The sequence below is a fragment of the Caldicoprobacter guelmensis genome (assembly GCF_016908415.1).
Lineage (GTDB): Bacteria > Bacillota > Clostridia > Caldicoprobacterales > Caldicoprobacteraceae > Caldicoprobacter > Caldicoprobacter guelmensis.
Map to the genome: position 1 here is coordinate 1 of NZ_JAFBDW010000007.1, position 57671 is coordinate 57671.

Below are 57671 nucleotides of genomic sequence, written 5' to 3' on the forward strand. Positions count from 1 at the left end.
AATCGGAATTTACATATTTCGAGTATTATCCTTTCTAAACCTCTAAATATCAAAGGATTACGCCGTTTTTATTCATTAATTTGCGAAACTTCTGAAAATTTTTTGTGGTGCCTTTTCCTTCACTTGTGTAGCAAAATATGCTAATATTTGATATATAATAGAGAATTTTGAGGAAAAATAAGCCAGGGAGGAGGGCGATGTGCATGAAGGTCACAGTGCTTGGTAAATACGGGCCATTTCCGGCTGCAGCGGGGGCCTGCTCGGGATATCTGGTGGAGCAGGGAGATACCAGGGTGTTGGTGGAATGCGGCAACGGGGTGCTTAGCCGACTTCAGCAGATTTGTCCCCTTGACAAATTGAATGCCATTGTCATCTCACATCTACACAGCGACCATGTGTCGGATATTATGGTGTTGCGTTATGCTCTCGACATTTTAAATGCTCGCGGCCTCAGAGAGCCCAAACCTTTTCCTGTGTATCTTCCCGAGAATCCCAAAGATGAATATGAGAGGATGTTTTTCAAAAATGTATTTGATATACACGCCATTCAAAATGGTATGCAGCTTCAAATAGGAGACTTGTCGTTTTATTTCCAGGAAATGACACACCCGGTCCAGAGTTTTGGGATGAAAATTACAGGGGGAAATAAAACAGTAGTATACACCGGCGATACTAATTATAACGAAAGGGTAGAAACCTTTGCCAGCGAAGCTGACCTCCTCATTGCCGATGCGGGATTACTGGAGAAGGATAAGACCAGCCCAAACGTGCCACATCTTACGGCGCGGGAGGTTGGGCTTATAGCTGCCAAGGCCAATGTAAAGCAGCTCATGCTTTCCCATATATGGCCGTGGTACGATGAAAACGATGTATTGGCTGAGGCTGCAGCCCTCTATCCAGCAGCATTCATTGCCCAGGAAATGAAGGAGTACGAGGTATAAGACCTATCTTTGCGTGAAAGAGCGTGTGTTATGAGGAACAGCTTGTTTTGTATATAATCAGCTAAAATCCGATTTTGGTGTATAAAAGAGGGGCAAAGACATATTATTTTGGCATTACCAAAATGGATGGAAGGGGTTTTATGGGCCTTGACGGTTTGGGTGAAACGGCCAGCGATATGGCTGACATCGGCCTATATCGTTGGGATTGTGGTGGGAACAAGGCTTGGCAAAGAATTTGCGTTGGTTGTAATTGTGGTAGCCGTCCTGGTAGCCGCTATTGCCTGGGTGAGGAAACGTAAAAACGATACTGGCCTTATACCCCTATTGGTCTTGTTTGGCCTGTTGGGTATTCTAGCTGTACTCGCAAAGCAGAATATCTTAAATCCATTAAGGGATTTCACGGGTAAGATTGTGGAGATACGAGGACAGATTGTGGAGAGCCCGAGATATGATGAGCAGCGGAATATATATGTGGTTGAGACGTTTTCGGTTGTAGCGGATGGGGATAGGAGAGATGTAAAGACCAAGGTTCAGGTTAATGTTTATCCCGAAGGCCAACAAAAGGAGAGGCCAAGCTACAGCTATGGGGATATTGTAGAGATAAGGGGTAGGCTAGAAGAGCCACCAGGGCAACGCAACCCCAAGGGGTTTGACTACAGGACGTACCTGCAAAGGCGCGGGATATATAACATTATGTCGGTAAAGTCGTATAATATAAAAAAGACGGGTGTGGGTAACACCCCATATGTGCAATCGTTTATTTATGGTTTAAAGAACCGAACTGAGGTTGTGTTTGACAGATATGTGGGTGGGGATGAGGGTGCTCTGGTAAAGACCATGCTGTTGGGTCAGAAGTGGTTGCTGCCTTCAGAGATACAGCAGGACTTTCAGGTTACAGGACTTTCTCATGTGCTTGCCATATCTGGGCTGCATGTGGGTTTTATTGCGGCTGCCCTGTCGTCTATTGCTGGGCTGCTTTGCCTTACAAAAAGGCAGGCATTTATCTTTCAGGTATGCCTTTTGTGCCTTTACTGTGCCATGGTGGGTGCTGCTCCATCGGTGGTACGGGCTGTTGTTATGGCCGTTTTACTTCTAGGGGCTAAGGCGGTGGGACGAGAACCAGATATGTTCAACAACCTCTTTTTAGCCGCCTTCTTGATATTGTTGTTTAGGCCTTTGGACTTGTTTGATGTGGGGTTTCAGCTTTCGTTTGGGGCGGTTGTGGGTATCATCTTGTTTGCTGAGCGGTTTAAAAAGTGGTTGAGGTTTTTGCCCGGCTGGATGGGGGCTGGTGTAGCGGTTACCCTGTCGGCCCAGATAGGGGTATGGCCCATCATAGCGTATTATTTCAACAATTTTTCGATAGTTGCCTTGATTGCTAACTTGTTTTTGGTGCCGCTGTCAGGGATTATAATTCTAATTGGTTTTGCGTTGATGGTGGGAGCTTTGCTGGTTCCGGGTATAGGGGTTTTCGTTGGGCCGGTGCTAAAATTTTTGTGCTTTTTGTTGGTGAAGGGGAATGAGATTTTTACGGCCATCCCGTGGGCTTTTATCCGCGTTGTATCGCCTTCGTTGCTTTTTATGATGTGCTATTACCTGGCCGTCTGGTTTTTATCGCCGGAGAAGCCGGGATGGATGAAGCAGCCTCTACTCTGGTGCGGGGCGATGGCCATAATGTTGTTGTTAGTCGGTATGCTGACCCCTTTGGTGGATAATGACCTAGAGGTGGTGTTTTTAGATGTAGGCCAGGGCGACTGCATATACATACGGACTCCTGATGAAAAGCACATTTTGATAGATGGAGGAGGAAAAAGTGAAGATTATACAGGTACCTTTGACGTAGGTGAGGACATCGTGGTTCCGTTTTTGCTGAAGAATGGCGTGGGGGACCTTGACTTGGTGGTCATGTCCCATGCCCATGATGACCACATAGGTGGGTTGATTGCGGTGCTAGAAAACATATCTGTGAAGGCTTTTATGGAGTATCCGCCTGGGGAGAAAAGCGATAACTACATACGCCTTAAGGAGTTGGTGCGGGAGAAAGGTATTAAAAATGTGTATGCTTATTCTGGCTTATCGTATAAGGTTGGTAAGGATGTTAGGCTCGATGTGGTGTATCCTGATGCAGAGGGGAAGCAGCCTGAAGCATTATTTGAGAGGGGCGATAACAATCGTTCGTTGGTAGTCTTGCTTCGCTATCGCGATGCCGCTGTGCTGTTTACAGGGGATATAGAAGCCGATGTGGAAAAATACTTGACAATGAAGTGGAATATGCCGATAGATATATTGAAGGTAGCTCACCATGGTAGCAACACCTCCTCTACTCACGAATGGTTGGAGGTTTTAAAGCCTAAGTTGGCAGTTATACAGGTGGGGAAAAACGCTTTTGGGCATCCACATCCAGACGTGATACAGAGGTTGGAGGATAGAGGAATAAGGGTGCTGCGAAATGACTTTCACGGGGCGGTCATAGCTAGTTATAAGGGGACAAAATGGCGGGTACGGTGGATGGCAAATGAATGGTAAAAACATGAAAGACAGAAACTAAGGATGAGGAGGGAGGGTTGGAAGAAAGTGAAAAGTTATAGGAAAGAGCTTTGGTTTGAGGTAAACAAGCGGCGCGATTTCATAAATATTACCCCTATCTTGGAAGAGTGCGTGAGGGAGAGCGGGATAAAGGAAGGTTTGTTGTTGTGCAATGCCATGCACATCACCGCTAGCGTGTTCATAAACGATGATGAACCAGGGCTTCATCAGGACTTTGAGGAATGGCTGGAAAAATTGGCCCCCGAGAAACCATATTCACAGTATAGGCATAACGTGTTTGAAGATAATGCTGATGCGCATTTGAAGCGCACCATAATGGGTAGGGAGGTGGTGGTGGCGATTACCGATGGGAAACTCGACCTGGGGCCTTGGGAACAGGTCTTTTACGGCGAGTTTGATGGGAAACGGCGCAAACGTGTGCTTGTAAAGATCATAGGAGAATAAATGGGAATAATTGTCTATAGAAGGCGTTTTTTGTGTATGCTAAAATATGTTTGGTTAATCTAAAATGGAAGGAGGGCAGCGGCAGTGGTGTTTTATAAAAACGGCAGGGTGGGGTGTTTTATCCTTCACGGCATCAACGGTGACCAATTTGGCGTGGAAACTCTATGTAGTTATCTTGAGGAACAGGGTTACAGTACATACCGTTGCGGGATTGGCATAAAAGTTGAATCTGTAAGGCTGTTTAACGTTGACGCCTATTTGGAGTGGCTGTACAGGGCTGAAAGGGATTTTAAGGATTTTTGCAAGCAATACGATTATGTGGTGGTCATAGGCATATCAGTAGGAGGGTTGATAGGCATACTTCTTGCTGAAAGGTATATGGTAGATGCCTTGATAACCATAAATACCCCTATATATCTGAGTGATGCCAAAAGATTTTTGGATACAGTATGCCGTGAAGGTGTAAAGGGTGGCAACTCCTATTTTAACAGAATAATCGTCTTAGCCTTGTGCCGTTTGGTGGGGTTTAACAGGCTACTTAATCAGGTCAAAAGAGTATTGTACAGGCTACGCTGCCCTCTTTTGGTGATACAAGGGAAAAAAGACGATATCGTGGACTGGAAAAGTGCCTCTTATATATATGATAGCTTTCTGGGGCAAAATAAGGAGATACAGTATTTCCCTAAATCAGGGCACTTTATATTCCTTGACTGTGAAAGTCCGTTGGTGTTTATTAGGATGCATCAATTTATTCAAAAGAGCGTAGAAAATAGGATGTTGATGGAAGGTTATATCTGATTCATGGTTTGATAAGGTGGCGCTCTTGGGCTTATGACTTTTTTGGTGAGTCTTACTTTTGTTTTATGTTTAAACAGCAAAATAAATGAAAGGAGTAGGATACTCATGAGAAGGTTTGAAGATGCCGGATGGAGAGCAAATATGAGAATCAGGTTTGACTACAACAACATGATGTCGGATATGCTCGGAGAGAAATACGGTATAAACAAGGAGCAGATCCTTGCATTACAGCCAAAGGTAAAGGTTGCTATCGAGGCTTTAAAGGAAAAGAGAAAGTCTGGCAAAATCGAGTGGATGGACCTTCCGTATACTCAGGCCGAGGTGGTCAAGGATATCTTAGCGACTGCAGAGGATATAAAAAAGAAGTTTGAATGCTTTGTGGTTTTGGGCATAGGCGGGTCGGCTTTGGGCCCCATAGCAGTACATCAAGCGTTGAATCACCTACATTACAACGAGTTGCCAAAAGAAAGGCGAAACGGTTGTCCAAGATTTTATGTGGTGGATAATATAGACCCTGAGCGTATGAAGGCTCTTTTTGATATAATCGATGTGAAGAGCACGGTATTTAACGTGATAACAAAGTCTGGCAGTACGTCTGAGACTATGGCTCAATTTTTGATTGTAAGGGATATGCTGAAAGAAGCCGTGGGTGACAACTACCGCCAGCAAATTATTGCCACCACCGACGCTGAGAAGGGCAATCTCATCCGTATAGCCAGGGAGGAAGGATTTAAGACCTTCTACATCCCTGCTGGTGTAGGAGGCAGGTTCTCCGAGCTTTCACCTGTTGGGCTTTTACCGGCGGCTGTATGCGGTATCGATATCGAGGAGCTGCTGGCAGGGGCAGCTTATATGGATGAGCTGTGCAGCAAAGATGACGTATTTGAGAACCCGGCTTATATGGCAGCTGTCCTTCAGTATATCGCCATGAAACAGGGGAAGAACATCTCGGTCATGATGCCCTATGCCGATTCCTTGAAGTATATGGCCGACTGGTATGCACAGCTGTGGGCTGAAAGCCTGGGCAAGAAATACGACGTTGAGGGTAGGGAAGTATACGTTGGTCAAACTCCTGTAAAAGCGCTGGGTGTCACTGATCAGCATTCCCAGATACAGCTGTACACTGAAGGGCCTTTCGATAAGGTCATAACATTTATAAAAGTAGAGAATTTCCGCAGTGAGATTGATATACCTAAAGGATATGATGACATGCCTGCTGTTTCGTTTTTGGGAGGTCACACTCTAGGACAGCTCTTACATGCTGAGCAGACAGCTACTGAATATGCGCTTTACAAGGCTAAACGAATGAATAGGACTATTATATTGCCCGAGGTTAACGCCTTCACAGTGGGGCAGCTGCTTTACCTGCTGGAAGTTGAAACGGCCTTTGTCGGGGAGCTGCTCAACATCAATGCGTTTGACCAGCCGGGAGTAGAAGAAGGCAAGAACGCCACGTACGCTTTGATGGGTCGTCCAGGCTATGAGGAGAAAAAGGCAGAACTGGAAAACAGGCCTAAAAAGCGCAAAGAGTATATAATATAAAAGGGGGAAGTGGAGGGTTGAAAGCTACAATTGATTGCATGCATTGCTATCTGAAACAGGCTGTGTCGTGTATGAGAATGGCTGGGATTGACGAAGACGCTCAACACGAGATACTCTTTAAGCTCATGGACTATGTGAAGGGGCTTGACAGAGAAGCTACTCCTGCCGAGAATTCCACATATGTGGTTCTGAAGACATATGAACTCATGGGGATAGATGACCCCTATAAAGAGATAAAAAGGCAATCGAATGACTTGGCACTTGAATTATACCCGCAGTTGAAGCGAATGCTGGAGGGATATGAAGACAAGCCGTACGCTGCTCTTAAGATAGCGGTGGCAGGGAATGTGATTGACCTTGGCATAAGGAGGAGTTTTGATGTCGAGGGAGAGCTTCGGTACAGCCTGGATACTGGCTTTTCAAAAGACCATTACCATAGATTTAAGCAAAAACTGGAGAAGGTAGATGAAGTGTTGTTTTTAGGTGACAATGCAGGAGAGATTGTATTTGACAAGATATTGGTAGAAGAACTGGTAAATTTGGGTAAAAGGGTGACATACGTTGTCAAAGAGGGCCCTGTGCTCAATGATTCAACCATGGAAGACGCTATTTATGTGGGTATGGATAAAGTAGCAAATGTCATCACCAGCGGTTCGAGGTTTCTGGGCATAAGCTTTAAGCATATGTCTCGTGAGCTTGCTGATGCGCTGTACAAGGCTCCACTGGTCATATCAAAGGGGCAGGCCAACTTTGAATCGCTTGAGCAACATGAAATGGCACGGGACAGGGTATTCTTTTTACTCAAAATAAAGTGTGATGAAGTGGCAAAGGCTGCAGGAGCAGCGCTGGGTGATGTGGTGTTCTTTGCGAGATGAGAGAGCGTTGGACAATCGTCGCAGAACATCTCTATACCCTTTGTTGAAGGTATGTTATGGTGTGGTGTATGGTTATGCTCTTTTTCTGATTATTTTTGAAAATGGGGGATATAATATGGCATTGATAGTATTGGATAATATTTCGTGGAAGGTGGATGTTGACAAGCTGCTTAAAAGATTTCATCTGCAGCCGGGTAGTCAGGATGCGGCGAAGGTAGAAGCACTTGCACATCAGGCCGAAAAGATAGGTAGGCCAAAAGCTTTGTACAAGGAAGCCTATGTAGAAGATAAGGGAGAGGATTTCGTAATAGTAGATGGGGTAAAGCTGACCAGTCGCATACTTCGTACCAACCTGGAGCAAGTCTACAAGGTATTTCCCTATATCGTGACTTGTGGCACTGAGCTGGATGAATGGTCCGACAGCATAGACGATATTTTAGAGAGCTATTGGGCAGATGGTATTAAAGAAATGGCCTTGGCTGAAGCATTAAAGGCTTTTGAAAGGCATCTTCATGAGAATTTTCGCCCAGGCAAGACCACCAGCATGAACCCTGGTTCGTTGCAGGATTGGCCAATAAACCAGCAGAAACAGCTTTTTCAGATACTTGATGACCCCAAGAGGTATATAGGTGTGGAACTTACTGAAAGTTATTTAATGCTGCCCATGAAATCTGTATCTGGTATACGCTTTGCCACCGAGGTTGGTTTTGAGAATTGTAAGCTGTGCAGGAGGGAGAACTGTCCTGGCAGAAGGGTGCCTTATGACCCGGAATTTGCTAAGTCTTATGGAGTACAAATTTAGTTTCAAACCAATACCGCACAATGGGCGATGAACTGGCCGCACTGCTGGCACATTATAACTTCCTTGTGGAGGTCAGTTTGGTTGGCCCAGAAGAACTGCACGATTACTCTCGCAAGACAGCTGGTGGGCGGGGAATAAAATAGCGGAACTCCTTTCTGAATAGAATGAAAACATAATCAGAAAGGAGCTCCTACATTTATCTGGAATTTTCGATAAACCCGATTTTTATTTTTATGATATTTGTGTCAGCACATCATGTGCCTCTTTGAGCTTCTCTATTATAGGTATACCCTGTGGACAGGCGCTTTCGCACTGGCCGCATTCTACACATTTGGAGGCATCGGCTTTTTCCTCAATAAGTTTCTTATACTCCCTGCTTTGCCCTTCAATATCATCGTACATGGAAGCGTTGTTGTACAGGCTAAAGATCCTAGGTATATTGATTCCCGAAGGGCAGGGCATGCAGTAATTACAAGATGTACAGCTTACTTTTATTTTGCTTTCATAAGCGGCTTTTACCTTGGCAATCAACTCAAGTTCTTCCTGTGTCATTGAATTGGGTGCAGCGTTTTTAAATATCTCGATATTTTCCTTCAGCTGTTCCATGGTGCTAACGCCGCTTAAGATGACTGTAACCTCAGGAAAGTTGTATAGCCATCTGAATGCCCATTCTACTGGAGAACGTTTTATGCTGAAACTATCCCATATTTGTTGAATGTCTTTAGGGATGTTATGAGCCAGCCTACCACCCTTCAACGGCTCCATTATCACCACAGGTATTCCTTTGGAGGCGGCATATCGCATGCCTTCTACTCCTGCCTGATAGTTTTCGTCCAGGAAATTGAGCTGAATCTGGCACATCTTCCAGTCATATGCGTCTATTATCACCTTAAATATAGGCAACTGGTCATGGAATGAAAAGCCGGGATATTTTATCTTTCCAGACTCGACAGCTTTATCGAGGAACTTCAATATGTTAAATTTTTCCACTTTTTCCCATCGTTCCTTATCCAGGGCGTGCAGCAAATAGAAGTCAATATAGTCAACCTGAAGTTTTGATAATTGTTCGTCCAGTAGTTTTTCACAATCTTCGTAGGATTCCACTTTCCACATAGGAAGTTTGGTAGCGAGTTTCACCCTTTCACGGTATCCATCTTTCAAAGCTTTGCCTACCACTATTTCGCTATTGCCGCCGTGATAGGGGTAAGCGGTATCTATGTAATTGACGCCGTTGTCTATTGCATACCTAATCATCTTGATAGCCTCGTCTTCGTCAATAGCTGAGTAATCTTTTGAACCATCGGGCTGTGTTTGAAGAGGTAACCGCATGCAACCCATGCCAAACGTTGAAACTTTAAACCCTAAATTTCCAAATTCCCTGTAATACATCTTACATTATTCCCTCCTTGCAATTGTTATTGGTTTTTTTTAATTTATATTAAATTTAATTGGGACAAAAGTCAGTGCTGTTTATCCCTGATTTTCAAGGATTTAACATGAGCAGCAAATTCGGCATCGGCCCCTCCAATATGAGTTACAATCCAATTTACCACGTATCTATCTCCTCAATGTTGATTTCTAGTTCGGGCCTCCGCTTGGTAGAAATGATATCACCTTCCTCTGTGCCCCATTTACTCTATAACTATTTTTATAAACAAAATTTAGTTCTGTAAAACATGTTTTGTGTAAAATTTTATAACTTTAAACTCATGTATTGACAAACATAGAAAAGGAAGATTATAATAACATTAACATCCTACCCCATATAGGGTGGGGGGTAATTGTGGTTGTCAGTCGTGGAGAAAACTTGACGTAGGGATAAAATAAATGAAGAGGTGAAAATTTTATGGCAAAGCAAACCTTCAGCATTACCGGGATGACCTGCACAGCATGTGCAAAGGCTATTGAGAGAAGCGTTAGCAAAATAGATGGGGTAAAGTCAGCCAACGTGAATTTTGCCACCGAAAAGCTAACGGTGGAGTTTGATGAGGGCAAAGTGGATTTGCTCAGGATAAAAGAAGCAGTTGAAAAAGCCGGATATGGAGTGCAGGATGATGAGCCAAACAGGAGAGAAGTGCTCATTCCTATAGGCGGGATGACATGCGCCGCCTGCGCAAAGGCAATTGAAAGGGCAATAAGGAAGCTACCGGGCGTTGATGAGGCAGACGTCAATCTGGCAACCGAAAAGGCCAAAGTAGTATATAATCCTGCCATAGTACGGTTGTCAGAGATAAAACAGGCAATCATCAAGGCGGGGTATAGACCGCTGGAAGCAGAGGAGGGGGAGCAGCGGCTGGACCGGGAGAGGTTGCGGCGTCAAAAGGAGCTTAAAGATTTGAGGGCCAGGTTGGCAGTATCCATAATATTTGCAGTGCCGCTTTTGTACATCGCTATGGGGCATATGCTGGGATTGCCGCTGCCCGAGGTTATCATGCCCGATATGCATCCTATAAGTTTTGCACTGGTTCAGCTGTTGCTTACCATCCCTATTGTAATGGCCGGCTACAGGATTTATGTGGTGGGGTTTGGCAATCTAGTAAGGCGACATCCCAATATGGATTCTTTGATAGCTGTGGGTACCAGCGCGGCACTCTTCTATGGCATTTATGCCGTGTTTAAGATAGCCTCAGGGTATACCGAATATACCCGGAATTTGTATTTTGAATCGGCCGGCGTGATAATCACATTGATCTTGCTTGGCAGATACTTGGAGTCGATAGCCAAAGGTAAGACTTCCGAAGCCATAAGAAAGCTTATGGACCTTTCGCCCAGCACGGCGGTGGTTATACACGGTGACCAGCAAATCACCATACCCGTAGAAGAAGTTGAAGTGGGAGATGTACTATTGGTCAGGCCGGGTGACAGAATTCCGGTTGACGGAGAAGTTATCGAAGGCAGGACTTCGGTGGATGAATCCATGCTGACCGGCGAGAGCATTCCTGTAGAGAAGGTTCCCGGTAGCAAGGTGATAGGGGGCAGCATAAATAAGAACGGGACCATAAAGATGAGGGCAACAAAGGTGGGCAAGGATACGGTGCTGGCCCAGATCATAAAGCTGGTGGAGGAAGCACAAGGGTCAAAGGCGCCAATAGCCAAGCTGGCCGATATTATATCCGGATACTTTGTGCCGATGGTGATAGCCATAGCCATGATTGCAGCGGTTGCATGGGCGCTGGCCGGTGAATCGGTAGCCTTTGCCCTCACGATATTCATATCGGTACTGGTGATAGCCTGCCCGTGCGCCCTTGGGCTTGCGACCCCTACCGCCATCATGGTGGGAACCGGCAAAGGGGCCGAGCATGGGATACTCATAAAGAGCGGTGAGGCACTTGAAACTGCACACAGGATTGACACCGTGGTGCTGGACAAGACAGGTACCATCACTGAGGGCAAGCCAAAGGTGACAGACATCATAACCAATGGTTTGATCAGCCAGGATGAGCTTCTGCGCTTGTCGGCTTCAGCCGAAGTGGGCTCCGAGCATCCACTGGGCGAAGCAGTTGTAAACAGCGCCAGGGAAAGGAATATGGAGCTTATTAAAGTAGAGAGCTTTGAAGCCATACCGGGGCAGGGCATTATGGTATTTGTACAGGGCAAGCAGGTCCTTTTGGGCAATAAGAGACTCATGGAGGATAGAAATATTGAGGTCACACTTCAGCAGGAGTACGACAAGCTGGCCGAAGAGGGTAAGACTCCTATGTTTGTCGCCGTGGATGGCAGTCTTGCTGGCATCATAGCGGTATCCGACGTCATAAAGCCTTCAAGCAAAAGAGCCGTAGGACATCTGCACAGGATGGGCATAAGAGTAGTGATGATAACGGGCGATAATGTTCGAACCGCCAAAGCCATTGCCAGGCAAGTGGGTATCGACATGGTGCTGGCCGAAGTGCTGCCTCAAGACAAGGCCAACGAAGTTAAGAAGCTTCAGCAGCAGGGCAGGAAGGTCGCAATGGTGGGTGATGGCATCAATGACGCTCCTGCTCTGGTACAAGCAGACGTAGGGATTGCCATAGGGTCTGGAACTGATGTAGCAATGGAATCGGCCGATATAGTGCTTATGAAAAGCGATCTGATGGATGTACCGGCGGCCATTCAGCTTAGCAAGGCCACTCTCAGAAACATCAAGCAAAACTTGTTTTGGGCCTTTGCATACAACACTGCTGGTATTCCCATAGCAGCCGGCGTATTGCACCTGTTCGGTGGACCTCTGCTGAATCCGGTGATAGCGGCAGCGGCCATGGCCTTAAGTTCGGTGTCAGTTGTGACAAATGCCTTGAGGCTTAGAAGGTTTAAGCCCACACTGGATTAATATGCACAATTTGCATTAAGCCGATAGTTTAACGCTTGATTTTGGAGTATCACCGATTTTTGAATGACATCAAAGAATAGTGCCAAAGGAGTAAAGAGGCTTAACGATTTGGAAAAAATTTTGGAAGGGGGTGTTTCTGTGAAGAAGAAGGTGTTTATAGAGGGAATGTCCTGCCAACACTGCGTAAACCATGTTACCGAGGCGCTTAAGGAAATATCCGGCGTGAAAACGGTTGACGTGGATTTAAAGGGCAAATATGCCATTGTTGAAGCAGACCGCCAGATCGATGATAGTGAAATAAAGAATGCAATAGAAGAGGCAGGATACGAAGTTGTAAAGATAGAATAGTTTTTGTCGATTTATTTTTGTCGGCATCGGTTTATTGTAACCACATATTCAGAAGGGGAACTAACGGAAACTGTTACTATTTTCCACGACATTGGTTGTATTGTAACCCGTAAGCTCGGAGGGTCTCTTCAGCTTACGGGTTAAAGATTCAGTTTTCCTTTTGTTTCATCTTGCGGAAACCCTCAAGGCAGAAGCCCAAGTCGTACCACTCACAGTTTTGACACAAGTTTTTAAATCTCTCTTCTTCCAGGGTTTTTATTCTTTGGTAGGCATCTTTTACGGCAATTTCGTCGGTGGTTAAAAGGTCAATTATAAATTCGTCCTTTTTTCTTACTTTATCATTATTAATACAAATGCCATTGTGTAATTTAGGACAACTTTTGCAGATATCGTCTGCGTGGACTTCAAGTTTAAGCATAAGCTCAGGGCTCCCGAGAATTTGGGCTCGAATACGAGAAAAGTTTTGAACAAACCGGTGGTTGTAGCCTAAGCCGCGAAATCCCAGAAAGCATAGCAGGTGGTGTGCTCTTAATCTAACCATTGATATTAATACCTGCCCTGGGTAGTGCCCTGTCTATGTATTTTGACAAAACGATGGCTATGACTCCTTTTAATATGTCTAAGGGGATGAATGGCAATACGCCGATTCCCACGGCTTTATCTATGGATGATTTGGTTACATAAGCTAGTTGCACTGTGCCCAGGAAGTATATAATGAGGAGGGAGATGAGCACCCCTGAAACCTTGCCTGTTAGGTTGAACCTGAACAGCTCCACAAAGTATCCACCAACCAATCCACTTATGACGAATCCTATAATGTATCCGCCAGTTGGGCCCAGTATGATGCCTATGCCCCCTTGCGCTTGAGCAAATACCGGCAGTCCTATAGCTCCAAGGAGCAAATATGTAAGCATTCCCCAGAATGCCTTTTTGCCCAGCAGTAATATACCTAAAAAAACTCCAAAGACTTGAAGGGTAAACGGTACACCTCCTGGAAGGGGTATGGCAATCTGGGCCAAAACAGCTGTGATGGTTGCCAGCAAGGCAGCTTGCACTACGGTCCTAATTGTCAACTTCAAACACCTCCATAGTTTACAATTTATTTATAGAATAATTCAGGCAATTAAAAAAGTCAATAGGAAAAGGTTTTATTTTTTGGCTCATTAATTTTTTGTTTTTGGTATAATAAGTTACAACATGCTAAAATACTGGCCAAAATGCGTTATTTATCTGTTATTTTTTGAGAAAAAAGTATGATAGTCATGCCTCATAAATGGTATAAAATGTGGTAAAATGTATTTGACTTATAAGTGCGGGAGTGAATGATATGGATACTAAGACCAAAAAGCAGGTGCTCAACCTTTTGAAGACATCGAGAGGGCAGATAGACGGCATAATCAAGATGGTGGAGGATGACCGGTACTGCGTGGACATATCCAAGCAGATACTGGCTGTGCAGGCTTTGCTTAAAAAGGCAAATATGAAGATAATAGACCAGCACATAAAGCACTGTGTCAGACAGGCATTCACCGAGGGCCATGGTGAGGAAAAGGTAAATGAGATAATGGAGCTTATCGACAAATATGCCAAGTAGCGTGTTTGATAGTTTTATTTATCATGCTGTTGTGCTCTCTTTGGATGTACTTGAATATATAATCTTTTTGTTGGAGGGATAGTCTATGGAAAAGGTGGTACACGGCGTGAAGATCGAGTGCGTTCAGGGGGATATAACTAAACAGGAGGGTTTTGATGCAATAGTGAATGCAGCTAATGCTCAGCTCATGCCTGGAGGAGGCGTGGCCGGTGCTATTCATCGGGCAGCCGGGCCTGGTCTGGCGGAGGAGTGCAGGCCTCTGGCGCCCATAAAGCCTGGACATGCCGTCATAACCGGTGGACACAACCTGCCAAACCGCTATGTCATTCACTGCTTGGGGCCGGTATATGGCGTTGACCAGCCTTCCGACAAGCTGCTGGCTGACTGCTATAGGAACGCACTGAAGCTAGCTGAACAGCACGGCATAACCTCCATAGCTTTTCCTGCCATTTCAACCGGTATATTCGGATATCCTATGGAGGAGGCAGCCAGCGTGGCGTTTAAGGCGATATTCGAGCTGGTTCCTTCGCTTAAATCGGTGAAGGTGATCCGTTTTGTCCTGTGGGATAGGAAAGCGCTGGAGATTCATGAGAGGGTACTGGAAGAGATGTTAGCCTCCTGATAATTACAAAGGTTGAGCATTTATTAGGGTTTTACCATTTTCCAGACTATTATGCTGATTTGCTCTTCAGGGATTGTTTCTAATTTACCGTTATCAAATTCAATCTCATATGCCTTAGGTAAATCTTTTACATCAAAAACATGCACAACAGTTCCTTCTTTTCCATCTTTTGTTTTGATCACATCAAGTTCTTCTATTTTCATTTACACAATTCCCCTTTATTCTTCCTGGAAAAAATTCAATTTGAAAAACGCTTAAGGTCCGTCTTCTTGAATGTCCATTCAGGCGTGATTAATGTATCGCCAAATTTAATGGAATACCATGGACTAATTTGCGGATCCTGGGGGTTCTTTAAAATGTGGATGTCCTGTGCAGGCATGTAGCTTTGAGCCAGCAAAAACAGCTTTTCTCCATTTTCCGGGTGCATGGCCATATCCACCACTATGACACAGTGTCCAGGGCTGCCTCCCTGGATGAATACATCCCCAATTTCCATATCTTCTATCATAACAGGCTTCATCTCTTTAGATAAAGATAGTGTGCCTGCATAAGAGAATACAGTATCGAGATATCTCCGAAAAGTGTTATAATCATCAGAATAGCCAGAGGTCTTCACCCAGTTTGCTTTATTGCCAGTTACTACTATCCTGTAGCCGTGTATCCATTTGACAAATTCGGCGTTAAAGCCGTTTGTGAAGTTAAAATGAATCCTATCATACTCCTTTTGTTTGTATAAATACTCCGCTCTTAATCGAATTACTGCATCGGCGCATTGCTGCAGGTCCTTCTTACCTATATCCATATCTATTACCGCTTCGTATACGTTATGTGCCTTTTCCCTTCCGTCGTAATACTTAACTTTTGAACCATGAGGTTTTAAAGGGAGGGTCCTCAAATAATGTGCAAATGACCCCTCTTCTACTTTTACGCGTTCAAACCCTTCTGGAGGTTTGATCCTCTCTTCTATTGTATTTCCCGACGGATTTATAATTACGTCCATATTATGCTGCTGACCTTGTAGATTGGGAATAGCCGTGTTAGAAGATGATTTTGGTTGATAAGGCGTTTTACTCAAAGCATTTGAGTTTAGCAGGTTATTCTCATTACTTGTAATTGAATTTTTGTATTTTGATACGTCTTTGTGACAAGAGGGAATGATGAACAGTACTATAATGATTATGGCCAGCCATTTTCTCATATCTAACCTCCTCCGGTTCAATTACAAATTTCATACCTCTTTGCATTATAAAAAGGTGTTACAAAACAAAAACATGCTATTGAGTATAGTAGTAATCATACTATATCCAATAAAAAATACAGATAAAGACAAAGGTACACCTATGTTATCAAAGGAATTTCTCTTTAACGATATTCGCATATTCAATTATGTCTATAAGATTGTTTTTCAAAATCGCGTATAATATTTCGGGCTGTACTCGTATATAATCATGTACTATAATATTACGAAACTGGGCCATTTTTTTAAGATTTTCGGCAAGCTCCTTGGGGATAATTCCTTGTTCCATCAATATTTGAAATAACTCCCTGTTGCTTTCAGGTTCTCTATAGCCGTGGTAAGAAATTATATGATTTGCTATATCTATGCACGCTTCAATGGCCATATGTAAAGTTCTTTCAATGTAACGTCTTACAACTTTATCATTTAAAAACTGTTCCCAGCTTACTTTTGTTCTTGCCTCCTCAAGGTCTCTGCAGTACTCATCCAGGTACGCCAGCCTTCTGGCAATTATCGATTTTTCAACCACGGTGCATGTCCCTCCGTTTCTTCTCTAGCCGCTTTAAAGCTTGAGAATAGTACAACTTATAAAAAGGTTGCATATCGAAATATTCCCTGCGTTTTTTTACTTCAAAAACTACTCGCTTATCAATATTCTTGTCTACCACTAGGATCTTATTAAGCATTATTTGGTGGAAAAAAAACGGGTCAGCGCTTTCTAGATCTACAATGTCTACTCTGGTGTTTAGTAGCTCTTCCAGTTTCCCGGCTATCTCAAGCTTTCTATGGAATCGGTATATTGTGCTTCTTTCCCCATCAAATAGAACCGCTATGTCAACATCGCTATTTTTTCTTGCCTTACCTTTTACAGTGGAGCCAAAGAGGTAGGCCGCTATTACGTCTCCTTGGTTTTTGAAATAGGACTGAAGTTTTTCTATTATGCTCTGTATGTCCATGCCTGTTCACCTTTGCTTTTTTATTACTACTATTTTAACTCATTTTGATTCGAAAAAACAGTGGATACTTTAATTGGCTGGTATTGCATTGAATTTCGTAATTTTATTCACAAATGATAGCGGATATAGTATAATTCTATTTAAAGTCAATCGTACAGTCAATTAATTATCAAAATTTGCCGAGTATTCGCTTGATGTCATAAAGACTTTACAGCTGGCCGGAAAGAATAAAAGGCTTCTGGTAATATGGGATGGCGGTTATCAGGATGGCGTGCTGACTTATGCAAAACCGGGTTATCCGGATTTTCACAGATATGAGATTAGAAATTATGGGGTGTCGTGCATTACGAAATAGGGGGTATGGCCTATTATGAAATATGGTCAGCTTATAAATTTTGATCCTATTGAGACAGTCATTTAGATAAAGGATGCTGATGATTCCTCTAAAGCCGCCAGACTGGTTGAAACCTACGTGATGTCGGACGACATGAAGGTAGAGATAAGAATAAGTTGAGGATTATCGTAAAGAAGTAAAAGTGGAGGGCTGTGTTTATGGATATACAGAGGTTAAGGGAAAAACTTGCTGGTTTTTCAGAGGCTTTAAACCGGCTAAAAGAAGCGCTGGAAAGAGATCAATCGGATGATATCGTTTTGGATGCAGTTATACAGAGGTTTGAATTCACATACGAGCTTTCCTGGAAGCTCATCAAGGCTTATATGTCTTACAGCGGCATAGCGGATGTCAAGACGCCAAGGCAGGCTTTTAAGGAGGCTTTTGCTGCCGGCTTGATCGAGGAGGGGGACGTGTGGCTTGGGATGCTGGACGACAGGAATGTTACCTCACATACCTACGATCAAAACACGGCCAGGTGCGTTTATGAAAAGGTGAAAAATAGATATTATCCAGCCATGAGCAAATTAAAAGAAGCAATAAGCAGGGAGATAGAGCAATGAGATTTGGTCTTGAAGAGCGTATAATCCAAAAGATCGTATCAGCGATAGACAAACACAAAGCTGTAAAGAGAGCAGTTATATTCGGTTCAAGAGCCAGGGGTGACTACCGCTATAACTCGGATATTGACATTGCCATATATACTGATGGAGGAGATTATCCCGGCCTTATTGACGATATCGACCGTGCAGCCGGGATATACAAGGTCGATGTGGTTGATGTAAACAGTTTGGATAATGATGACTTCAAAAAAAGCATAGAAAGGGATGGAATAGATATATACAGGAGAGCTGATGTATGAAGCTTACAAAGGAGTATTTGGACGAAGAAGGTATATAGTGTGCTATTTGATCGCATGGTTGCCTACTATGTTGTAAACGGTGTCCTCGTGATAATGAATGTCGCTGAGTTTTATAAAAGGCTTAAAGAAAAATTTATTGAACGCGATGGGAATGTACTTTTTGTCCGACCAACCAATCAATACAATAAAAAAGTTGAAAAGGGATATCGATAACGTCCAGCTTTTATTTGTGGTTATCGATGGGAAGAGTACCATACAGTGGCTTTATGGTTGCTAGGCTGTAAAGGGGTGTTATTTTTTGGTAGGGTAAAATTCCCTAAAATTTTAGTATAAATCAAAAGTTTATATTTTAAAGAGGTGTATAATATGCTCGATAAATCCAAAGTAAAAAGCCTTATATTTCATCCAGAAAAAGTTGTAAGAAAATATGCAATGGAGTTTTTCGCTGAAGGTGGTATTGGCGATATAGAGGTTACCAATATGCTGCTAGAATTATACAGCAAAGGGGTTGATGATGACGAGGCTTTGGACATATTGAGCAGTATGCCGGATCTTCCTCATAATGAAGAAACTTTAAGCAGGCTGTGGGAGATAGAGCCGTCTGACCCCAATATAGTTTTTCACGTGGACAGGACAATTGTGGAAGCCGATTTAGAGCTTTTGAAAAAATTGCCCGATGTTCGCCCGAGGGAGCAAAAGTATATCGACATTTTAGAAAAGAGGTTTTTGTTTGCCTCTATGGATACCGAAAAGCTGTGGGAAAAACTTTGGGAACACAGCCAGTCGGGGTTGGGTAAAGGTTTAGACGAGTTTGATTATAATTATGGTGAGATTATAATAAAGGAGCTTGCCAAGCGCAAAGATTTTCCGACGGATAAATACTTGGAGAAAATACAAATCGACTATCCGGAGGATTATGACGGTTGGGATGATACTTATCTTAGCGTCCTTGCCGGAGAACTTAAATCAAAAGAGTCAATACCTTTTCTTATCAGAACTCTTAAAATTGATGCGGCTTTCCTTTGCGAACGTGCCGTTGAGGCTTTGGTTAGGATTGGTACGGCCGAAGTTGTGGAAGCTATTGGCAATGAATATTTAAATGAAGATTTTCATTTTAGAATCTATGCAGCTGGAGTATTGGAGAAGATAAAGCTAAAGGAAAGCGAAGAGCTCATGCTAAAGCTTTTTCCTAGGGAAACCGATGTTACTTTGAAAACACATCTCGCCTATGGATTGTCTAAGCTTTTCTCTGTAGATGCTATTCCCATGATTTTGACCCTGCTGTGGCATGGTTATGATAGGCAATTCACAAATCTTGAAGAATCGGCCTATGTGCTTCATGTGGTACATGGCTTGAAACATCCCGATATGGATAAATGGTATAAAGGTATTAAGGAAGAAGAAGAAAAGTTAAAGGAATTGAAAAAGGTTATATCCAAGGAGTATCTTCAAAGAATAATAGAGGAAGAATTTGAGGAACGCATGGCTGAAGCTCTTGGTAAATTGATTGAAGAAAGAAAAGAAAAGGAACGACTGAATAAAATATATTCCGGTGAGGTCAAAGTAGGGAGAAACGACCCTTGCCCCTGCGGCAGCGGTAAAAAGTACAAGAAGTGCTGTGGGAAATTTGTGGAATAAAGGTTGTTTGAGAATTCAGGCTAAAGTAAGAGGATTGTTAATCAGAAACACCTATTAACAATCCTCTTACTTTAAGGTTTTCAGTTATTTTCAGAATTATCAGGTTAACACTTGACTCAGTGGCTGTTAAAAGCTTGAATTCAGTATATTTCAGTTGGCTTACTCCACTTTCGGCCTACACTTTCCCATGCGAGTATAGCAGCACCTACTACAGGCTTGGTTGCTAAAAGTGTTACCTTAGTCCCTGGCACATAAGCATGTAACTTTGACGAAATGTATTCTACCATCCAGGGGGCTCCTTTGAAGAGACTTCCTGCTAACACCACCGGTATATCTTCCCCCGACAGTTCCAATTTACTTATAATTGTCTTAGCCATAGTTACCGCTTCATCGCACACTCTGAACGCAATGCTTAATGCAACTTTATCACCTTTTGCTGCCACTTCAAAGAGAAGGGGTGCCATATGGATGATTTGCTCGCGATGGATTTTTCCGTAGTATAGAGCTTTGGCAAACTCATCATAATGGCAGTATCCGAAATATCTAAGCACCTCAGACTCCAGTAGCGTCTTGTCGCCTCGCCCGTCATAGCTGCGAAATGCCATGTGGAGCATTTCTTGTACAACCGATGACCCACCGCCCCAATCCCCAAAGGCATAGCCTTCACCGTAAAAGCGGAAATCACGACCATCCTTTCTCCTGCCATAGCCGTTGGTACCGCTACCCATGACAATAAGAACCCCCCAAAACTCGGGGCTTCCTGCCCTGAGGGCTATGACAGTATCATTTTCTACTAGGTACTTGTCGGCAATGCCGAGTGAAGACACAACCTGCGTTAACATTTCAAAATCCTCAGGGAAATCGGCTCCAGCAAGCCCGAAACATGCGGCTTTAAACTGTTTTATTTCCATTCCGGATTTTGCCTGTTCAATGGCCAAAAGCCAATTTTCTTTGGCCTTTTCAACGCCAACACTTTCGTAATTTCCGGGGCCAGAGCGTCCTATGCCAATTTTATTACCTTGTTCATCGATGATTAATGCTTCTGTTTTACTTCCACCGGCATCCACACCGAGAAAGTATTCCATATCTATACCTCCTCTAAATCAAAGTAGGAAACAATCCTGCATTGGCATCCATCAATGCATCTAAAATCTTTTCAGCAAGAGATATGGAAGATACCAAGGGATGTTGCGCTAGCGCCATGACAGCCTTGCTGTATGAACCTTCAATAGCAGCTTCAATAGTTAACTGTTCATAAGCCTTGACAGCTTGAATGGTACCACGTACGGTTGTTGGAAGTGTTCCGATCATGTAGGGCTTTAGCAGACTTCCGTCTATATATACTGGGATTTCGACTACAGCATCATCCGGCAAGTCCTTTATGGCACCATTATTCATCACGTTAATGATTTGAAATCCTCGTTTAAAGCCACATAGATGTTCAATAAGGTTTACTGCTGCTGTAGAATAAAAAGCACCACCGCGTTTTGAAAGCTGTGGAGGTTTTTCTGCCAATGTTGGATCTTTATAAAGTGTCAGCAATTCCTGCTCGATTTTTAAAACTTCTTCTGCACGCTTGGGTTTTTCCATGGCTTCCTTTACTTTCTCTTCGCGTAGATAATAATACCTTAAATAATAATTGGGAAACATGCCTAAATATTTGACAATCCGTTGTTCTTCGTTTGATAGAGGCAATTTGGCTAGAGCTTCAGTTGTTACGTCTTTTCCATTGACAAAAACCTTTCGCACAAAGCTTAAGTGATTTAACCCGAAGTAATCCAGAAACACATCTTCTGCTGTTACATCGAACATCCGTGCAAACATATTGCAAAAGTTGATAGGAGAATTGCATAAACCTATTGCCTTTACTGTGCTGTATTTTAAGAGCGCTTCGGTCACAATCCCGGACGGGTTTGTAAAGTTTATGAACCACGCTTTAGGGCAATGCTCCTGGACCTGTTTCGCAATACTTAAAACAACCGGTATGGTTCTTAGGGCATTTGCAAATCCGCCAGGGCCGGTGGTTTCTTGTCCTAGGACTCCAAATTGTAGCGGTACAGTTTCATCCATAAGCCTTGCACGGTTTCCGCCGATACGGACCTGGTTGATCACAAAATCTGCACCGGGTAATGTCTCTTCAAGATTTGTTGTTTTTGATAGTTCGATCTTCGCATCTGATGCATTAATCATGCGCTTCAAAAATTCATAGACGGTATTCATTTTTTGAACATCTGTATCGACCAATGTGATGCTTAGATCTTGTACCAAGTGGCTTAATCGTATAAAACCTTCCATAAGCTCGGGTGTATATGTACTACCCCCACCAATAATTACTACTTTCATATGCTGTTGACCTCCAGTCTAAAAATAAATGTTATTTGTGGGAAAACAGATTTTAAGTTGATTATATTATGACCTTTATAATCTTTATACAGGAATATATTCGACCCAAAATTCAAAAATCCTTTTTGAGAATAGTTGATTCTATGTATGTAAAATTTTGCTGCAAAAAACGAAATTTGCTTGAATGCGAGCTGCAAAGCTCAGTCTCTGGAGACGTAGCAATTTTGAAGCAAAAATGACAGGGCGTCATTTTTAGCGGCAATTGAACAAGATGTTCAATTGCCGCATGCAAAAATTGCAAGCCAAAGCGTTACTAATTTCAGCGAGCATTCCGCAAATGGAGTTTTTCAGCAATATCATAGTTTTAATTATGACAAATGCTTGGGATATTTGGGTCAAAAAGTACATAATGTTATAAAGTAGCTACCCCTTAAAAGGGTAGCTACTTTAATGTTATTCCTCCAGTTCCAGTTCTACGACGGTGTCAATCTCATCGGGCAACTTGGAGCTTCTAAAGTTGAGGAATATGGCATCGCCATAATGGTGTGCGTTCCACGGCTTTTGTAGACTCACTTCAGAACCATCGGCAAGTAGCCTTGCTCTTTTAACTTTGCCTTTTATGCCTTGGATGGCGATGGGGCCTATGCCCCTTTCAAATATGTGTGCATACAGTTTGTTGCCTTTCTTTGTATAGCGTCCCCATTCGGGTTTTGGCAGGCCGGCGTTGCCGCAGCCATAAATGCTCTCACCGTTTTTGCTCATCCATTTTCCGATCTCGGTGAGTATCTCGACGCTCTCCTCTGGGATTTCTCCCTTTGCGTTGGGGCCAACGTTGAGCAGGAGGTTTCCACCCTTGCTTACGCACTCGACCAGTGCCCTGATAAGCTGTTTGGGCGATTTAAAGTCCTTATCGGCGGCGGCATATCCCCAGTGGTTGTTCATGGTGATGCATGCTTCCCAGGGTATGGGATTGCCTGCTTCATCCACAACGCCTTCGGGCGGTATGATCTGTTCGGGGGAGGCAAAGTCGCCGGCATAGATTTCTTTATTTGCTGACCGGATGTTACCGCCCAGCCTGTCGTCTATTATAATATGAGGCTGCAACGAGCGGACCATTTTAACCAACTCGGTAGCCTTCCAGGTTTCGCCCGACATGTTGCTGTATGAAAAGTCAAACCACATTATATCGATTTTTCCGTAGTTGGTGAGGAGCTCCTTTACCTGTCCATGCATGTATTCTATGTATCGAGAAAAATCGTGTTTCTTGTCCTTCCAGGCTTCATTGTCCCTCATGGGGTGAAAGCTGTCTCCGTATGCCGGATAATCGGGATGATGCCAGTCAAGCAGGGAATAATAAAACCCCACCTTTAGGCCTTCGCTCCTGAAAGCCTCAACGTATTCTTTGATGAGGTCCCTGCCTGCAGGGGTGTTGGTTGCCTTGTAATCTGTGAGCTTGCTGTCGAATAGGCAGAAGCCGTCATGGTGTTTTGTTGTCATAACAGCATATTTCATACCGGCTTTTTTTGCCAGGGCCGCCCATTCTTTGGGATTGTAGTTTACGGGATTGAACTCCTCAAAAAACGGCTGATAGTTTTCGATTGAGAGCCTTTCGTGGCTCCTTACCCATTCGCCCCTTGCCGGGATAGCGTATATGCCCCAGTGGATAAACATGCCAAAGCGAGCCTTTACAAACCATTCGATGCGCTCATTTGCTGTTAACATGCAATTAACCCCCTTTTCAAAGTACAAATAACGAAATTCTAAACAGATTATATTGAATTTGTGGTATAATAAAAATGGAGATTTTTAATATTTGGTTGTGCAAAACTAACTTTTTGCGTATAAAGGGTTGGTATGGTGAAACATGACAAGGCGCTGCTTATAAAGAACTACCTGTCAAACCTTCAAGTAGATGTGCAGGTAGCAAGTTATACGCACTGTCCTCAAAGCTGGGCTGATTTTGACTATATACCCGACTACAACAAATTTTATTACATATGCGGCGGTGAGGGATGGATTAAAATTGGAAGCCATGAGTATTATCCTAAGCCCAGACAGCTGTTTTTGATGCCTGCTGGTGTGGTGCAGTCGTATTCTACCATAAGCCAGAACACCTTCAAAAAATACTGGTGCCATTTCACGGCAAAAGTGGGAGAGATGAACCTTTTTGATATAGTAAGGACTCCGGTGTTTGTGGATGTTGGCGATGATCAAGAACTTAAAGGTCTTTTTGCGGCTTTGGTTGATGCTTACCAGAGTGGCGGCGTGACAAATGCTCTGCGGCTTAAAGGAATCATGGTGGAGATCATAGCCTGGTATTTTGACAAACTATCGTTGGACGATATACAGCTTTATGATTATTCCTCCACTCAGGAGCTGGGGAAGGTGTTAACCTTTATAGAATCTCATCTTAATGAAAATATAACGATTGATGACCTTGCCAGGATCGTGCATTTTCATCCTAACTATTTCATAAAATTTTTTCGGGATCACCTTGGTTGCTCGCCAATGCAGTATATAAACAGGCTCAGGTTGGAGAAGGCCAAGCATCTGCTTAAAACTACTGGTTTGACAGTTAAGGAAATTGCTGATATGGTTGGATTTAACGATGCAGGGTATTTTTCCAAGGTATTTAAAAGATATGCGGGGTTTTCACCACAGGAATTTAGGAATGTCTAACTTGATAGGAGGTAACAACAGTTGAAAAAGGATTTAAGTGTGAGTGAGATTGGTGCCATTAGTGCGCCTCAAGCCAACATCTGGTATTTGCATCACAGCGGTTTTGCCGTTGAGACCGCGAAGCATTTCCTGGTGTTTGACTACTCCTGTGATAAGCCCGAGGGTGAAGTAAGGAGCCTTGAAAGCGGCGTTGTCACTCCCGACCAGCTGGATAAAGATAAGAAAATATTGGTGTTTGTTTCCCATGGACACGGGGATCATTTCAATAAAGTTATCTTCGATTGGCAAAAGGATAGGCCGGATATCGTCTATGTTTTGAGTATCGATATTAAGCGCATGGTAAAGCCAAACGGGGAAAATTCATATGTTGTTTTCCCATACAAGATACTGCATATAGACGATGTGTGGATAAAGGCCTATGGCTCTACCGATATCGGCGTTTCCTTTTTGGTCGAGGTGGATGGGCTCAATATATTCCATGCCGGGGATTTGAACTGCTGGTACTGGTACTATGAGTCGACACCTGAGGAACTCAAGCAGGATAAGGAAAATTTTGAGAGGGAAATCGAGAAAATGGCGGGGGAACAAATAGATATAGCTTTTTTCCCGGTTGACCCCAGGCTGAAAGAGTATTATCATATGGGTGGGGAGTATTTTATAAGGAGGTTGAGGCCTGAACTCTTTGTGCCGATGCATTTCTGGGGCCAATATGATATAACACGCCAGTTTTCTGAGCGGATGAAAGGCCTGCCAACAAAAGTGGTATCCCTGTTCCGCAGGGGACAGAAGATTATATACAAGAAAGGGAGAGATGAGTGATGAAATTCAAGATGGCGCATACCAATTTCAACGTGCTTGACCTTGAAAAGAGCATAGCCTTTTACGAGAAGGCTCTAGGGCTTAAGGAGCTTAGGCGAAAGGAAGCTGAGGATGGAAGCTTTATTCTGGTTTTCATGGGAGATGGCACAACAGAACATCAGATAGAGCTTACCTGGTTACGGGATCGAAAGGAACCGTATGACCTGTCTGACAACGAAATACACTTGGCTTTTGTTGTGGATGACTTTGAAGCAGCCTATCAGCATCATAAAGAAATGGGCTGCATTTGCTATGAAAATAAGAAGATGGGCATTTACTTCATTGCCGACCCTGACGGATACTGGATAGAGATTGTCCCCGAGAGAAGATGACCTTCTATTTTTAACAACATGAGTTTGCTTGGAAGGATATATGGCACGCAATGGCAAGGAGAAATGGATTGTGTTTTAACAACATAAGATTGCTTGGAAAGTAGCTGAGTGAGCATAGACACAACAATTGGTTTTGCAGGGTAACGTTGCAAAATAATTAGTGGTTAAAGATCCAACAAGGCTGAACCTGCAAACAAGCAAAACAAAACTTTAGACTTTTCGAGACCCTACAACACGATCAAGGGGGGATATAGATGGCAAACAAAAATTGTAGCAACATGGCCAGCAATTTGAAAAACTGCACATGCAGCTATGATTACTGCAGCCGTAAGGGAAAGTGCTGCGAGTGCCTTTCTTATCACTGGAGCCGAAAGGAGTTGCCGGGATGTATGTTCCCGCCGGAGGTGGAGCGTACATACGACCGCTCATTAAAGAGGTTTATACAGGTGTACGGCAATAAGTGATTATAATTGTTGACGCCATATTCTTTATCGAAAATTAAGGAAGAATATTTAATTTTCTGCAAGGCGGATATAAATTGTGGGTAAAGGCAAATGTTCAGGAATTAAAGTATCTGGTGAGTCTGCCATTCGGCAGATAATCAGCAATAGGTGTATGTTGTCCTATGAGAATAATTAAGAGTAACTTTATGCTACCAAACTTCTCACCAAGCCCCACCTACTTATAGGTGGGGAATAGTTTATCAATATAGTGGACAACATACTATACAATGGAATTGAAAAGGAGGATTTAAATAGCTTTTAGATGGTACCTCATTTTTATTGATCTTATTCTGGCAAGCTCCCGTTTCACTAAAAGGATGCTTGTTACTGGGATAATACCAGAAAAAGCATAAGAAACGCTGTAGAAGATAAAAATAAAGGTGATTGCTTTATTTTAATATGAAAGGAAGTCGACGTGGAAGAGAAAAACCGTAAACCAAACAGGCTTATTTTGGAAAAATCTCCGTATTTGCTTCAGCATGCTTACAATCCTGTGGACTGGTACCCGTGGTGTAAGGAGGCTTTTGATAAGGCAAAGCGGGAAGATAAGCCTATATTTCTATCCATAGGGTACAGTACTTGCCATTGGTGCCATGTGATGGAAAGGGAATCCTTTGAGGACCAGGAAGTGGCCGATATACTCAACGAAAATTTTGTATCCATAAAGGTGGACAGGGAAGAAAGGCCGGACATAGATCACATATACATGACGGTATGCCAGGCCCTTACCGGCCATGGAGGATGGCCCCTGACCATTATAATGACGCCTGCTCAAAAGCCTTTTTATGCGGGGACCTATTTTCCTAAACACGGACGTATGGGCATGCCGGGCCTTATCGATATATTGAAAGCGGTGGCCCAGGCCTGGAGGACCAACAGGCAAGGCCTTATTGAATCGGGGAATAAGATCGTTGAAGCCTTGCAGGATCAGTTTACACTGGATTCTCGAGAGAACGATTTGACGAAAGAGGACGTGCACGAGGCCTATAGAGGGCTTAAGCGCTCATTTGACCCGATATACGGTGGATTCGGTCCTGCGCCTAAATTTCCCATACCACACAATCTTTATTTTCTCATGCGGTACTGGAAAATGACCGGTGAACGGAAGGCTTTGGAAATGGTTGAAAAGACCCTGGATGCGATGTATAGGGGAGGTATATTCGACCATATAGGATACGGATTTTCGCGCTATTCCACCGACAGAAAGTGGTTGGTACCCCATTTTGAAAAAATGCTGTATGACAATGCGCTGTTGGCCATTGCCTATCTGGAGGCTTATTTATGCACCAAAAAGGATATGTATGCTGAAGTGGCAAAGAAAATATTTACCTATGTTCTCAGGGATATGACATCGCCTGAAGGGGGATTTTATTCGGCTGAGGATGCTGATTCTGAAGGAGAAGAAGGGAAGTTTTATCTCTGGACGCCAGACGAGATAAAAGACGTTTTGGGAGAAAAAGAAGGGCAGATGTTTTGCGATTATTATGGCATCACAGATGAAGGGAATTTTGAGGGGAGAAGCATTCCAAACCGCATCCACACATCAGCACCCGTAAATGAAGATGAAGAATTGATTGCTTCTCTACGTCAAAGGGTGTTTATGCGTCGAGAACAGCGCGTTCGTCCTTTTAAGGATGATAAGATTTTGACCTCGTGGAACGGCTTGATGATAGCTGCCATGGCCATGGGCGGCAGGATACTGCAAGACCAACGCTATATACAGGCGGCCGAAAGGGCAGCAGAGTTTGTATTCCATAAACTTGTGGATAAAAGCGGCAGGCTGCTGGCCCGCTATCGACATGGCGAGACGGCATATCCGGCTTATCTGGATGATTATGCCTATCTGATATGGGGATTGATTGAGCTTTATGAGGCCGCATACAAACCGGTTTATTTGCAATATGCCATCAGGGAAAACCAGCAGATGATTCGCCTGTTCTGGGATTCCGATAGGGGTGGCTTTTTTCTGTACGGCAGCGATGGCGAGCAGCTAATTGCGCGCCCGAAAGAGGTTTATGATGGGGCCTTGCCGTCTGGAAACTCAGTTGCGGCTATGAACCTGTTAAGGCTGGCAAGATTGACAGGAGACCAGGGCCTGGAAGACATGGCGATAAGGCAGCTTAAGGCCTTTGCAAGTATTGTTAAGCAATACCCTGCTGCTCATACTTATTTTATGATGGCGGCCATGTTTGCGCTGTACCCCACTAGGGAGATAGTTTTCGCCGGTTCTAAAGAAGATCAGGACCTTATGGACATGATCAAGGCTTATAATTCTGTGTTCACACCTCATGCTGTGAGCCTTTTGCATACAGATGATGAAGAGGGAAGGCAATTGGAGCAGTTGGTGCCATATGTAAAGGACCAAAAACCGATAGATGGTAAACCTACCGCTTATATATGCAAAAATTTTGCCTGCACGGCTCCCATAGTTGATAAGGATGAGCTTTTAAAGGAACTTAAGTACGAATAGCGCACAGACATGCAGATAAAGAAAGCTTTGTTTATAAACAAGGCTTTGTCTTAAAAATACAGCTTAATCGTCTTTGTCTTTACACCTGTCTTTTTCTTTGTAAGTTTTGCATAGCTCGAGTATATTTTCAAATTTGAACTCCAATAACATTTCCTTCTTTATGATGTCCTTTAGCATTTTATCCACGCTTTTATCTATGAGTAAAAGGTCATGAAGCTTATCTTCTGTTGTATCGCTATATTTTTTGTCCCCTGTACATTTGATGATTTCTTGAATTTTTTCTGCTTCTGCATTCATAATGTGCGCAAGGCTGAGTTCTTCAAGGGCGATTGAAGCCAGCAACAGCTTAATTGTTTCTTCAATAGATATTTCTATTTTGGGTTTAATATCAGGAATTGTAGGCATGCTCATGGAAAACACCTCCTCTATAATCAAGTTATGTGAACCATGGATAAAAAGTGAATATTACTCTTATACTTTTTACAGTTGGTATTATATTTCTAAATTTTGAAGGAGTTTGAGAATCATTGAATAGGGAGTGTTTTTTTATTATAATAAGATGCGTGTGTTGAACTTATCAAGAAGGTTAATAAATTCCTGTTGAAAAAAAGGAGACGATGCAGTTGAAAGGACAATCGTTTTTGATTGATACCCATGTGCATACCTCGGAGGTAAGCTCGTGTGGCAAGGTTTCGGCGGGGGAGATGGTGCGATATTACAAGGACGCCGGCTATCAGGGTATAATCATAACCGACCACTATTACGACGGCTATTTCGAGTTACTTGGGGATCAGCCATGGGAGGCCAAAGTGCAGAAGTTTCTGTCGGGATATAGAGCGGCACTGGAAGAAGGGAAGCGTCTAGGCCTGAATGTTATGCTGGGCATGGAGCTGCGCTTTCATGACGGCGTAGAGGATTATCTAGTATACGGAATAGATGAGGATTTTCTCGTCGAGAATCCCGAGCTTTATAGATATACGCTAGAAAGCTTTAAAAAACTGATACACCACCACAACATACTTATATTCCAGGCACATCCGTTCAGGGCGGGGATGAGGCCAGCTGATCCCGCTTTTCTTCATGGTGTGGAGGTGTTCAACGGCAATCCCCGTCACGATTCCCACAACGACCTGGCCTATGAGTTTGCGACACAAAACGGTCTTTTTATGATTGCCGGCTCGGATGCACACCAGCCACAGGATGTGGGCAGGGCAGGGATATGTTTACCTTATCCCATTTGTTCAGCCCGGGAACTGGTGGAGTACTACAGGGAATTCAAACAAGTGGAAATAGTTGTAAATTGTGAAGGTACTGGTGAAGTCAAAGTTTTTTCTGGACGTGCTAACTGTTAAGTGGTATTATTAAATTGATTGAATAAGCCGATTGGAAACCTAAAATGGTATAACTTGAGGGAAGGTTTTGTTGGGGAGAGTTTGGCATGATTGATGTAGCAAAAGAGTTACAAGAATTTGTTGAAGATTTGCAAGAAGATTCTCTTGATCGGTTTTGTGGCCTTGCTGACGTCATTGGCGAATTTAACAAGGTGTTAAAAAAATTGGGGAAAGAGCAGTATAAGTACTCCCATCAGTTAGATGAAATCATGATGACTCTTGAAGAGCAAGAGAACTTCCATAAGGGATGTGTTTTTCTACAACAACAAAACAGAATGAAGGATATGGAAGTAAAAAAACTGGTAGCGGTTTTGTTAAGTGTACTTGACTCATATGAAGATTTGTACAGATATGCATTGAAATACGGCGATGAGTCGTGGAAAGAGCAGATGACCATGCAATGGAATAGGACGGACATTATACTGAAGCAAAATGGTATTGTGAGGATTGAAGGCATAGGAGAGCTCTTTGTACCTCAGCTTTATGCGGTTGAAGAGATAAGACAGCTTCCTGACATTCCAAATGGACAGATTGTGGATGTTATCAGGAGTGGTTACATGTATAATGGGGAAATAATAAGAAAAGCACGAGTAGTTGTCAATCAGACATCAGAGGAACATGAGGGACGAGCCTTAAACCAAAGCCAAACCGATAATACAGAGGAAGGAGTACAACTTTATGAGCAGGATAATAGGGATTGATTTGGGGACATCGACGTCCGAAGTGGCTATACTGGAAGATGGCAAACCGAAGGTTATTCCCAATTCGAAAGGCCAGATAATAACGCCATCGGTGGTGGGAATTGACCAGGATGGCAATCTTCTAATTGGTCAAGATGCCAGGGACCAAATGCTGCTTCGCCCACAGGACACGGCTATTGAGGTAAAACGCTTGATGGGTTCTGGGCAAAAGGTATCCATGGGTGGTAAAGAATACACGCCACAGCAAATCTCCTCATTTATTCTTAAATACTTAAAAGAGTGCGCAGAAAATTATCTGGGTGAGGAGATAACTAGGGCGGTAATTACTGTCCCCGCATATTTTACCGATGAGCAGCGCAGGGCAACGGTGGAAGCAGGCAATCTGGCCGGGCTCAAGGTGGAAAGGATCATAAATGAACCCACTGCTGCTGCACTGGCTTATGGCATTGATCACATGCAAAACAATCAATATATTCTTGTCTATGACCTTGGAGGCGGGACACTGGATGTCACTGTGTTGGAGATGTTTGAAGGGGTGCTGGAGGTCAAGGCGAGTAGCGGCAACAACAAGCTTGGGGGCAAGGATTTTGATCAACGCCTTATGGACTGGCTAATAGATGAATTTAAAGCCCAATATGATATAGACCTTTCCAATGATGTAAGGGCACTAGCCAGGATTAAAGAAGCCGCTGAGGCGTGTAAAATTGCTTTAAGCACGCAGGAACAGTATAAGATAGAGTTGCCCTTTATTGCTGAAAAAGAGGGCAAACCCGTAGCGCTTGAAAGGGTTGTAACGCGTGAGCTGTTCGAAAACCTCATAAAAGACCTCGTTGAATCCACCATTGAACCCATAAACATTGCTCTGGGGGATTCGGGGCTAACAAAGGATGACATCGATCTGGTTTTCATGGTTGGGGGTTCGACAAGGATTCCACTGGTTAGAAGATTTTTGGAGTCTGTGATGGGACGACAGCCTGTGTCTCCTGTGGATCCTGACCTGGCAGTTGCCATGGGTGCAGCTATTCAGGCAGGCATTATCAATCAAGAGCTTTCTGCCGAAAAGGATATAGTGATAACTGATGTATGTCCTTACACGCTAGGAGTAGAGGTTCTTGAATTTGTTGGAGGGTTTCCGGTTCCTGATATGTACGATGTTATAATTCCGAGAAATACCACTATTCCTGTTGTAAGAGAAAAGATATACGGCACAGTAGTAGACAACCAAAAAAAGGTGGAAATAAAGGTTTACCAGGGAGATTACAAGAAAGCCTCGATGAACAACTTCCTCGGGAAATTTATTCTTGATGGGATACCACCAGCTCCGGCGTTTAAGGAGAAAATAAAGGTGAGATTTTCCTATGATGTTAACGGGATATTAAATGTCGAAGGTATCATACTGAGCACCAACAAAAAGGCGGGTATCACAATCGAGACTACAGGCGTTAAAATGGAGGAAGAGATGGACCTTAGCAATTGGAAAGAGGTTCCTAAAGCTCGAAAGTACCGTGGAATTATAAGGCGTGCTGAAAGGCTGTTAAATGAAGCTCCAGATTCGCCTTTGTTTGCAGAATTGGATGGAGCTGTGAAAGATTTAAAGAAAGCGTTACTGAAGGAAGAAGATGATGTTGTATTGGAAGAATTGGCAGAAGCTCTGAGCGATTTACTATATGATATAGAGGATGAAGGGTAATGTTTGAGGATTTAAGTAACAAATATTACAGATTGGGCTTAAGTTTGGCTTTAGAAAATAGAATTTCCAGCGCGATAGAAGTGCTGGAGAAGGCGGTTGTATTTGACCAAAGCAATTGGAAGGCATGGAATGTGCTGGGACTGTGCAGATACCGCCTTGGAGATTTTGATAAGGCAAGGAAGGCATGGCAAAAGAGCCTCATTATTAACCCTGAAACCAATCCCGCGGTTCGGTACTTGAATGATATGGAAAGTGATGAGTTTAAATCCCTTCAAAAACAGTACCACCTTGCTTTGAAATTGGCTCTATCAGGGAAATATAGCCAGGCTATAAGGATAATTAATGGCAATAAGTTTCTCGGGTCATCATTTGTTTACCCGCTTAATTTGCTAGGTTTATGCCTATATGGAAGGGGTAAATTCCGGCGAGCCCGGTCAAAGTGGGAGATGGCGTTAAGCCTGGATCAGGATAATCCCTGTTCAACGAGATATGTTGCTGAAAGTGTGCGTATATCTAACAAAAAAGGCTTCTTGGTTGATTGGTGGGAAAAGTTTTTAAATAAAAGGTAAGAGGGGATTGAGGGATGAAAGATTATTATCAAATTCTTAATGTGCCTGCTAATGCATCGCAGGCGCAGATTAAAAAAGCATATTTTTCTCTGGTGAGAAAGTATGACCCAGAGCGCTTTCCTGAGGAATTTATGGAGATTCGAGAGGCCTATGAGGTTTTGTCGAACGAACAGACGCGCAGCGAATATGACTCTATTATGACCATGGATCCAGTTATTCGTAATGTTTATGAGTATTGCCGTAAGTCTTTTGAAGAGGGGGATTATGAAGAAGCTATCAATGGGCTTGAAGAAATAATCAAAAGGGTTCCAAATCTCTCTATCGTACAGGAATTGTTAGGAGAGGCTTACCTTCAAAACGGCAATACTGTAAAGGCGATAAACGTTTTTGAAGATTTAGTCAGGAAACACCCTGATAATGCATCATTTGTCAGCAGTTTAGCCAATGCATATCTGGAGCGAGGTTGGCATAAAAAGGCTTTAAATGCCTTTAAAAAGGCCATAGAACTGGATGAGGATAACCTAGCTATTTGGCTGGGGTTGGCAGAGGCGTATTATTTAGCCAAGGATTACGATAGGCAGCGGCAAGTTTTAATAAGCGCATTGGAAAAGGCGCGAGAAAAAGGATGGGATAGCGTATCTCTGTATTTTAACATAATACAGAATGACATATTGACTGATAATATGGATGTATTCGACACACACCTGGAAGAGCTGAGCAAGCTTGCTATAGAACGTGAGGATATAAGAGAAGCAATAGGTTGGGCAATGGCTGAACTCGGCCGTGTTCTTGTGCAAAACGATATGATTGACGTGGCAAGGGCCGTTATCGATAAGACGATATTGATAATTCCCAATGATGAGGGGTTATTGGAGTATAAACGTAGGTTGGACAGGTTTGGTGAACTGAAAAAGATATTAGAGGCTGCATATGATGACCCTAAGCTCGATAGGGTAGTTGTTGATTTTATTGCTTTGGAGATAATGCCAGATGATTTTATGGGTGATACTTTCCCACACGAGATGGCGCAGTTTTTTATGGAGTATAGACTTCTCAACAATATTAATTTGCATATGAAATCTATACTTCATTTAAAAGAGGAATACCCGGAACTTTATGCTGTAAAAAAGGATTTCTTTGTAGCGATGGAAAATCCTTATCAACGTAATAAAATGCTGCGCAGATATCAAAGGGAAGAACGCCGATATATGGGTGTGTTTAACCTGTTTAAAAGTTTGCTGGATGAAGGCCAGGAAGATTTAGAAGATGATGAGGATTATGTTGAACCATGGTATAGCTCTGATAAGCCTTATGTCAGAGAACAGCCTAAGGTAGGGCGAAATGACCCATGCCCCTGCGGCAGCGGTAAAAAGTACAAGAAGTGCTGTGGGAAAATAGAGTGAGGGTATAGAAAATGAGGAGCTAAATTTTAACTTGAATTTTTGATGGAAACCGAATATAATTATAAATGCTGGGGGGCTGTAGCTCAGCGGGAGAGCACCACACTCGCATTGTGGGGGTCGAGGGTTCAAATCCCTTCAGCTCCACCATTCAAATTCACAATAAAGTGGATTCTATTTTGTTTTTCGTGAACAATAACTTTTCGGATGTAGGTCTGGATGATACGTTTTTATTCGTCCAGACTCTTATTTTTTATCTAAGAGGAGAAGCCTACTTTTTTCTTTCTGAGCATGGATGGATAGACGTTGTAAAAGATGTTTTTGATAATCACAATGAGATTACCAGTTTTTTATCATGTATAAAACTCGTAAAATGGAGTATTACTGTACTTGCTTTAACATGGTCCGATGCTTTTGGGGAATATCCCTGATATATAAGTTTTTAAGGAAATACGGTTTGTAAAATGGTGGTCGACACGATGTCCCCTTCAATTATGTAATTTTGCGGAAGGACGGGGCTACAAAGTATATAGTGGAGGACAACAACTGCAAATTTTACGTTCAGCTTAAAGATTTGCAAAAGTATATTGATCAGACGGTGAATGTTAAAGCTGTTATAAGAACGGTTATTGATAGAGGAGACACGATAAAAATCTCGCTTTGTGATGGAAGTCTGGATATAGGGATTGACGACGATTTGGCAGTATGGGTAGAGCCTGTGGCTAAGGAGCTGCTCATAAAGAAGGGGTTGAGCCTGCCGTTAATTGCGGCCGAAAAAATCGCTTTGAAAAAAGTTAAGGTGCTCGAGGGTACACAATATTTTTCCACATACCTAGGCTTGAGATACAGGACAATACCGAAATCAAAATTGAGTATTAAGAGGTAAATGACATATGATCTTGAGTGTGAGTCGCAGGACAGACATCGTTGCTTTCTATCTGGATTGGTTTTTTAATAGGTTAAAAGAGGGGTACGTTCTTGTGCGCAATCCCATGAACTATCATCAGGTAAGCAAAATATATTTGAATCCTTCAGATATAGACTGTATAGTGTTTTGGACAAAGGATCCAACAAATATACTGGATCGACTCGATATGCTGGATGATTATTTTTATTATTTTCATGTCACCATAACAGGATATAATAGGAGATTGGAGCCTAACGTGCCGTCTAAAGAGAAAATTATACAATCCTTTCAGAAGCTTTCTCAAAAAGTAGGCAATGAAAGGGTAATATGGAGGTATGACCCGATAATACTGTCGAGTGATATAGATTTGGAATTTCACTGCAAAAGGTTTAGGGATATTGTCTCTTGCTTGAGCGGTTATACCAGACGCTGTACCATAAGTTTTGTGGATATGTACAAGAAAACCGAGCGCAACACCAGGGGTTTGAACATGCGCGACGTAAGCCATGCTCAAATGGTGGATATAGCCGGTGCTATCGTTGAGATTGCTAATAAGTACGGGATAGAGGTTCAGACTTGCTGTGAAGAAATCGAGCTCTCTCATTTGAGCATTCACCATGGCAAATGCATCGACGATGACCTCATAAGCCGAATAAGTGGCCGCAGGATAAACGCTAAGAAGGATAAAAATCAAAGGGCAGCATGTGGCTGTGTGGAAAGCGTGGACATAGGTGTTTACAACACCTGTAGGCATGGATGTTTATATTGCTATGCCAATTACAGCAGCAAAGCGGTCAGTAGCAATGTTAAGATGCATGACCCTGCTTCACCCATGCTTGTGGGGAATTTAGAACCCGAAGATGTTGTTATCGAGAGAAAGGTGAAGAGCTTTACTGATGGACAGATAAGCTTTTTTGATTGAGATTTTGGACGTGTAGGAATAAAACATTGATTAACAATAGGTTGGATAAAAATTTTAATTTTGTTATGTAGGAGTTTTTGAAATAATGTAGAAAGAAAGGTATAAGGGAAAATTGTCGTCTATCTCAAAAGGTTTTTGCATTATTGGAAGTCGACGACAAAAGAGAGTGATATTATACTTCGAAGACCGCACTGTGTTTGTATTTTTTAACGGTTTTTGACCCACGTATAGGGGACGGAAACGTCTTTACTCCAAATATGCCTACGGCGCCGCAGTGTTTTTGACCCACGTATAAGGAGTAAAAAGAGAAAAGTGGCCTAAATTTTAGGCCGCTTTTTGCGTGTGCCCGACATAGGCGATAATTGGGCAGTGGAAGTCTCCTATGTGTTCGGCAGCGGGAAATACCGGCTGAACTACAAGTGCATGCATTGTGAGGTGGAATCTAAAGAAGGTGGAAGACAAGATTTTGTGCTGAGGGAGGCGATGAAAGTTAAAAAGTTAAATTGTATTGGAAGATGTGCAAAGGTTGCAGACAACCTCGGAAGCAGGTTATCCCACGGGAAAAGAAATGGAGTCTCGGAAGACGAAGAAAGCGCATAGTGGGTTGACGGTCTCAGAAGAGGAGGCGATGTGGAATCTTAACGAACCAGTGGATACTGTAGTGTATGTGTTGGAATGTGAAGGGTCTGTAGGTGAAATAAATTATCTGCTTATCATTCGATTGTTGAGCAGGGGACATCACGGTAACCTGCTGTAATAATTAAGGGATAAAATTTCAAGAGAAAATTTGCAAACATTTTAAAATGAAGTTTTCGAACTTTTCGAAGGTTTCTACAAAACGAGGAGGTTAATTTAATATGCCTTATAAATTTGAAATAAGAAGAAATGATTATCTAAAAAGAGACACCTTTGGATTTTGTCATCAGTTTTATTTTGGGTATAAGGTGCCGGGGAATCCGGACTTTTTAAACACGCTAAAAAATACTTTTAATGAAGAGCTTTATAACAATTTACTCATTGCCAGGGATGAAGTCGTAAAAATATTGATGAAGGATATTCCGATCATTCTGGAGAAGACCGGTTTTTTAGAAAGCCTGATCGTTTGTGTTCCAAGGGCGAAGGCTTTGAGCTATTATAGTCCGACGCAGTTGATGTTTTTGGAAGCAGTTAAAATCGCTGCTAATTGTATTCCAGGGGTTGCTGACGGAACTGATTATATTAAGAGGATGGTGAATACCAAAACGACTCACATTAAAAGGCAAATGAGCATTCCAAATGATGGGCCTGAGCCGTATCCGGGGATAACAAAGGATACGTGCAAAATATATAGAGACAAGATAAAAGGCAAAAACATTATACTTATCGATGATATATATACAAAAGATGTCAACGTAGACGAAGATTGTATTCAAGCATTGTTTGACAGTGGTGCCCAAGAAGTGGTATTTTATGCAGTGGGTCACACAATAAAGAATATATTAAGTATAAATAATGACTTTATTAAAGCAAGGTTAAGAACTGGAGAAGAAGTGATATTTTATCCAGTTTGTAGCAAAAACACTTAGGGGAGGGAAGTATGAGGTACTCAGAGGTTGCATTAAAAGTGCTGGCGGCAAAGGAATGCGGTATTATAAAGACAAATGCACAGTTCTGGAAACAATATGCTGATAGGGAGAAGTTTGAGAACGAAGTCGCAAATGACGAGAGAGTTATTGAGATGGCGGAGAGGATTAGATTTGATTTGGAATTGGCAGACGAGGGAGGAATTGTTTGCTCGTTTGACAAGGATTTTCCATATATTTGCTCAACGGTTAAAAATAAGGGGGAGAAGCCTTTTTTGTTGTTTTACAAAGGTGATTTATCGCTGCTGCAGAATTTAAACAGTAATGTAGCAGTAATAGGTCTTGTGGATCCGGATGAGGAGATAATAAGGCGGGAAAAGATGATAGTTGAAAAACTTGTTGAAAATGGTCTTGTAGTAGTGAGTGGTCTAGCTAAGGGATGCGATACGGTTGCACATAAGATCTGTTTGGAAAAAGGGGGAAAGACGATAGCGGTTCTGCCTTCTCAGGTAAACAAGGTGTTTCCGGCGGAGAATAGAGGGTTGGCGGATGAAATAGTAAAGAAAGGGGGATTGTTGATTTCGGAGTACTACAAAGATGCTTCATCTAAGTATGAAATGACTAATCGACTGGTTTCACGGGATAGGTTACAGGCCATGTTTTCAAAGGCTGTTATTTTAATTGCTAGCTATAGAAAAGGGGAAGGGGATAGCGGTTCACGTCATGCGATGGAAGCCGCAGAGAAATACGGAGTAGAGCGCTATGTAATGTTTAATAAGGATAGGGATGAAGATAATAAAAAATTTGGCTTAAATAAAGATTTACTTTGCGAAAATAAAGCCAAAATTTTAACGCACGGTTCGATTAATGAAATCAAAATGATAAAGAATTCATCTTGCGGGACCACATCGGCTAGTGGTGAACAACTAAAATTTTTCTCATAAACTTTTTAAATGGCATTTTCACATATTTTGGTGCCGTAATGGCTTGCACCAGACTTGTGAGATGAGCCATCGAAGGCAACAGATAGTTTGGTTTGCATTTTAATATTGCGATCTACATCGGTTCAGCTCTACCATAAATAAAACCACCTGAGAGTGGCAAGTGGTTTTTATTTTTTTGTGTCGTGTTGCAGCCGACAGGATTGCATATTTTTGGATTTTTTCTTCTGTTTCGAGGGAAATTATTGACTCAATTATTTAAGTGCTATATAATTTAGATATGAAATATTTGGGAAATTTAATGATAACTCTGCTTATTTGCCATGTGACCAAAGATGGCCATGATGTTCACTTTGTAGGATATACTCAAGCGTTGAGACAGATGACAATTAAATCTAACGGAGGTGATTTAGGTGAACGGTTCTCTTGAGCTGGAAGTTTATAAGGCTTTGAGGGATGCTCACAATACCATTAAAAGGGAACTGCACAACAAGCTGGCGGATAACGGCATTACTTGGCCCCAGTTTCATGCGCTGTACCACATTGGCGACGAAGGTATTCCCAGCCATGAGCTGGCAAAGGAGCTCAACTGTAACGCCAGCAACATGACGGGATTAATTGACCGCATGGAGCAAAACAACTGGGTTTACCGCGTACACTGCAAGGACGACAGGCGCGTGTGGTTGATTAAGCTTACTGAAGAAGGCAAAAAGCTGAAGGAGGAGCTAATTCCCAAGCATCAGAAGAATATAGAAGAGAGGATGAAGGTGTTGAGCGAAGAAGAGCTAAAGACGCTCAAGAGTTTGCTGAATAAGCTTATGAAAGGATAGGAGTTAGTAGTTATTAAAAAGGGAGTCGAGGGGGATTTTTATGAAGGAGCTTAAAGCGCTTATGCGATATATGAAGCCTTACAGGCTTCATATATTTGTTGCCACCGTTTGTATGATAATGGTTACGGCTATGAATATGATCGGCCCCTGGATGATCCGCAACCTTATAAGCACGGTAACCCAGAGCGTAGAGGGTAAGGCAAGCCTAGCCCAGGTCAATTTCCTTGCTCTGGCTGTAATTGCAATATATCTGCTGAGGGCGATATCGCAGTTTGGTACCAACTACATATCTCACTATGCAGCGTGGAAGATGCTGGAGGACATAAGGAGCCATTTATATAATCATTTACAGACTCTCTCCTTGAGGTTTTTCCACGACAAACAAACGGGAGAACTCATGTCCAGGGTACTCGATGATACTCGAAACTTTGAACAGCTGCTGGCTCATGCCATTCCAACCTTGGTGGTCAATGGCTTGATGCTCATTGGGGTGTCTGTTATCCTGTTTTCCATGCATTTGAAGCTGGCGCTTTACACCCTTATACCGATCCCCTTGCTTTTCTGGATGGTTGTCAAGTTCAGCAAGATATCCCGTCCGATGTTTAAGGAAGCGCAGAAGGAGATTGCAGAGGTTAGCGCCATCCTTCAGGATAACTTTTCGGGGATTAAGGAGATCAAGGCTTTTACTCAGGAAGAATACGAAAGCGAGCGCACCTTAAGCCGCATAGCTGCTTACACCAGGGCCATATTGCGTGCGCTTAAGCTGAGCAATGCTTTTCATCCCAGCATAGAGTTTGTATCCGGACTGGGAACGGTGATAGTCATATTTTTCGGGGGAAGGTTGGCCCTGACAAAACAATTGGCGCTGGAAGACCTAGTGGCTTTTCTGTTGTACCTTAATACCTTTTATCAGCCCATAACCTCATTTGGGATGATCAACGAAGGGATACAGCATGCCCTGGCCAGTGCCGAGCGGGTATTTGAGATATTGAATGAGAAACCAGAGATAAAGGATGACCCCGATGCAATAGAGATAGACAGGGTAAAAGGTAAGATAGAGTTTAGAAATGTAAGCTTTCGTTATGTGGATGAGGTTCCGGTATTGAAGAACGTATCCTTTAAGGTAAATCCCGGCGAGATGATAGCGCTGGTAGGTCCTACGGGGGTGGGTAAGACCACCATTGCCAACCTAATACCCAGGTTTTATGACCCTGATGAAGGTCAGATCTTGATAGATGATATAGACATAAGAAAGATTAAGCTGAGCAGTTTGAGAAAGCAGATAAGTATGGTTTCCCAGGACGTCTTCCTGTTCAACGGTACCGTGAAGGAGAATATTCTGTACGGGCGGCCTGATGCCACCGATGAAGAGGTAATTGCAGCTGCAAAGGCTGCCAATGCCCACGAGTTTATAATGGAACTGCCTGAGGGGTACAACACTCGAGTGGGTGAAAGGGGAGTGAAGTTATCAGGAGGGCAGAAGCAGAGGATCTCCATAGCCCGTGCCCTTCTTAAGGATGCACCAATATTAATTTTGGATGAGGCCACTTCATCGGTAGATACCCAAACTGAGAAGCAGATTCAGGAGGCGCTGGAAAACCTTATGAAAAACAGGACCACCATCGTGATTGCCCATCGCCTATCTACCATACGTGATGCTGACCAGATTATAGTGCTCAAGGACGGAGAAATAGTGGAAGCCGGCAAGCATAACGAGCTTCTCAAGAAAGGGGGCCTGTACAGCCAGCTGTGTAAAGCCCAGAGCACAAGTGAGGAGTTGATGGCCGTTTAGTGAACCTAAACGCAGGGATAAACTCCTGTGTGCATCTGCTTAGGGAGGGCCATAAATTTATTAAAAGAGAGGCTGTTATTGAATATTGGAAATAACGGAGAATTTTTAGCTTTATGTCCGTTTTATATTGATGAAGGGTGTTTAAAAAATATATAAAACTATACAGAAAGGAGCTTTAAAAGATGGCCATAAAGTGGAGGAAGGATCTGGAGGTCGGAATTGATGAAATTGACAATCAACACAAGTCACTGGTGGAGGCCATAAATAAGTTGCTGGAGGCCAGCGCTGCCGGTAGGGCTAAACAGGAAATCGGCAACACCCTTGACTTTCTGTCAGATTACGTTATAACGCATTTTAACTATGAGCTGGAATATCAGAAAAAGCATAATTACCCAAAATATGAAGAACATCAGAAATTGCACCAGTTTTTTTTGCAAGAAGTTGAGGGGTTGAAAAGGAAGTTTGATCAGGAGGGGGCGACTCTTTCTTTCATTGTTCAGTTCAACAAAAAAATTGTCGATTGGTTTGTGAACCATATTAGCAAGGCTGATAAGGATTACGCCGAGTATATACAATCCATAAAGGATTCAATAAAATAGCTTTTTATGTTTTAGTATTAGAGAAAGTTTTGTTGTGAGTAGATTGTTGTGAATAAGGTTGTGCAGTGAGAAATTTTATTTATTGGGCTGCCGTCATTCATAGCTTAAGAAAGCCTCTTGTTCTACTCTGGCCTTTTCCTTAAGCATGACCTTTATGAGCGGATGAAACTCGCTATAATCCGGATCGTAAAGCAATTTTTGTAAAGCTTGAGCGTACTTTTCATCAAAGGACTGCCAAAATCGCTTTACTGACGTAAAAGCATCAACGTCCATAAGATAGGGCTGAAGGGTGGGAATGATTCGCGTTTTAAGGCGTTTAAATATCTGAAACCCTCCCAGGTCCATGTCGCCCCAGTGGTAAAATGTGATGCCGCACCTGCAGGCGACCTCATATATTTTTTTGAAAAACAGCCCTTTTACCGGACTGTAAAATCCGCCATGGTATATCACTAATTCATCAGGGTTCCTCTTTTTGAATACGTAATCTACATAGTTGGCTTTGTTTTCTATAAAGAGGATGCGCTTCACGGTCGGTAACTCTAAAATCGCCATATCGCGTATGGTTGGGGTGTTTATAGCTACACCATGTATAAGGGGCGTGAAATCCGCAACCCGCCCCTGTATGGAGGCCAGCATGTTGCCGCAAAACTCTACCTGCTCAGGAGCCTTGACAATGCCTATGAGAGATAAGATCTCGTCATCGGTCCATTCTCCAGCCTGTAGGTCCTCCTCCTGCCAGTATTTTTTGATAATGCTCAGCAGCCTTCGGCGTAAGTTTTTTTCGAAGTATTTTGAGTCGCCGAAGCACCTTAGGCTAAACACTCGCTCCAGCAGCTCATCTTCACCTTTGACGTCAATAAAGAGCAGTACTTTCAAGAGATTTTGTAAAAGTTCGCTGTCCTCGGGGAGAAAGGGGGGGATGGACAGCTTTTGTTCCAGCCATGCTTGGGCATCTTCTAAGAAGCTGCGGATCCACGAGGAGGCGATGCGGCTTTTCGCCTCTTGCACCAGGACAAGGGCATTTTCCACATGTTTTCGTTTGGGCACTCTTTCGGCCTGCCGGTATGCTTCTTGCAGGGCATCCAGATTCAGCCATACACGGCTGATAATGTTGCCTTTTTCAAAGCGCATCCATTCAAAGCCGATTAAGCCTTCTCTTTCAAGGTCCATCACCACCGAATTGATGAGGTCCTTGGTTGGGGTATCTTCTATGTTGTATTCGGGGAATTCGTCAGAGCACAAATTTATGAGAATCCTTCGGTTTGTGGAAGCAGCACCTTTATAGGCGCTGCTTCTTTCGTATTTATCCAGCAGCCGGTTGAGTATCAGCTTCCTGTAGTTCATACATCTCCTCCTTTATCCGTTTGGCATCAAAGGCTTTGACGAACGACCTGTTTCCGCTTCGTATCACGCACAGGGTTCTGTCCACAAGAGGAGCTATGTCGCCTATTTTTTCGGAGGGGGCCGAAAGTATGGCCTGAAGCCCGAACTTGCGCAAAAGCTTGATGCTTTCCTGTATCCTGTCACTGTCCATCTTGCTGAAGGCCTCGTCAAACATGATGAGGCGGATGGTGTTGCCCGACTCGTTATTGTATCGCGTTCGATACAGCTGGGCAAATGAGGCCAGCATGGCTATATAGAAGGGGGTTTGGGTTTCGCCGCCCGATTTTTTGTGCAGGGTTTTTGACAGCCGTTGCTCCCTATCCTGGCTGTCGGTGACTATCAGGTCAAAGGTAAGGTAAGTCTTGTAGTCGGTAAACCGTTTGATGTTTTTTTCAAGCTCAGCCCTGGTATCGGCATCCGTTTGTAAGTCCACGTCGGTGATGTGCTTAAACAGCTCTTCGATGGCGTCTTTGTGCTTTTCAAAAAATACCTGCGATGCCAGGTTGTAGCCGTCCATCAGCAGCTCGTCGGTGATCATGTCATAAAACCGCCGGTATTCTGGCCTGGGACTAACCACGAATCTGTATCGGTCATTCCCAAAGCTGCTTTCCTTCAAGGCGGTGTTGAGCTCTTCGATTTGCTCCTTGACCATGTCTATGTTGGCTTTGAGCTTGGCTAAAAAGTCATCACGGAACTGCTGAAAGGCCTTTTCCTTGGCGTCTTTGATCTTCTCCATATATTCAGGCAGCTTGATGGCTTTAAGCTCGTTGAGTTCCTTCTCATATGGCCCGTTGTCGGGGAGGTTTATGTCGTACGACATGCGGTATTCCCGGTTGTATTCCGAACGAGCAGCTACCAGCTCGTCTCTCTTCTTATTCATCTGGCTTTGAGTTCTGGCCACTTGGCTGTAGAAGTTATTATAAACTTCAATGGCCGATGCTCGGCTGGAAAGTTCCTTTTGGAAGCGCGGCTCACCCATCTCTTCAACCCAGTCGTTGGGGAACTGTTCATTTATGCGCTTTTGATACAGCTCGACGTTTTGTTTTGCGGTAGGCAATTTGTTTTGCGCTATTTCCTTGTTTTGGGCCTGAAGGCCGATAACTTTGGCCAGGGATGTTTCTTCCTCTTTTTTTAAGTTTTGAATCTTCTGTTCCACCGCTTTGATCTTTTGTTCTATCTGCACTAACCAGGTTAAATCCAGCCTTCCCAGCTCATCCACTATGTCTTTGAGCTTTGATTCTAATAGAGGTATGGCTTTGCTCTTTTCCAGTGCTTCCATGATGTTTTCGGCCTCGTTGAGGTTCATGGACTCCATGGAATATATACCGCGTAGCCACTTAGACAGGCTCTCGAGGCTTGCTAATTCTTTTTCAATCTGGGCTATCTGTGCCGTTTTGCTCTCAATCTGCTCCTCTATGGACTTTCGACCGATGTAGGGGTTTTTCCATCGGTCAGGGTGAAGCTGGCGTGCCACAAAATTTTGGTAAAGCATGCAGGTATCGGTTATGGCCCTTGAATAGTTACGCAGGTCCTCCACTTTGTCGCACTTTATAACGTTGCCCATTACAAAATCGACGAACATACGGGCGTAAGGGTTGGAGGTCTCCACTTCTTGTGCCAGGCTGTTTTCCATGGCAACAGGCTTAAGCTCTGCCAGCTTGCCGGTGTCCACCAGCCCCAGGTCGTAAAACCCCTTTTCAAACTTTAACCTGTCGTATACTTTCAAGGCGTCCAGGAAGTGTTCGGGCTCCACTATAAGGTAAAATTTTTGGGTGTGGAGGTAAGCCTCTATGGCGTTTTTCCAGCGCAGATCCCGTATTTCAAGCAGGTCGGCCAGAATGTGTACTTCTACTGTTCGCCCATATTTAGCCGAGAGGGCAGAGGAGATTTCATTTTTAAGCTCCAATAGGTTTCGGGCATATGGCTTTATACCTCGTTTCAGGTTTTCTACATCGTTTGCCAGTTCATCTTGTAACCTTTTTGCATTGATTATTGCTCTATCGATGAAGTTGCCTATTTGGGCTGCTAGCTGTTTGAGCTGATTTATAAGGCTTATTATGCTATTAAAACCCAGGGCGGCTATGGCTTCAAGGGTCTGGCTGTCAACCTTGAGCAGCTGTTCGGCGTAGGTTAAAGCCTGGTCAGACAATCCCATCAGCTCATCCCAGTCGTTTTCTATGTCCTGCCAGTTAAAGACGATGGATCCGCCCTTTGACTTATCTTGCGGTGCAGTGGCATGCTTTGTTTTCATGTGGTATATCGCATCGATAGTGCTGCCGGTATTGCTGCTTTGTGATACCTGAACGTTTTGCAGGGCGTGTATGCACTCGCGCCACACCCTGCCGTAGTGTCGCATCTGCTTTATGATGCGGTTTAGCTCCCCTTTAAGCTGCCCGAGCTGGTCTTCCAGCTGTTCTTTCTGGCTTTGCAACGCATTAATTTTTCTCTGTATATCCGATGTGGCTTTGTCGGCTATCAGCTGTTCTCGCTCTTTTTCAAGCATTTTTATGTTTTCTTTGATTTCGTTTATTTTGGCTTCCATCTCGTTTATTTCTTGCTGATTTTGGCTGTAGGCTTTTTCGAGCCGTGCTACCTCATCGAGCGCCATTTGAAGCTGGGCCCGTTCTATGATATAGCTGTGCATCAAAAACTTTTGCTTTTCTTCCAGATAAGCGTTGTATTTTTGCTGTATATCCTCCAGGGCGGCTATGCGCTTCATCATCATTTCCGCATCCTGTTCCAGCCTCTTATAATACCGGATATTGTCCTGCATAAGGCTTATGTCCACAGGGCCCTTTACATCGCACACGTCGTTGGTGATAAATGACTCGATGTCAGCTATGGGGGAGAAAGGCACGGCTTTTTTAAACAGGCTGAAATACTTCAGTTTAAGGCCTCCAAGCTTGCCCCTAAGTATCTCCTGATAGCCGCGATTTGTCTCTGGGAACTGGAACTTCCCTCTTTTGTAGTTCTTCATAAAGTAGCTGCGCAGGTCTTTAAACGACATAGGGGTATCGTTTTGAATAAAGTGGTTATCGGGCAAGGAGTCATCCAATATAAAAAACCGGTGTTCAAACGTGCCATCGTCGTAGCAATCAAACACCACACCCAGGGTAAACCAGTTGTCTTTGAAGTCATCATAGAACTCGCAGGCTATATAGCTGGTGAATCTACCGCTTCTTAAGTATTTAAATCCGGCATCGCCGTCGTCGCCTATTTCGCCCCACAGGTAGCCTTTGAGCGTCCTGGCGGATTTATCGTTGGCGGCTTTGTTGAAGAAATGGCCGCTGGTGTCCCCAAGCATTAAAAGCTGTATGGCGTCGATTATGGTGGACTTGCCAGCGGCGTTGGCACCCGTCAAAAAGTTTATGGTGTCAAATTCTATAAGCTCCTTCCAGAAGTAGTGCCAGTTGATGAGGAGGAGTTTGGTGAGCTTTTTCATTGTTCCACCTCGCCTCTTATAACGTCTTGCTCCTCGGCTCCATTCAATTCTTGATTAGAGTCCTCTTCTTCGCCGAGGGTTTCGTAGATCCTGCTAATCTTTTCGTTGGTCACCACAAACAATATCGAAGGCAAGATGAGGAGTTTATTGTCTGGTTCCTCCCATTTACCTTCCAGCTTTTGTATGATGTTATAATATGCCAGCTGGTGCAGTGCCTCTGTTATGTCGCGATCAGAAGGCTTCTTTTTTACAAGCCCCAGGGTCAGCATTTTATGGATGACCTGGCCTGTGCTGGTTAGAACCTCTTTCCGAAGGGTCACCTTTTCCCGTTCCTCTTCAAATATAAGGCGGAGTATGAACAGTATGATGGTGGTGTTTCGGTCAAGCCTGACTCGGTTGTACTCGTAACTATTCACAAGGGCGATCACGCCATACTGGCTGTCCTTGTAAAGCGCCCAACCGGAATACCACAGGTATTCGCTAAACAGCGCAAAGTTGCGTTCTATGAAACGATATTCGGGGTTTACGCGCATCATCCCCTCTTTGGCGTCGTAGATGTCCCGTATGATGAATGTACGGGATAAGAGTAGATTTACAAGCCTTCTGAACTCCTCTTTTTCTGAACTGCTCAGCTTCTCGTATTCTTCAACCCACATTGGCCCTGTCCTTTCTTATAAATCTCATGTTAGGGATTCTGTAACCATTATTATATACGTATCCATCCATGAATTCTACCCTGTAAAACATCTTTCGGTCGTGGCCCTTTAAAGTGGCCAGCATGAGGAGTATGAAGGATTCATCATCGGGGAGCGGAATTTCATGGCTGTACACCACATCGAAATCCTTCATCACGTTTCTCATGAAAGCCATAACCCTGGTGTGGTTGTAACTTTTTTTGGCTTTGTCCAGGAATTCCTTCATTATCTCCTCTTCATCCTCGTCCTGAGATGGCGGTAGCTGCAAGGGCGTGCTTTCGAGCTTTTTGTGCCGTGCAGCCCTTACATACAGCGAATTTTCATCTATGTATCTCTGGTGGAACAGCTCCACGGCTTCCTGTAGTCTGGCTATAAGCGTCTCTTGCTTTTGCTGCGGGCTGTCGGCAACCCTCTTTAATATTTCCACTATCTTTCCTTTGATGCTGCGGTCGGTGTTTAAAAGGTAGCGCATCTTTTCAACCGATGCTCGGGTATAGGCCGTGTTCTTGCGGTCGATCTCTTCAAGTATGTTATCCAGGCGTTCGTAAGTATCCATGATATACCCTATCTTGCTCAAGATGTCCTCATGCCCTTCTTCACGGGTTTTGTATCGACCGCGCATTACGGCTTGCTCCACCGTACGCTGGCGCAACGAGCTGTCTGTCAGCCAGCGTTGTAGCAGCCGCAGTATAGGCGCTTTGTAGCGCGGGATGGAATCGAAGGTCTTCAGGGGATGGTATATCCGGTCGCTTACCAGGGTTTTGTATTCGTCGAAGTGCCCTTTCAACACCTCGTTTACCGTTGCAAGGTCGCTTAAAGCCTGGTGATAGCGGCGGATGTTGTTGTGCAGCGACTTTAGCTCGTCCACCAGCCTGACGGTGTTTTCGTATGCCGTAAACAGCGCGTTATAACTGCTGGAGTCCTCTTCCTCTTCATGGGCTGTCTTTAAGGCCGAGTAAGTGGAAAAGACGTAGGAGTTATACTCCTTCAAGTTTTCATCGGTGAATGAAAACAGCAGGTTAATGAGCTTTATGGAATAATCGGGTAGCGTGACCACTTCCTCGAAGGAATCATCCTGATATTCTACATCGATCCATCCTGTTTCTTTAAGGCGCCTCAATATAAAGTGTGCGATGGTTGACAGGCTGATGTTGTTTTCATTGCTACCGTTTGAAGATTCCGTTGAAGGCTCTTCCGTATTTTCCATCTCTTCCATGTCTATACTCAGCATCTTCTCGTCCAGGTTGGAGATAAGCATGGAAATGAGGTCTTCCTTCTTTATGGTCATCTCCTGGCGAAAGGCTTTCCTCAATACAAACAGCGCATCGGCGTAGATATGTTTGTTTTTGGATGCCAAGATAGAAAACAGATTTTGCGGCAGCACATCAAAAAGGTGCATGGTAGCCTGTCCCTTCCTTTAATAAGTAGATTTTATTGCCATTATGCAAGCAATTTCGTTAACTGCTAGCATGAAGAGGACTTTTCTTTAAGCAAAACATTTTGTCGAATACTCGGTGTAGCGGATTGTCATAATAAGTTTAACACATGGCTGTGGATAATTAAAGGCACTTTTTAATTTTTGTGAGGTTGAGCAAATGTCAAATTGAAAAGAGCTTGTAAAAATGGTAGTATAAAAGTGGTAGTGTGAGGATGAAACTTGGATAGGAAAAGGGGAATTATTTATGATTCCATTGAGGGATACCATACCCAGCAGGCGTGAGCCTTTGGCAACCGTCATGCTTATAGTCATCAACGTGATGATATTTATAGGCCAGTCATTGATGCCCGATGTGGGGTTTGCGCAGTTTGTGTATGAGTATGGATTTATACCCCAAAGGTTTTTAAAGTCTATAGCAAAGTTTGGGATATTTGAGGCCAGTACATACATGCCGCTTTTTACCAGCATGTTTCTCCACGGCAATTGGATGCATCTTATCAGCAATATGTGGGTGTTGTGGCTGTTTGGCGATAACGTAGAGGATGTAATGGGCAGCATAAAGTTTGTGATATTCTATATATTGTGCGGCTTAATAGCGGGATTTACCCATTTTTTGTTCAACCCCACATCCAATGTGCCTACCGTTGGGGCTTCGGGAGCCATTGCCGGCGTCATGGGCGCCTACTTTGTACTGTTTCCTCATGCCAGGATTGTGACACTGGTTCCGTTCTTTTTCTTCTTGCCATTGTTCATACACGTGCCGGCCTTCATATACTTGATTTTGTGGTTCATAAGCCAGCTGTATTCGGGCGTCATACAGTGGATAGGCGGTGGCAGCGTAGGAGGTATAGCCTGGTGGGCGCACATAAGCGGATTTTTGGCCGGGGTGTTTATACACAGGGTATTCATCGCCCGAAGAAGGTATAGGTATTATTGAGGGCAATCGGATTTCCTGTTATGATGTTCCAGCTTATGTGCAAGCCATTCTGTGAAGTTTGCAGCATATGTGGCGGGTTACCTCTGCAATTGAGACAATAGTATTGAAATTATACCCTGCAATTCAGCTTGCAGGGTATAATTGTATTTTGGAGAATAATAATTGTTGTAAGTGAGAATTGTGGGATAGCTTAATATGCGTTTGTTTAAGGATTAGGGAGGGCTTTATATGGCAAAGCATAAGCCTGGTTACCTGGTACTTTTGGAAAAAGGCGAGCTTAAATGCAGAGTGGAGGAGGCCAAGAAACATCTCACGGAGTGCAACCTGTGTCCCCATGGGTGTGGGATCGACAGGAGGAAAACGGTAGGTTTTTGCCGTTCTCATGATAAAGCGGTGGTGGCCAGCTACGGCCCCCACTTTGGCGAAGAGCCTCCCTTGGTTGGTTGGAATGGCTCGGGTACAATATTTTTCGGCTACTGTAACATGAGATGCGTATTTTGTCAGAACTGTGAGCTGAGCCATGGGGGAGAGGGGGAAGTTGTGTCCAACGAGGAGTTGGCCGAGATAATGCTGGTGATACAGAATCATTACCGCTGCCATAATATAAACCTGGTCACTCCAACACACTTTGTGCCTAATATCCTGGAAGCGCTGTACATTGCAGCTCAAAAGGGGCTTAATCTGCCGCTGGTTTACAATTGCGGGGGGTACGAGAGGGTGGAAACCCTTAAGCTGCTCGACGGAGTGGTGGACATATACATGCCGGATTTCAAGTACAGCATAGAGGAGCGTGGTGTAAAATATTCCAGAGTAAGAGATTATCCTAAGTATGTAAAGAGCGCTTTAAAGGAGATGGATCGCCAGGTGGGCGGCTTGAAGCTTGACGAAACGGGATTGGCTTACAAGGGGCTTTTGATAAGGCATCTCGTGATGCCAGGAGGGCTTGAGGATACCAAGGAGATTTTGAGGTTCATAAAAGAGGAGCTTTCTCCTGACTGCGCAGTTAATCTCATGGATCGATATTATCCTCATTATGAGGCTTATAAATACAAGGAGATTGCGCGGAGATTGAGTCCAGAAGAGTATGAAGAAGCATGGCTGTATGCTAAAGAGCTGGGACTTCGATTGATCGAGTGAAAATTGAGATTGGGGGGTTTGCATTTTGATGGATTTTTAATATAATAAATATTGCATTTTCCAAATATAATGATAATATCATAAAATGATTGCAGGAGGTGACATGGCAATGAATTCAGCCAAACAGTATTTATGGCTTGTGCTGATAGCGTTTTGCATTGCAGGCCTTATATATCCTCCAATAGGGGTGTTTGCGCTGGTGTGCATGCTCGCACCCGTAGTTACGGGGCCCTTTATGGGGAGGAAGTGGTGTAACTCGTTTTGCCCAAGGGGTAGTTTCAACGACGTGGTACTGAAGAAAATTACCCTAAAGAAGGGCATTCCCGGAGTTTTTAAGACCACCACATTTAAGGTGATATTCCTTATAATACTGATGAGCTTTTTCGCCATGCAACTGACTTTCGCATGGGGCAATTGGGCCGCTGTAGGGGCGGTATTTGTGCGCATGGTTCTTATAACCACCATAATCGATATCATGCTCGGCATTTACTATCACCAGAGAACTTGGTGTGCTTTTTGCCCCATGGGAACCATGGGTGGCTGGGCCTTTAAGCTGAAGAACAGGATAAAAAAGAGCACGATGAAGAGGGATGCGGTTGGCGATAATGCGGCGTAAGGAAATCGATACAGGCTTCTACTGGTATGATAAAACCAACATTGATTCAGAAGAGCTAAAGCCCTTGTTATATGATTAAAAATAGGGCAAGTATCTAAAAATCTAAAAGAGGAGAGAGCTTGTGCTCTCTCCTCTTTAGCTTAATGAGGCAGCCCTTACGTTTTCGTCCATTGCCTGCCGTGTGCGGACAAACTGGCTTTGGTAGAGGTTGTAGTAGACCCCCTTTCGTTCCAGCAATTCTTGGTGTGTGCCCTTTTCCACAAGCCTGCCTTTGTCTATCACGGCGATCAAATCGGCGTCCTTTATAGTGCTCAACCTGTGGGCTATGACAAAGCTGGTACGGCCTTTCATGAGGTTCCGCATGGCTTTTTGGATGTATACCTCGGTACGCGTATCCACGCTTGAAGTGGCTTCATCCAGTATGAGTATTGCCGGATCAGCTAGTACCGCTCGAGCGATGGCCAGAAGCTGGCGTTGGCCGTGGCTCAAGTTTCCGCCTTCATCGGTGAGAATTGTGTCATAGCCTTGCGGTAAGCGCATGATGAAGTCATGGGCATGGGCGATTTTGGCTGCCTGTTCCACCTCTTCATCGGTAGCATCCAGACGGCCATACCGTATGTTTTCGCGCACGGTGGCGTTGAACAGGTAAGTATCCTGTAGCACAATTCCGAGGCAAGAGCGCAGGCTTTCACGTTTAATTTTTCTTATATCGATTCCATCTATACGTATGCTTCCCTCTTTGACGTCATAAAACCGCGTGAGGAGGTTGATTATGGTGGTTTTGCCGGCTCCGGTTTCTCCAACTAGCGCCACCGTTTGACCAGGTTTTACTTCAAGGGAAAAGTTCCTTAGCACCAGGTTTTCATCGTCATAAGCAAATGAGACGTTTTCGAACTCCACATGGCCTTTTACGCCCGTTTCTCTGAGGTCCACAGCGTCTGGTGCGTCGCCCGGTTCAGGTTCCTCGTCTAAAACCTGAAATACCCGTTCGGCGCCGGCTGCTGCTGACAACACCATGTTGTACTGGTTTGCCATTTCATTTAAGGGGCGGGTAAACTGCCTTGAGTAGTTGAGGAATATTGATATCGTACCTACAGTTACGGCACCGCCGATGTTGTTGACGGCCAGCAGGCCTCCAATCCCTGCAACCAGTGCAAATCCCAGGTTGTTGAGCAGGTTCATGGTGGGTCCCATGACCCTGGATAAGACTTGAGCTTTTAATGCCGTTTTCTTGAGCTTTTGGTTGGATTCTTCGAATTCGGCAATGGCGTGCTGTTCACGGCAGAACAGCTTTACTACCCTTTGACCCGAAATGGTTTCCTCTATCTTACCGTTGAGTTCACCCAGCGTTTTTTGCTGCTCTATAAAGAGCCTGCCGGTGTGTTTAGTTATAAGCTGGGTTAGAAGGAACATTAAAGGGATTATCGATAAAGTTATGAGGGTGAGAATTACGCTCTTTAATAGCATTAATATTATTGTGCCGACCAGGACAATAACTCCCGAGATAAATTGGGTTAGGCTGGCGTGCAGGGTAATGGATATGGTGTCTATGTCGTTGGTGAGGCGGCTCATCAGTTCTCCGTGGGTATGCGAATCAAAGAACTTGAGTGGCAGTACCTGATACTTGCTGAACAGGTCTCTGCGGATGCGAGCCACCGTCTTTTCGGATACGGAAGCCATAAAAAATCCCTGCAAAAAGGCAACCAACGAGTTTAGAATATAGACTCCTAAAAGGAGCAACGAAATGCGCACCAGCCCCTGAAAATCTCCAGGAATGATGTATTGGTCTATGGCCTGGCCGATGAGCAGCGGGCCTATAAGGGTGCATGCTGTATTGAGCAAGACGGCCAGTATGACTACTATCAGCCCTGGGATGTCATCTCTTAAATATCTGCTCAGCCTAACAAGGGTTTTACCCAGATTTTTGGGCTTTTCCCTTGGTCCCATAAAACGAGCATGCGGCCCCTGTGGTCCTCTCCTGCCAAATCCGCGCATACCAGGGCCACCAATACCACCCATGCTTTGAATCAAAGGAGCGTTTCTGTGTATATTGCTTTCCGGGATTCGCTTGTCGGATTGCCGAAAGTCGGCATGGACGTTACGCTTATCTTCAGGCATAAATCTTTTCCTCCTTCCCTATCTGTGACCTGTAGATATCCTGGTATAGCGGGTTGGAAGCGAGCAGTTCCTCGTGGGTACCCATCCCTGCTATGCGTCCCTGCTCTAAAACAATGATCTTATCGGCGTCCATGACAGAGCTTATGCGTTGGGCTATTATGAAGGTGGTACACTTGTGGTTCCAACGCTTTAAAGCCTGCTGTATTTTAAGTTCGGTGGCCATGTCTACAGCGCTGGTGGCATCATCCAAAATGAGTATTTTGGGCCTTTTGATAAGCGCCCGGGCAATGTTCAACCGCTGTTTTTGACCACCTGATAGATTAACTCCTCCCTGGCTTAAATCGGTTTGATAGCCGTTGGGGGTTTGCATGATGAAGTCATGGGCCTGCGCTATGGTTGCCGCTTCTATGGCTTTTTCAAGGTCTGCTTCAGGGTCTCCCCATCGGAGGTTATCCAATATACTTCCGGAGAATAGAAGGGAGTTTTGCATCACCATTCCGATCTCTTTTCTTAAGTTGTAAAGGCTGTATTCCCGTACATCGATACCATCTATTAATATGCGGCCTTCCTGGGGGTCATACAGCCGTGGAATGAGGCTTACCAGCGTGGTCTTGCCAGATCCCGTTTCTCCAAGTATGGCCACTGTTTCACCCGGTTCGGCAGTAAAGGATATGTTTTTCAAAACCGGCTCTCCATCTGGGCTATAGCTGAAGGTTACGTTTTCAAATACTACTTGCCCTCGGGTTATTTTAGGCCCTTGTGAAACGTTACTCCGGTTTTCTGCTGGATCTACGATATCGGCCTCTTCCATCAGTACTTCTCTTATGCGGTCTGCCGAAACCTTACCCCTGGAAAATGCCATCAAGTTAAAGGCGATCATCACCAGCGACATCATTATCCTTGTCAGATAGTTGATGAACGCTATGAGCTCTCCGATTTGTAATGTGCCGCTTTGTACCTTTATACCCCCTAACCACAACACCGCCACAGTAGCGAGGTTGGTGACCAGCATCAGAAGCGGCATACCTGTTGCCATGATCCTGCCGGCTGTGATGGCGGTATCCCGTAGGTCTTCATTGGCCACCTTAAACCGTTTCTCTTCGAAATCTTTACGCAGGAATGCTTTTACCAGCCGGACTCCTGCTAGATTTTCTCGTATGATGGTGTTTACCCTATCTATTTTCGACTGGACTCGCCTGAACAGGGGGAAGCCCTTCTTGATTATGGCTATTGCGCCTATGATGGTAAGGGGCAAGGCTATTAGCAGCACTGAAGCGAGGGAAGGGCTTATCTTTATGGTCATTATAATGGAACCGATACACAGCAAGGGAGCGCGTATCATCATGGCCAGTGACATGGTGACCACGTTTTGAAGCTGGGTAACGTCGTTGGTAAGGCGGGTAATTAGCGATGAGGTTGGGAAGCGGTCGAGATTGGAGAAAGAAAAGGTTTGAATCTTGCGGAACAGATCCGAACGGATATCGGTGCCAAACCCCAGCGCTGCAACGGTGGATGCATATACGCAACCTATGCCGCCCAGCATCCCTATAAAGGCGATACCCAACATGATGAGGAGCTTGGTCAGGACATAGTTCATGTCCCCATTGGCAATGCCCTTATCCACTATGTCTGCCATATAGCGGGGCTGCAACAGGTCCATATATACCTCCAAAGCCATAAAAAGGGGTGCAAGCAGAACGTATACCCAGTAAGGTTTTAGATAGCGTGATATTCTTATCATGCATTACTCCCCCATTCTCCTTGATTTAAGTTGCATAGGTTTTCGTGAAGCTTTAGAAGAAGCCTGCGAAACTCTATAAGTTCTTGCTCTGAAAAGTTGTGAAAGCAGGCTTTCTCCAACTCTTGCAGTCCTTCCTTCATTTGCTGATCTACCATACGCCCTTTTTCGGTGGCGTAAATGCAAAAGGCCCTCTGGTCATTGGGGTCGGGCCTTCTCTCAATGAGGCCGGCTTTTTCCAGCTTTTGGAGGAGTGCGGTAGTGGAGGCCGGGGTAATAAACAGCTTTTCGCTCAGTTGCCGCTGGCTTATACCTTCATTGGCTATGATTATCGCCAAGGCAATGGGTTGACCATGCTCAAGGCCGTTTTGATGTGCCAGCTTTCTTAAAAGGTCGCGGTGCAGTTTGGAAGTATGAGCAAACAGGCGGCCTAAGGGTTCATCGGGTGAGGGTTTACATGTATGCATGGCGTTCATCTCCCTAATTTGGGTATAGTTAAATTTAGAATGCGTTTTGTAATTTTGCATATCCGTGGCAAATAATTAGTTAGTTAACTAACTATTGATATTTTATATCGCTGGCTAAGCGTTGTCAATTCATTCTTTGGCTAAATTCGGTAGCAGTAAAATAAAAAATATAGGTGACAAGGGAAAATTTTTATGCTATAATCTATTACTGCATTGGGAGTTTAATACGCCAACATAGCTCAGCCGGTAGAGCAGCGGTCTCGTAAACCGCAGGTCAGGGGTTCGAGTCCCCTTGTTGGCTCCAGAATGTCGGGGTGTAGCGCAGCTTGGTAGCGCGTCTCGTTCGGGACGAGAAGGTCGCAGGTTCAAATCCTGTCACCCCGACCATTTTGTAATATTCTTTAATTTTTTCTTTTGTTTTAAGGTCGATGTAAGGAGAGGGGAAAGACCTATTTTTTTATTTATAGACAACGGTGAAGGGCAATAGTAAGTTAAAGCTTATAGAAAAGGCGGAGACGTTGATGTTAGAGAGGGGGCAAGAGCGCATTTTTCTCCATCTTGAAGAAGGGGAAGTTTCCTGCGCTCAGATATGATGAACATACCCAATATATTGACGGTTATAAGGTTTTGTTTGATTCCGGTTTTTATATATGTCTTTTACAATCCAGAGATACATAACAACCTATTGTGGAGTATTGTGGTTTTCATAGTAGCGGGGGCTACTGACCTTTTAGATGGATACATCGCTAGAAAATACGGCTTGATCACCAAGTGGGGAAAATTGATGGACCCATTGGCCGATAAGCTCATGCTGATTACCGTTCTTGTTTCACTGTATATCAAAGGCATTATCCCGGTGCCTATAATATTGATAGTCTTTATAAAGGAATTTCTCATGATTGCTGGAGCCGCTTTTCTTTATAAAAACCGCAATATAGTAGTGGAAGCAAATTTTTTTGGTAAAGCTGCTACGGCGTCATTTTACGTGGCGGTGGTGGCTACCGTTCTTAAATTGCCGTATTATAATATGCTGTTGTACATAGCTGTGGTTTTGGCGTTGGTGGCTTTGGTGCAGTATGGTTACAAGGCTTTCAAGAAGGGTATCGCAAAAAAGTAAGACGTACTGGTTAAAAATATAAAAGAGAAAGGGGCTGGATGCATTCGGAACAGCCCCTTGTTTAATCTCTATCAGCAGAAATGCTTGAATTGAGGCAGCCAATCCTTGTTCACTTCAAACATTTCCTTGACCATCTGCTTGATTTCGGCCAGGCTGAGTACTGCCGATGTTAACGGGTCAAAATAGAC

At 43.8% G+C, this 57671-nt stretch carries 56 protein-coding genes and 3 tRNA genes (1 of these 59 running past the window's edge); 40 read left to right on the forward strand and 19 right to left on the reverse strand.

All coding sequences use genetic code 11. The features are described from left to right. Positions 1-203: 203 nt before the first annotated feature. From JOD02_RS09900 to JOD02_RS09930, 7 genes are all read left to right on the forward strand, one after another. Positions 204-941 (forward strand): MBL fold metallo-hydrolase, encoded by a 738-nt coding sequence (locus JOD02_RS09900; RefSeq protein ID WP_204489199.1) that lies wholly within the window; start codon positions 204-206, stop codon positions 939-941. A gap of 147 nt (positions 942-1088) precedes the next feature. Beyond that, positions 1089-3467, forward strand: coding sequence for a DNA internalization-related competence protein ComEC/Rec2 (locus tag JOD02_RS09905; RefSeq protein WP_204489200.1), 2379 nt, complete (start codon positions 1089-1091; stop codon positions 3465-3467). 48 nt (positions 3468-3515) lie between these two features. After that, positions 3516-3932: a secondary thiamine-phosphate synthase enzyme YjbQ gene (locus tag JOD02_RS09910; RefSeq protein ID WP_204489201.1), complete on the forward strand. Its 417-nt coding sequence runs from the start codon at positions 3516-3518 to the stop codon at positions 3930-3932. Between the two features lie 84 nt (positions 3933-4016). Then, positions 4017-4730 (forward strand): acyl-CoA thioester hydrolase/BAAT C-terminal domain-containing protein, encoded by a 714-nt coding sequence (locus JOD02_RS11540; protein WP_204489202.1) that lies wholly within the window; start codon positions 4017-4019, stop codon positions 4728-4730. Positions 4731-4835: 105 nt separating this feature from the next. Next, positions 4836-6272 carry a glucose-6-phosphate isomerase gene (locus tag JOD02_RS09920; protein WP_204489204.1) on the forward strand — a complete coding sequence of 479 codons (1437 nt, stop codon included), beginning with the start codon at positions 4836-4838 and terminating at the stop codon, positions 6270-6272. A gap of 17 nt (positions 6273-6289) precedes the next feature. Continuing rightward, positions 6290-7147 (forward strand): damage-control phosphatase ARMT1 family protein, encoded by an 858-nt coding sequence (locus JOD02_RS09925; RefSeq protein WP_204489205.1) that lies wholly within the window; start codon positions 6290-6292, stop codon positions 7145-7147. Positions 7148-7262: 115 nt separating this feature from the next. Next, on the forward strand, positions 7263-7949 hold the full coding sequence (locus JOD02_RS09930; RefSeq protein WP_204489207.1) for a vitamin B12 dependent-methionine synthase activation domain-containing protein: 687 nt from the start codon (positions 7263-7265) through the stop codon (positions 7947-7949). 231 nt (positions 7950-8180) lie between these two features. Here the strand turns inward: JOD02_RS09930 and JOD02_RS09935 are convergent, their stop codons facing one another. Beyond that, positions 8181-9338 (reverse strand): aldo/keto reductase, encoded by a 1158-nt coding sequence (locus JOD02_RS09935; RefSeq protein ID WP_204489209.1) that lies wholly within the window; start codon positions 9336-9338, stop codon positions 8181-8183. Positions 9339-9795: 457 nt separating this feature from the next. On the opposite strand from JOD02_RS09935, the gene JOD02_RS09940 reads away from it, so the two are divergent. Next, positions 9796-12258, forward strand: coding sequence for a heavy metal translocating P-type ATPase (locus tag JOD02_RS09940; protein WP_204489210.1), 2463 nt, complete (start codon positions 9796-9798; stop codon positions 12256-12258). Positions 12259-12396: 138 nt separating this feature from the next. Further along, the gene (locus JOD02_RS11545) at positions 12397-12606 is read left to right on the forward strand and encodes a copper ion binding protein (RefSeq protein ID WP_204489211.1); all 210 of its coding nucleotides are present in this window, start codon (positions 12397-12399) and stop codon (positions 12604-12606) included. Between the two features lie 148 nt (positions 12607-12754). On the opposite strand, the gene JOD02_RS09950 is transcribed toward JOD02_RS11545, so the two are convergent. Beyond that, positions 12755-13147, reverse strand: a complete 393-nt coding sequence (locus JOD02_RS09950) for a DUF1284 domain-containing protein (protein WP_204489212.1) — start codon at positions 13145-13147, stop codon at positions 12755-12757. Then, complete coding sequence (locus JOD02_RS09955) at positions 13140-13679, reverse strand: biotin transporter BioY (RefSeq protein ID WP_204489213.1); 540 nt, start codon at positions 13677-13679, stop codon at positions 13140-13142. The genes JOD02_RS09950 and JOD02_RS09955 overlap by 8 nt, the downstream gene beginning before the upstream one ends. Positions 13680-13933: 254 nt before the next feature. On the opposite strand from JOD02_RS09955, the gene JOD02_RS09960 reads away from it, so the two are divergent. Further along, the gene (locus JOD02_RS09960; RefSeq protein ID WP_204489214.1) at positions 13934-14200 is read left to right on the forward strand and encodes a metal-sensing transcriptional repressor; all 267 of its coding nucleotides are present in this window, start codon (positions 13934-13936) and stop codon (positions 14198-14200) included. An 85-nt stretch (positions 14201-14285) separates the two neighbouring features. Further along, positions 14286-14822, forward strand: a complete 537-nt coding sequence (locus JOD02_RS09965) for a macro domain-containing protein (RefSeq protein WP_204489215.1) — start codon at positions 14286-14288, stop codon at positions 14820-14822. A 23-nt stretch (positions 14823-14845) separates the two neighbouring features. Here JOD02_RS09965 and JOD02_RS09970 read toward each other — a convergent pair whose 3' ends face one another. The 4 genes from JOD02_RS09970 to mntA all read right to left on the reverse strand — a co-directional run bounded on the left by JOD02_RS09970 (position 14846) and on the right by mntA (position 17015). Continuing rightward, positions 14846-15025, reverse strand: coding sequence for a hypothetical protein (locus tag JOD02_RS09970; protein WP_204489216.1), 180 nt, complete (start codon positions 15023-15025; stop codon positions 14846-14848). Positions 15026-15060: 35 nt separating this feature from the next. Then, on the reverse strand, positions 15061-16020 hold the full coding sequence (locus tag JOD02_RS09975; RefSeq protein ID WP_204489218.1) for a DUF4846 domain-containing protein: 960 nt from the start codon (positions 16018-16020) through the stop codon (positions 15061-15063). Between the two features lie 148 nt (positions 16021-16168). Then, positions 16169-16588: a type VII toxin-antitoxin system HepT family RNase toxin gene (gene hepT / locus JOD02_RS09980; RefSeq protein ID WP_204489220.1), complete on the reverse strand. Its 420-nt coding sequence runs from the start codon at positions 16586-16588 to the stop codon at positions 16169-16171. After that, positions 16581-17015, reverse strand: a complete 435-nt coding sequence (mntA, locus tag JOD02_RS09985; RefSeq protein ID WP_204489222.1) for a type VII toxin-antitoxin system MntA family adenylyltransferase antitoxin — start codon at positions 17013-17015, stop codon at positions 16581-16583. The genes hepT and mntA overlap by 8 nt, the downstream gene beginning before the upstream one ends. A gap of 552 nt (positions 17016-17567) precedes the next feature. On the opposite strand from mntA, the gene JOD02_RS09990 reads away from it, so the two are divergent. The 4 genes from JOD02_RS09990 (at position 17568) to JOD02_RS11550 (ending at position 19906) form a co-directional block, all read left to right on the forward strand. Continuing rightward, positions 17568-17969 (forward strand): nucleotidyltransferase substrate binding protein, encoded by a 402-nt coding sequence (locus JOD02_RS09990; protein ID WP_204489224.1) that lies wholly within the window; start codon positions 17568-17570, stop codon positions 17967-17969. Beyond that, entirely contained in the window at positions 17966-18268 is a 303-nt protein-coding gene (locus JOD02_RS09995) for a nucleotidyltransferase family protein (protein WP_204489226.1), read from the forward strand. The genes JOD02_RS09990 and JOD02_RS09995 overlap by 4 nt, the downstream gene beginning before the upstream one ends. 39 nt (positions 18269-18307) lie before the next feature. Then, on the forward strand, positions 18308-18481 hold the full coding sequence (locus JOD02_RS10000) for a hypothetical protein (RefSeq protein ID WP_204489227.1): 174 nt from the start codon (positions 18308-18310) through the stop codon (positions 18479-18481). Between the two features lie 153 nt (positions 18482-18634). Next, a complete protein-coding gene (locus JOD02_RS11550; RefSeq protein ID WP_243426493.1) occupies positions 18635-19906 on the forward strand; it encodes an SEC-C metal-binding domain-containing protein in 1272 nt (423 codons plus the stop codon). A gap of 140 nt (positions 19907-20046) precedes the next feature. Here JOD02_RS11550 and JOD02_RS10010 read toward each other — a convergent pair whose 3' ends face one another. The 3 genes from JOD02_RS10010 to JOD02_RS10020 form a co-directional block, all read right to left on the reverse strand. Beyond that, entirely contained in the window at positions 20047-20991 is a 945-nt protein-coding gene (locus JOD02_RS10010) for an N-acetylglucosamine kinase (RefSeq protein WP_204489229.1), read from the reverse strand. Between the two features lie 13 nt (positions 20992-21004). Beyond that, entirely contained in the window at positions 21005-22249 is a 1245-nt protein-coding gene (locus JOD02_RS10015; protein ID WP_204489230.1) for a 6-phospho-beta-glucosidase, read from the reverse strand. A 453-nt stretch (positions 22250-22702) separates the two neighbouring features. Then, entirely contained in the window at positions 22703-23971 is a 1269-nt protein-coding gene (locus JOD02_RS10020) for an alpha-L-fucosidase (protein WP_204489232.1), read from the reverse strand. Positions 23972-24106: 135 nt separating this feature from the next. Between JOD02_RS10020 and JOD02_RS10025 the strand changes: the two genes are divergently transcribed. The 5 genes from JOD02_RS10025 to JOD02_RS10045 all read left to right on the forward strand — a co-directional run bounded on the left by JOD02_RS10025 (position 24107) and on the right by JOD02_RS10045 (position 29091). Continuing rightward, positions 24107-24928, forward strand: coding sequence for an AraC family transcriptional regulator (locus JOD02_RS10025; RefSeq protein ID WP_204489234.1), 822 nt, complete (start codon positions 24107-24109; stop codon positions 24926-24928). 21 nt (positions 24929-24949) lie between these two features. Continuing rightward, the gene (locus JOD02_RS10030) at positions 24950-25747 is read left to right on the forward strand and encodes an MBL fold metallo-hydrolase (RefSeq protein WP_207754293.1); all 798 of its coding nucleotides are present in this window, start codon (positions 24950-24952) and stop codon (positions 25745-25747) included. Continuing rightward, the gene (locus JOD02_RS10035) at positions 25747-26118 is read left to right on the forward strand and encodes a VOC family protein (RefSeq protein WP_204489235.1); all 372 of its coding nucleotides are present in this window, start codon (positions 25747-25749) and stop codon (positions 26116-26118) included. The genes JOD02_RS10030 and JOD02_RS10035 overlap by 1 nt, the downstream gene beginning before the upstream one ends. A gap of 254 nt (positions 26119-26372) precedes the next feature. Further along, positions 26373-26582: a DUF6485 family protein gene (locus JOD02_RS10040; protein ID WP_243426495.1), complete on the forward strand. Its 210-nt coding sequence runs from the start codon at positions 26373-26375 to the stop codon at positions 26580-26582. A 454-nt stretch (positions 26583-27036) separates the two neighbouring features. Next, positions 27037-29091: a DUF255 domain-containing protein gene (locus JOD02_RS10045; protein WP_204489237.1), complete on the forward strand. Its 2055-nt coding sequence runs from the start codon at positions 27037-27039 to the stop codon at positions 29089-29091. Between the two features lie 63 nt (positions 29092-29154). Here JOD02_RS10045 and JOD02_RS10050 read toward each other — a convergent pair whose 3' ends face one another. Continuing rightward, positions 29155-29502 carry a hypothetical protein gene (locus JOD02_RS10050; protein WP_204489239.1) on the reverse strand — a complete coding sequence of 116 codons (348 nt, stop codon included), beginning with the start codon at positions 29500-29502 and terminating at the stop codon, positions 29155-29157. A 212-nt stretch (positions 29503-29714) separates the two neighbouring features. Between JOD02_RS10050 and JOD02_RS10055 the strand changes: the two genes are divergently transcribed. From JOD02_RS10055 to JOD02_RS10120, 14 genes are all read left to right on the forward strand, one after another. Then, entirely contained in the window at positions 29715-30443 is a 729-nt protein-coding gene (locus JOD02_RS10055) for a PHP-associated domain-containing protein (RefSeq protein ID WP_243426496.1), read from the forward strand. 86 nt (positions 30444-30529) lie between these two features. Continuing rightward, positions 30530-31183: a nucleotide exchange factor GrpE gene (grpE, locus tag JOD02_RS10060; RefSeq protein WP_204489241.1), complete on the forward strand. Its 654-nt coding sequence runs from the start codon at positions 30530-30532 to the stop codon at positions 31181-31183. Continuing rightward, positions 31161-32873, forward strand: a complete 1713-nt coding sequence (locus JOD02_RS10065; protein WP_204489242.1) for an Hsp70 family protein — start codon at positions 31161-31163, stop codon at positions 32871-32873. Before grpE ends, JOD02_RS10065 begins: the two co-directional genes overlap by 23 nt. Continuing rightward, positions 32873-33442 (forward strand): tetratricopeptide repeat protein, encoded by a 570-nt coding sequence (locus JOD02_RS10070; protein WP_204489244.1) that lies wholly within the window; start codon positions 32873-32875, stop codon positions 33440-33442. The genes JOD02_RS10065 and JOD02_RS10070 overlap by 1 nt, the downstream gene beginning before the upstream one ends. A gap of 14 nt (positions 33443-33456) precedes the next feature. After that, a complete protein-coding gene (locus JOD02_RS10075; protein WP_204489245.1) occupies positions 33457-34845 on the forward strand; it encodes a tetratricopeptide repeat protein in 1389 nt (462 codons plus the stop codon). A gap of 72 nt (positions 34846-34917) precedes the next feature. Beyond that, a tRNA-Ala gene (locus JOD02_RS10080) sits at positions 34918-34992 on the forward strand. A gap of 382 nt (positions 34993-35374) precedes the next feature. Next, positions 35375-35728 (forward strand): hypothetical protein, encoded by a 354-nt coding sequence (locus JOD02_RS10085; protein WP_204489247.1) that lies wholly within the window; start codon positions 35375-35377, stop codon positions 35726-35728. Between the two features lie 7 nt (positions 35729-35735). Beyond that, positions 35736-36671, forward strand: coding sequence for a DUF1848 domain-containing protein (locus JOD02_RS10090; RefSeq protein ID WP_204489249.1), 936 nt, complete (start codon positions 35736-35738; stop codon positions 36669-36671). A 526-nt stretch (positions 36672-37197) separates the two neighbouring features. Then, a complete protein-coding gene (locus tag JOD02_RS10095; RefSeq protein WP_204489250.1) occupies positions 37198-37428 on the forward strand; it encodes a hypothetical protein in 231 nt (76 codons plus the stop codon). 100 nt (positions 37429-37528) lie between these two features. Next, positions 37529-38236, forward strand: coding sequence for a hypothetical protein (locus JOD02_RS10100; RefSeq protein ID WP_204489252.1), 708 nt, complete (start codon positions 37529-37531; stop codon positions 38234-38236). 11 nt (positions 38237-38247) lie between these two features. Beyond that, a complete protein-coding gene (locus JOD02_RS10105; RefSeq protein ID WP_204489254.1) occupies positions 38248-39177 on the forward strand; it encodes a DNA-processing protein DprA in 930 nt (309 codons plus the stop codon). Positions 39178-39587: 410 nt separating this feature from the next. Beyond that, positions 39588-40004, forward strand: coding sequence for a MarR family transcriptional regulator (locus JOD02_RS10110; RefSeq protein WP_204489256.1), 417 nt, complete (start codon positions 39588-39590; stop codon positions 40002-40004). A gap of 40 nt (positions 40005-40044) precedes the next feature. Further along, a complete protein-coding gene (locus JOD02_RS10115) occupies positions 40045-41796 on the forward strand; it encodes an ABC transporter ATP-binding protein (protein WP_204489258.1) in 1752 nt (583 codons plus the stop codon). A 182-nt stretch (positions 41797-41978) separates the two neighbouring features. Then, positions 41979-42395 carry a bacteriohemerythrin gene (locus JOD02_RS10120; RefSeq protein ID WP_204489260.1) on the forward strand — a complete coding sequence of 139 codons (417 nt, stop codon included), beginning with the start codon at positions 41979-41981 and terminating at the stop codon, positions 42393-42395. Positions 42396-42488: 93 nt separating this feature from the next. Here the strand turns inward: JOD02_RS10120 and JOD02_RS10125 are convergent, their stop codons facing one another. From JOD02_RS10125 to JOD02_RS10140, 4 genes are read right to left on the reverse strand one after another with little or no spacing between them, the layout of a single operon-like run. Then, entirely contained in the window at positions 42489-43739 is a 1251-nt protein-coding gene (locus tag JOD02_RS10125; RefSeq protein WP_204489262.1) for a Wadjet anti-phage system protein JetD domain-containing protein, read from the reverse strand. Beyond that, on the reverse strand, positions 43699-47220 hold the full coding sequence (locus JOD02_RS10130) for an ATP-binding protein (protein ID WP_204489263.1): 3522 nt from the start codon (positions 47218-47220) through the stop codon (positions 43699-43701). Before JOD02_RS10130 ends, JOD02_RS10125 begins: the two co-directional genes overlap by 41 nt. After that, positions 47217-47876, reverse strand: a complete 660-nt coding sequence (locus JOD02_RS10135) for a DUF4194 domain-containing protein (RefSeq protein ID WP_204489265.1) — start codon at positions 47874-47876, stop codon at positions 47217-47219. Before JOD02_RS10135 ends, JOD02_RS10130 begins: the two co-directional genes overlap by 4 nt. Then, positions 47866-49314 carry a Wadjet anti-phage system protein JetA family protein gene (locus JOD02_RS10140; RefSeq protein WP_204489267.1) on the reverse strand — a complete coding sequence of 483 codons (1449 nt, stop codon included), beginning with the start codon at positions 49312-49314 and terminating at the stop codon, positions 47866-47868. The genes JOD02_RS10135 and JOD02_RS10140 overlap by 11 nt, the downstream gene beginning before the upstream one ends. 283 nt (positions 49315-49597) lie before the next feature. On the opposite strand from JOD02_RS10140, the gene JOD02_RS10145 reads away from it, so the two are divergent. The 3 genes from JOD02_RS10145 (at position 49598) to JOD02_RS10155 (ending at position 52043) form a co-directional block, all read left to right on the forward strand. Beyond that, positions 49598-50290 carry a rhomboid family intramembrane serine protease gene (locus tag JOD02_RS10145; protein WP_204489269.1) on the forward strand — a complete coding sequence of 231 codons (693 nt, stop codon included), beginning with the start codon at positions 49598-49600 and terminating at the stop codon, positions 50288-50290. Between the two features lie 228 nt (positions 50291-50518). Then, a complete protein-coding gene (locus JOD02_RS10150) occupies positions 50519-51427 on the forward strand; it encodes a radical SAM protein (protein ID WP_204489270.1) in 909 nt (302 codons plus the stop codon). A gap of 109 nt (positions 51428-51536) precedes the next feature. Beyond that, positions 51537-52043, forward strand: coding sequence for a 4Fe-4S binding protein (locus JOD02_RS10155; RefSeq protein ID WP_204489272.1), 507 nt, complete (start codon positions 51537-51539; stop codon positions 52041-52043). Positions 52044-52178: 135 nt separating this feature from the next. Here JOD02_RS10155 and JOD02_RS10160 read toward each other — a convergent pair whose 3' ends face one another. The 3 genes from JOD02_RS10160 to JOD02_RS10170 form a co-directional block, all read right to left on the reverse strand. Beyond that, positions 52179-54062: an ABC transporter ATP-binding protein gene (locus JOD02_RS10160; RefSeq protein ID WP_394355760.1), complete on the reverse strand. Its 1884-nt coding sequence runs from the start codon at positions 54060-54062 to the stop codon at positions 52179-52181. Positions 54063-54153: 91 nt separating this feature from the next. Next, complete coding sequence (locus tag JOD02_RS10165; RefSeq protein WP_204489274.1) at positions 54154-55902, reverse strand: ABC transporter ATP-binding protein; 1749 nt, start codon at positions 55900-55902, stop codon at positions 54154-54156. Then, positions 55899-56366: a MarR family winged helix-turn-helix transcriptional regulator gene (locus JOD02_RS10170; protein WP_204489275.1), complete on the reverse strand. Its 468-nt coding sequence runs from the start codon at positions 56364-56366 to the stop codon at positions 55899-55901. The genes JOD02_RS10165 and JOD02_RS10170 overlap by 4 nt, the downstream gene beginning before the upstream one ends. Positions 56367-56594: 228 nt before the next feature. Between JOD02_RS10170 and JOD02_RS10175 the strand changes: the two genes are divergently transcribed. From JOD02_RS10175 to pgsA, 3 genes are all read left to right on the forward strand, one after another. After that, positions 56595-56670: transfer RNA gene (locus tag JOD02_RS10175), tRNA-Thr, on the forward strand. A gap of 6 nt (positions 56671-56676) precedes the next feature. After that, positions 56677-56753: transfer RNA gene (locus tag JOD02_RS10180), tRNA-Pro, on the forward strand. A 205-nt stretch (positions 56754-56958) separates the two neighbouring features. After that, the gene (pgsA, locus tag JOD02_RS10185) at positions 56959-57483 is read left to right on the forward strand and encodes a CDP-diacylglycerol--glycerol-3-phosphate 3-phosphatidyltransferase (protein WP_204489276.1); all 525 of its coding nucleotides are present in this window, start codon (positions 56959-56961) and stop codon (positions 57481-57483) included. 71 nt (positions 57484-57554) lie between these two features. Here pgsA and melA read toward each other — a convergent pair whose 3' ends face one another. Next, positions 57555-57671 carry the 3' end of an alpha-galactosidase gene (gene melA, locus JOD02_RS10190; protein ID WP_204489277.1) on the reverse strand. It continues 1209 nt past the right edge of the window, so only the last 117 of its 1326 coding nucleotides appear in the window; its start codon lies off the right edge, out of view; its stop codon occupies positions 57555-57557.

Bases quoted from the DNA above. Each gene is read 5' to 3' on its own strand.
- JOD02_RS09900 (WP_204489199.1), top strand. From the start codon at position 204: ATGAAGGTCACAGTGCTTGGTAAATACGGGCCATTTCCGGCTGCAGCG.
- JOD02_RS09975 (WP_204489218.1), bottom strand. From the start codon at position 16,020: ATGAGAAAATGGCTGGCCATAATCATTATAGTACTGTTCATCATTCCC.
- JOD02_RS10015 (WP_204489230.1), bottom strand. From the start codon at position 22,249: ATGAAAGTAGTAATTATTGGTGGGGGTAGTACATATACACCCGAGCTT.
- JOD02_RS10105 (WP_204489254.1), top strand. From the start codon at position 38,248: ATGAGGTACTCAGAGGTTGCATTAAAAGTGCTGGCGGCAAAGGAATGC.
- JOD02_RS09930 (WP_204489207.1), top strand. From the start codon at position 7,263: ATGGCATTGATAGTATTGGATAATATTTCGTGGAAGGTGGATGTTGAC.
- JOD02_RS10065 (WP_204489242.1), top strand. From the start codon at position 31,161: ATGAGCAGGATAATAGGGATTGATTTGGGGACATCGACGTCCGAAGTG.
- JOD02_RS10115 (WP_204489258.1), top strand. From the start codon at position 40,045: ATGAAGGAGCTTAAAGCGCTTATGCGATATATGAAGCCTTACAGGCTT.
- JOD02_RS10010 (WP_204489229.1), bottom strand. From the start codon at position 20,991: ATGGAATACTTTCTCGGTGTGGATGCCGGTGGAAGTAAAACAGAAGCA.
- JOD02_RS10130 (WP_204489263.1), bottom strand. From the start codon at position 47,220: ATGAAAAAGCTCACCAAACTCCTCCTCATCAACTGGCACTACTTCTGG.
- JOD02_RS10170 (WP_204489275.1), bottom strand. From the start codon at position 56,366: ATGCATACATGTAAACCCTCACCCGATGAACCCTTAGGCCGCCTGTTT.
- JOD02_RS10020 (WP_204489232.1), bottom strand. From the start codon at position 23,971: ATGTTAACAGCAAATGAGCGCATCGAATGGTTTGTAAAGGCTCGCTTT.
- JOD02_RS09995 (WP_204489226.1), top strand. From the start codon at position 17,966: ATGAGATTTGGTCTTGAAGAGCGTATAATCCAAAAGATCGTATCAGCG.
- JOD02_RS09940 (WP_204489210.1), top strand. From the start codon at position 9,796: ATGGCAAAGCAAACCTTCAGCATTACCGGGATGACCTGCACAGCATGT.
- JOD02_RS10035 (WP_204489235.1), top strand. From the start codon at position 25,747: ATGAAATTCAAGATGGCGCATACCAATTTCAACGTGCTTGACCTTGAA.
- JOD02_RS10150 (WP_204489270.1), top strand. From the start codon at position 50,519: ATGGCAAAGCATAAGCCTGGTTACCTGGTACTTTTGGAAAAAGGCGAG.
- JOD02_RS10165 (WP_204489274.1), bottom strand. From the start codon at position 55,902: ATGATAAGAATATCACGCTATCTAAAACCTTACTGGGTATACGTTCTG.
- JOD02_RS09970 (WP_204489216.1), bottom strand. From the start codon at position 15,025: ATGAAAATAGAAGAACTTGATGTGATCAAAACAAAAGATGGAAAAGAA.
- JOD02_RS09990 (WP_204489224.1), top strand. From the start codon at position 17,568: ATGGATATACAGAGGTTAAGGGAAAAACTTGCTGGTTTTTCAGAGGCT.
- JOD02_RS10125 (WP_204489262.1), bottom strand. From the start codon at position 43,739: ATGAACTACAGGAAGCTGATACTCAACCGGCTGCTGGATAAATACGAA.
- JOD02_RS10135 (WP_204489265.1), bottom strand. From the start codon at position 47,876: ATGTGGGTTGAAGAATACGAGAAGCTGAGCAGTTCAGAAAAAGAGGAG.
- JOD02_RS10050 (WP_204489239.1), bottom strand. From the start codon at position 29,502: ATGAGCATGCCTACAATTCCTGATATTAAACCCAAAATAGAAATATCT.
- JOD02_RS10090 (WP_204489249.1), top strand. From the start codon at position 35,736: ATGATCTTGAGTGTGAGTCGCAGGACAGACATCGTTGCTTTCTATCTG.
- JOD02_RS09950 (WP_204489212.1), bottom strand. From the start codon at position 13,147: ATGGTTAGATTAAGAGCACACCACCTGCTATGCTTTCTGGGATTTCGC.
- JOD02_RS11550 (WP_243426493.1), top strand. From the start codon at position 18,635: ATGCTCGATAAATCCAAAGTAAAAAGCCTTATATTTCATCCAGAAAAA.
- JOD02_RS10140 (WP_204489267.1), bottom strand. From the start codon at position 49,314: ATGCACCTTTTTGATGTGCTGCCGCAAAATCTGTTTTCTATCTTGGCA.
- JOD02_RS10145 (WP_204489269.1), top strand. From the start codon at position 49,598: ATGATTCCATTGAGGGATACCATACCCAGCAGGCGTGAGCCTTTGGCA.
- pgsA (WP_204489276.1), top strand. From the start codon at position 56,959: ATGAACATACCCAATATATTGACGGTTATAAGGTTTTGTTTGATTCCG.
- JOD02_RS10155 (WP_204489272.1), top strand. From the start codon at position 51,537: ATGAATTCAGCCAAACAGTATTTATGGCTTGTGCTGATAGCGTTTTGC.
- JOD02_RS10100 (WP_204489252.1), top strand. From the start codon at position 37,529: ATGCCTTATAAATTTGAAATAAGAAGAAATGATTATCTAAAAAGAGAC.
- JOD02_RS09920 (WP_204489204.1), top strand. From the start codon at position 4,836: ATGAGAAGGTTTGAAGATGCCGGATGGAGAGCAAATATGAGAATCAGG.
- JOD02_RS10070 (WP_204489244.1), top strand. From the start codon at position 32,873: ATGTTTGAGGATTTAAGTAACAAATATTACAGATTGGGCTTAAGTTTG.
- JOD02_RS10160 (WP_394355760.1), bottom strand. From the start codon at position 54,062: ATGGGTGGTATTGGTGGCCCTGGTATGCGCGGATTTGGCAGGAGAGGA.
- JOD02_RS10120 (WP_204489260.1), top strand. From the start codon at position 41,979: ATGGCCATAAAGTGGAGGAAGGATCTGGAGGTCGGAATTGATGAAATT.
- JOD02_RS09935 (WP_204489209.1), bottom strand. From the start codon at position 9,338: ATGTATTACAGGGAATTTGGAAATTTAGGGTTTAAAGTTTCAACGTTT.
- JOD02_RS09960 (WP_204489214.1), top strand. From the start codon at position 13,934: ATGGATACTAAGACCAAAAAGCAGGTGCTCAACCTTTTGAAGACATCG.
- JOD02_RS10040 (WP_243426495.1), top strand. From the start codon at position 26,373: ATGGCAAACAAAAATTGTAGCAACATGGCCAGCAATTTGAAAAACTGC.
- grpE (WP_204489241.1), top strand. From the start codon at position 30,530: ATGATTGATGTAGCAAAAGAGTTACAAGAATTTGTTGAAGATTTGCAA.
- mntA (WP_204489222.1), bottom strand. From the start codon at position 17,015: ATGGACATACAGAGCATAATAGAAAAACTTCAGTCCTATTTCAAAAAC.
- JOD02_RS09965 (WP_204489215.1), top strand. From the start codon at position 14,286: ATGGAAAAGGTGGTACACGGCGTGAAGATCGAGTGCGTTCAGGGGGAT.
- JOD02_RS10075 (WP_204489245.1), top strand. From the start codon at position 33,457: ATGAAAGATTATTATCAAATTCTTAATGTGCCTGCTAATGCATCGCAG.